Genomic DNA, 57671 nt, shown 5'->3' on the forward strand with positions numbered 1-57671 from the left:
GTTTCCCACGCCAACAACAAAACCAAGCGCCGGTTCCTGCCGAACCTGCAATACCGTCGTTTCTGGGTCGAGACCGAGTACCGCTGGATCCGTTTGCGCATTTCCAACGCAGGTCTGCGTTTGATTGACAAAAACGGTATCGATGTTGTGCTCCCAGATCTGCGCGCACGTGGCCAGGCATAAGGAGCAGCACCATGGCAACCAAAGGCGGACGCGAAAAAATCAAGCTGGAATCTACAGCTGGCACTGGTCACTTCTACACGACCAGCAAGAACAAGAAAACCATGCCCGAGAAGATGCTGATCAAGAAATTTGATCCCAAAGCTCGCAAGCACGTGGATTACAAGGAAATGAAACTGAAGTAATTCAGTCTTCCCTGCAAAAAGAAAGCCCGCATAATGCGGGCTTTCTTTTTGGCGGATACCCCCTGCAGCGCAGGGATGAGAGGGGGGTCGGACAATGCGCCCGACAGCCGGTCAGGACTGCGCTGCCCGCAGCCGCAACGAAAACTCCTGCAAGGCCCGAATGCCGCTGGCCTCCGCCCGGTGGCACCAAGCCTGCAGATCGGCAGCCAGTTGCTCACGGGTGTGCGACCGGTTGAGCCACAACTGGCGCAACTCTTCGCGCATGACCACCATCTTGTCCAGCACCGGCGATGCGGCACGCGCCAGGACCAGTTGCGAAACGGCGGCAGCGGGCACTTTCTCGGCATCCCGGTGCATCCAGCGCCGGGCGGCCTGGATGACGGCTGCATCCGCGCTGCGTGCCTTCATGGACTGGAGTTCATCATTGAACGCGCGACGCATGTCTTTGGCGTAACCGGCCATGATTTCATAACGATTGGAGATCAGCGCTTCCAGGGTCTTCTCGTCAGCCACCGGACGCACATCACCCAAAGCCAGTTTCGGCGGCGTCTTTTTAACCGTGGCCAGGCCAACCCGCTGCATCAGACTGATGTACATCCAGCCAATGTCAAATTCGTACGGCTTAACGGACAGTTTGGCTGACGTGGGATAGGTGTGGTGGTTGTTGTGCAGCTCTTCGCCTGCAATGATGATGCCCCATGGCGAAATATTGGTGCTGTGGTCCGGCGCTTCAAAGTTCCGATAGCCCCAATAGTGCGCCGCACCATTGATGATGCCGGCCGCCATGACGGGGGTCCACGCCATCTGCACCGCCCACACGGCCAGGCCCGCCGCGCCAAACAATGCCAGATCAATGACCAGCATCAGGGCCACACCCGCCCAGGAGAAGCGGCTGTACAGATTGCTCTCCAGCCAGTCATTGGGTGTGCCGTGGCCATAACGCAGTGTGGTTTCCTTGTTTGCGGCTTCGGCCCGGTACAGCTCGTAGCCCTGCAACAAGACGGTTCTGATGCCATGCACATGCGGACTGTGCGGGTCTTCCGCCTGTTCGCACTTGGCGTGGTGCTTGCGGTGAATGGCGGTCCATTCCTTGGTGACCTGGCCGGTGGTCAGCCAAAGCCAGAACCGGAAGAAATGCGAGGCAACGGGATGGAGATCCAGGGCGCGGTGCGCCTGATGCCGATGCAAAAACACCGTCACGCTCACCATGGTCACGTGGGTCAATGCCAGGGTGAACAATACGATTTGCCACCAGGCCAGATCCCAAAAACCATTGGCCAACCAGTCAACCACTGCGTTCAACGCAGCCCCATCAGATAACAGCATATTCGGAAATGTCTCTCAACGATGTATTAATAATTATCAAGCGTGGCCTGCGCCAAACCTGTTAGCGCTTGATCTTAAAGCCTTCTGCCCCGAGAGGGGTGTCTGACGACAGATGCGGCCAAAGGCGTCGAATACCAGCTGGATCCAGCCGGTCACTCAACTCTTCTCCCAAACAGCGGCAAAAAATCCATCCGTCTGATGGCGGTGCGGCCACAGACGCAGGTAGCGTTGCCCATTTTCGCCACCGCTGCACAACCCGGCAGCACCTTCAACCTTCAAACCGGACAGGATTTCGCCCGCATCCCGTGGGGTAAATTCCTTGTTCGCTTCGGTAAACGCCTGCGCAATGGCCTCGTTCTCCTGAATCATCATGCTGCAAGTGGCATACACCAACCGGCCACCGGGCTTGAGCAGGCGCGCCGCGCTTTGCAGGATGGCGGTCTGCGTGACAGCCATCTGCTCCACCAGCGCCAGGGTTTGCCGCCACTTCAGGTCAGGGTTGCGCCGCAGCGTACCCAGGCCCGAACAGGGCGCATCCACCAGCACACGGTCGATCTTGCCCGACAGACGCTTGATGCGATCGTCGCGTTCATGGGCGATGGCCGCCGGATGCACATTGGACAAACCACTGCGGGCCAGACGGGGCTTGAGTGCATCCAGCCGATGGGCCGAGGTATCAAAGGCGTACAGGCGACCGGTGCTGCGCATGCCGGCGCCAATGGCCAATGTCTTGCCGCCCGCGCCCGCGCAAAAATCCACCACCATCTCGCCGCGCTTGGCGTCAAGCAGCATGACGAGCAATTGCGAGCCTTCGTCCTGCACTTCAAAAGCCCCGCGGGTAAACGCATCGAGCTTGTTCAGGGTCGGCTTGCCGGCAATGCGCAGGCCCCAGGGTGAAAACGGTGTGGGCACGGCCTTGATGCCGGCCTGGGCCAGCTCTTTTTGCACGTCCGCGCGCTTCGCGTTGAGGGCATTGACACGCAAATCCAGTCCGGCGCCCTGGTTAAGGCTGTCTGCCAGCTGCCAGAATTCATCGCCCAGCTGGTCTTTGAGCGGCTGGACCAACCACTCGGGCAGGTTGTGGCGATGGCGTTCCATCAGATCGGCCACGTTGATTTTTTCGCACTGGTCTAGCCAGTTTTTTTCCTGGTCAGTCAAGGCACTGCGCAAAAAGTCGCCGGGACCGTAAAACCCCAGAATCGCCAGGCGTCGCTCTTTGGGTCCGCTGCCGGAAGGCGCGAAGTGGTCAAACAGCAGTTTCTTGCGAAGAACGGTGTAAACCGTCCCCGACAAGGTGGCACGCTCGCGCGGCCCCAGACCGCGGTTGTCGCGGAAGAACTTCGACACGATCGCGTCGGTGGGATGGTCGAATTTGAGAGTGAGGCGGACGAGTTCAGAACAGACGTCAAGCAGGGCTTTTGGATGCATAACCTACGATTGTCCCATGTATAACGAAATACTGCCCCCTCTGACCGAGACCCGCAAGGGCCAATACCGCCATTACAAGGGCCTGCGCTACGAAGTCATCGCCACGGTGCGCCACAGCGAGACACTGGAGCCGATGACGCTTTACCGCGCGTTGTACGGCGAACACGGGCTGTGGGTGCGCCCCGCCGCCATGTTCAACGAGGAGGTGGTGATTGACGGGGTACGGCAGCCCCGCTTCACGTGGATTTCGGAATGACGCTTCAATGAACCGCAGGCTGGCGGGGCAAAGTCACCGTGACCACCAAACCGGAAAGCTCCCCATTGCGCAAACGCAACTGGCCCTGGTGCCGGCGAACGATGTCATGGGCAATGGACAGCCCCAGGCCCACACCGCCGCTGTTGCGGTTGCGGGAGGCCTCCACCCGGTAAAACGGAGCCAGCACCCGATCCAGCTCCTCATCCGGGATGCCGACGCCGTCATCGCATACTTCAATGCAAACGTGATTGGGGTAATCCGTCAGGCTGATGCGGGCCACGCCACCATAGCGCACGGCATTCTCCACCAGGTTATCGATGCAGCGACGAAGGGACGAGGCCTGTGCCTTGATTGGCGCCGCGAAACCCGTCATACCGACATCATGCCCACATGCTTGCTGGTCATCGGCCAGGCTGACCAGCAGGGACGTCACATCCAACAGCACAAAGGGCTCCGGGTCGGCCGCACCGCGCAAATAGTCAAGCGTCGCGGTGATCATGGCATTCATCTCGACGATGTCCTGCCTAAAATTCTGTTTTTGAACTGCATCTGTCAAACCCTCTGCACGCAGCGCCAGGCGCGTCAGAGGTGTACGCAGATCGTGCGACACCGCTGCCACAAACCGGTCACGTTCATCCAGCTGCTGGCAGATCTGGGCCTGCATCTGATTGAAGACACGGGTCGCTGCACGGCACTCTTCGGTGCCGTCTTCCGCCAGTGGTGGCCGATGGATATCGAGTCCGATTTCGCGTGCCGCACTGGCCAGGCGCTTGATGGGCTGCGACAGCCAGCGCGCACCAATCCATGCCGCCAGCATCAGGGCGGAGAGCCGAACACCAATATCCAGCAGCAACCCGGGATGCAACAGTGGCGGTGGGCCGGGAGGGGAATGGCCGGGGCCGGGGCCGAATCCAGGCCCCAGACCAGGACCGGAGCCCGGCATGGGACGCAATTCAAACATGAGTGTCAACGCCAGCACGTGGCTGGCCAGCACAGCCACAAACAACAACAGTGCCAGCCGACCGAACAAGGTGACGGGCAGGAGCCGAACCGCGTAGCGCGAAATCAATTGCGCCATGCGGCCCCGCCTTGTACCGACTGGACGTTGAACATGTAGCCCGCGCCCCGAACCGTCTTGATCATCCTGGGCTCTCGCGGATCATCCGCCAGCTTTTGGCGCAGGCGCGACACCAGCAAATCAATGCTGCGCTCGAACGAATCCATGGCCCGCCCGCGCGCCTGCTCCATGAGCTGGTCACGGCTGAACAGACGGCGCGGCATTTGCAGGAAGGTGGACAGCAGTCGGAATTCGGCATTGGACAAGGCCACCACCAGGCCGGCTGGCGAGGTGAGGCATCGGTCTTCGCGGTGCAACTCCCAACCATCAAAGCGGATCACGTCGCTGCGAATGTAAGGAGAAGCCCCGTCATGCGTGGCGCCCGCGCGACGCAATACGGTCTGAATGCGGGCCACCAGCTCGCGCGGTTCAAAGGGCTTGCTCATGTAGTCATCGGCGCCGGACTCCAGCCCGAGCACACGGTCATAGGGATTGGAGCGGGCTGTCAGCATGATGATCGGAATGTGCGAGCGCTGACGCACATCGCGCGCCAGCACCAGGCCGTCCTCGCCCGGCAACATCAGGTCCAGCACCACCAGATCAATGCTGCGCGCGGCCAGCTGTTCGCGCATGGCAACGCCATCACCGGCCACATGGGCTTCGAAACCGAAACGGGCAAGGTACTCGCGCAACAGAGCGGTGATGCCCTCGTCGTCGTCAACGATCAGGATCTGCGAACGGGGCTGCATGGTGGGCTCATTTGAGCGCAAAGTGTAGACAAGGCGCAGCGAGCTCGAAAGCATAAACAGCCGGGTCAATCACCCTCTGTTCACGAGTTAGACCCGCTCTTCGTATCAGCTTTGGTACAAAGCCGACAAACGCGGTTTACGGGAGCCCCCAACAATGGTCTAGCCACCACTCGTCTCATTCGCGAGGCTGGCTTTTCACTTAACCATGAATCAGAAGGAGAGACTATGAGCACCATCAGCGGGGTCAGCAGCGCATGAGATGCCTGGGCCAACATGAAAGCGCAACGAAGTCAGATGCAGGCCAAAATGTTCACCAAGGTCGACACCGACAGCAGTGGCGGCGTTGACAAAACGGAATTGCAGAGCCTGCTCGACGACGTGACCAAGAAAACTGGCGTCACCAACAGTAGCAACACCAACGAGCTGTTCAGCAAGATGGACAGCAACAGCGACGGCAGCCTGTCCAGTGACGAGTTGGGCGAGGGCATGCAAAGCATCATGCCGCCACCGCCCTCCACCATGGATTTCGCCAAAGTGCGCAGCGACAGCAGCAGCACCAGTGGCGAGGACGACCTGTTCGGAAAAGTCGACACCGACGGCAATGGCTCAGTGAGCAAGGAAGAAATGCAAAGCCTCATGAAGCTGATGGACAAGCTGGCATCCGACAGCGGCTCGGACAGTTCCTCGTCTTCCAGCAGCACCTCATCCACCAGCAGCAGCGACATGTTCAGCAAGCTCGACACCGACAGTGACGGCAGCCTCAGCAAAGCGGAGTTCGAGGGCGGGCGTCCTCAAGGCGGCAATGGGCCCCAGGGCGCCGGTGGTATGCCGCCACCCCCTCCCCCCGGTGGCGCGGGCAGCAGCAGCAGTGCCAGCAGCACCACGTATGACCCGCTGGACACCAACGAGAACGGCGTCGTGTCGGTCCAGGAACGCCTGGCCGGCAGCTCGTCTACCGATCCGCTCCAGGCCCTGTTCAAGGCAATTGACACCAACAGCGACAGCAAGATCAACGCCAGCGAGTCTGATGCCTTCATCAAGCAGCTGACCTCGCAGGTTGAAGCCATGGCCCAATCCGCGCAAAACACGGACACCAGCGCCAGCACCGGCTCGCAGTCGAAACAGGACAGCTTCGACCTGGCGCAGTTGGCGCGGCGCGCTTATGACCAGATCGCCAGCGGTCTGGCGCTGCAAGCCAAGGGCTCCACGCTCAGCGCGGTGGCCTGAGCGATCAAGACCTGCACCGTGCGGTGCCTTGAGCCCGTCAGTAGACGAACCGCACGGGCCAGCAGCACTATTTCTCCGGGTAAAGCGCCAATAGGCCGCCAGTCCGTAGGACAACGGCTGGATTTACATGTCTTCACAGAAGCGAAACAGTGCGCGCGTACGATTCCTGCACAATGGAAAACCCAACCGCGCCACAAGCTGCAAGAATTGATGATTTCACACAAAAAAAAATCTCGACGACTCTGCCGGAGCATGCGCCGCGCCCTGCCCATTGCCGTGGCACTGGCGGTCGCTCTGAGCGCCTGCTCTTCCTGGTCACCCAGGGCCGCAGGCGAGTCTGACATCGTGGTACCCGCCACCTGGTCCACGGCGGCGGCCTCCTCGGGCTCGGTAACCGCGACATCCCTGGCCCAGTGGTGGCAGAGGTTCAATGATCCGCTGTTGAGCACACTGGTGACGCAGGCTTTGCAGGCCAACACCACGGTCCGCTCGGCGCAGGCAGCGCTGCAGCAATCGCGCGCCCTGCGTGACGTCAAGTCTGGCAACCTGCTACCTGGGGTAGGCGCCTCGGCCTCAGCCCAGCGCAGCAAATCCGGCAGCAACGACGCCGGCAACCGTTTTCAGGCCGGCTTCGACGCCAGCTGGGAGCCCGATGTGTTTGGTGGCCAGCGCAGCGCCCTGAACGCGACCGAGGCCGATGCCAGCGCGGCCGAGGCGAATCTTGCCGATGTGCAGGTGTCGATCGCGGCCGAAGTCGCGGTGACCTACATCGAACTGCGGGGTTTGCAGGCGCGCCTGGCCATTGCCCGCAACAACCTGGCCAGCCAGACCGAAACACAGCAGATTACCGACTGGCGTGCCCAGGCCGGTCTGGCATCCTCGCTCGACCTGGAGCAGGCGCGTGCCGCCAGCGCCCAGACCAGCGCGCAAATTCCTGCACTGGAAACCAGTGCCGCGCAGGCGCAGAACAGTCTGGCGGTGCTGACAGGCCAGGCGCCCGGCGCGCTGAAGAGCACGCTGACCACCGCCAGCGCCTTGCCACAGGCTCCCAGCGATCTCGCGCTCAGCATTCCAGCGGAAACCCTGCGCCAGCGCCCGGACCTGCGCGCGGCGGAACATCGCATCAGCGCCGCCCTGGCGCGCGTGGCGCAGGCCGACGCCGCGCGCTATCCGGGCTTTCAAATCAGCGGCTCCCTGGGCCTGAGCGCCCTGACACTGGGCTCGCTCACCGCGGCCGGGGCCGTGGCGAATGCCTTGCTGGCCAGCGTCTCGGTGCCCTTGTTTGACGGCGGCGCCGCCCGGGCGCAAGTGCGCGCCCAGGAAGCGGCGCTGGAGCAGACCCGCGTGAGTTATCAGGCGACGGTGCTCACGGCCCTCCAGGATGTGGAAGATGCGCTGGTGGCCCTGCAGGGCGACCGCGAGCGGCTGGCCCGACTGGAGGTCGCTGCCGACGCTGCTGCCAATGCCGAGCTGCTGGCGCGCCAGCGCTACAGCAGCGGCCTGATCGACTTTCGCTCGGTGCTGGAAACGCAGCGCACCCTGCTGTCCACCCAGGACAGCGTCGAGAGCACACGTGCCAGCGTGAGCGCAGACCATGTGCGCCTGTACAAGGCACTGGGCGGCGGCTGGACTCCCGCTTCTGATCCCGCCACCCGCTGAACTGCACGCCCATCCCACCGATTCGCCAGACACCCCCATGAATACACCGAACACTTCCACGCCGCCAGCCACCGCCACCAGCCCTTCTGGCACTGACGTCCAGACCCTGCTGGGTGATGAGCAGCCGCGCGCGCTGTGGTGGCAGCGTCCTGCCATGTGGCTTGCCGTCGCCGCCGTCATCGCTCTGGCCGTCGGCCTGTACGTCTGGCAAGCCCGCAAAAACACCAGCGCCACCCCCACCTATGTGACCGAAGCGGTCAGCCGCGGCAACCTCACGCTCAACGTCCTGGCCAACGGCACTTTGCAGCCCACGCGCGCAGTGAACATCGGCAGCGAACTGTCGGGCACGGTCAAGCAGGTTTTGGTGGACGTGAACGACCGCGTGAAAAAAGGCCAGGTGCTGGTCGAGCTGGACACCGCCAAACTGTCCGACCAAGTGCTGCGTTCGCGCGCCTCACTGGCGGCCGTGCAGGCCCAGCTGGCGCAGGGCACGGCCACGCTGAAGGAAGCCCAGGCGACGCTCGCCCGCTATGAAGAAGTGGCGCGCCTGTCAGGCGGCAAAGTCCCCTCGGCCGCCGAGCTCGACAGTGCGCGCGCCACGCTGGCCCGCGCCGTGGCCAGCGAGGACAGTGCACGCGCCAATGTGGCCGAGGCCCGGGCTGCCCTGTCCACCGACGAGACCAACCTGTCCAAGGCCTCGATCCGCTCCTCCATCGACGGCGTGGTGTTGACGCGCTCCGTCGACCCCGGCAACGCAGTGGCCGCCTCGCTGCAAGCGGTAACGCTGTTTTCCATCGCCGAGGACCTGAAGCAGCTGCGGCTGGAAGTGAGCGTGGACGAGGCCGATGTCGGCACCGTGCAGGTCGGCCAGAAGGCCAGCTTCACCGTCAGCGCCTACCCGGCACGCCGCTACCCGGCCAAGATCACACGCGTCGCCTACGGCTCCACCAAGACCGACAACGTGATCACCTACACCACCAATCTCGATGTGGACAACTCCGACCTGAGCCTGCGCCCCGGCATGACGGCAGCGGCCACCATCACCTCGACCGAGCGTACCGGCGTGCTGCTGGTGCCCAACACCGCCCTGCGCTTCTCGCCCACGCAGGCCGCCGGCAGCACCGCGGCTGCGGAATCCAGCGGCAGCCTGGTGTCCAAGCTCATGCCGCGCATGCCGCGCTCCGGCGCGCGCAAAGCCGGCACCGACGGTGCCACCGCTGCGGCCCGGCAGGTCTGGGTGCTGAAGGAGGGCCAGGCGGTGGCCGTCACGGTCACGACCGGCATCAGCGACGGCCGCATGACCGAAGTCAGCAGTCCCGACCTGAAGGAAGGCATGGCCGTCATCACCGACCAGCGCGCCGCCGGAGCGGCGCCATGAGCGAGCCCCTGATCCGCCTGCGCGGCGTCACCAAGGTCTATGGCGAGGGGGCCACAGCCCTGCAGGCACTCAAAGGCGTCGATCTGGACGTCCAGGCTGGCGACTTCGTGGCCATCATGGGCCCGAGCGGCTCGGGCAAATCCACCGCCATGAACGTATTGGGATGTCTGGACACCCCGACCGCCGGTGGCTACATGTTCCAGGGTGTGCATGTAGAGTCCCTCACGCGCGACCAGCGCGCACGCCTGCGCCGGCGCTATTTCGGCTTTGTGTTCCAGGGTTTCAACCTGCTGGCGCGCACCTCGGCCCAGGAAAACGTGGAGTTGCCCCTGCTGTACCGCGGCGAACCGACGGCGGCACGCCATGCGGCGGCGGCCAGGGCGCTGGCCTCCGTGGGGTTGACCGGCTGGGAACACCACACGCCGGCCGAGCTCTCGGGCGGGCAGCAGCAGCGCGTGGCAATTGCCCGCGCCATCGTCACTGAGCCGGCCGTGCTGCTGGCCGACGAGCCCACCGGCAACCTGGACACCCAGCGCAGCCGCGAGATCATGGAGCTGTTGTGGGGCCTGAACGTGGACCATGGCATCACCGTGCTGATGGTCACCCATGAAGCCGACATGGCTGCCTACGCCCGGCGCATCGTGCGCTTTGTCGATGGCGTGGTCGCCAATGACACGCTCAATCCGCACCCGGCCGGTCTGCACGAAGCGCCAGCGCTTGCCCCGTCCATGACCCCGCCAGCCACCGAGGTCCACTGATGCTGTTCAACACCCTGCTGCTCGCGCTGCGCTCGATCCGGCGCAACCTGCTGCGCTCCTTTCTGACGATTCTGGGCATCGTGATTGGCGTGAGCGCCGTCATCACCATGGTCACCCTGGGCAACGGCGCCACCATGGCCGTGCAGAACCAGATTTCCGGCCTGGGCACCAACCTGCTGCAGGTGCGTCCCGGCCAGCGCATGGGTCCGGGCACCGGTGGCGCCAGCGCGCCGGCCTTCAAGGAGCTGGACGCCGAGGCCATCGCCACCCAGATTGGCGGCATCGCCGCCGTGGCGCCCGAGGCGCGCACCGGCAGCACCGTGGTGGCCAACGGCCGCAACTGGACCAGCAGCATCATCGGCAGCACCAACGCCTGGCTGGTCACCGGCAACTGGAAGCTGGGGCACGGCCGCGAGTTCTCCGACGATGAACTGCGCGCCGGCGCGGCCGTGTGCCTGATTGGCGAAACGGTGCGGCGTGAACTCTTCGGCGCGCGTGATGCGGTGGGCGGGCAGCTGCGCGTCAAGCAAATCTCCTGCGAGGTGGTGGGCGTGCTGGCCTCCAAGGGTCAGGGCGCCTTCGGCAACGACCAGGACGACGTGGTGCTGGTGCCCATCAAGACACTGCAGCGCCGTATCACGGGCAATACCCGCGTCAACACCCTGCTGGTCTCCATGATGGACGGCAGTGACGCTGACCGCGTCAAGGCCAGCCTGACCCAGTTACTGCGCGAGCGCCGCAAGCTGGCCAGCACCGACGAGGACAACTTCAACGTGCTCGACACCAAGCAGCTGGCCGACACCCTGTCGGGCACGACCAAGGTCATGACCATGCTGCTGGGCGCCGTGGCGGCAGTAAGCCTGCTGGTGGGCGGCATCGGCATCATGAACATCATGCTGGTGAGCGTGACCGAGCGCACGCGCGAGATCGGGCTGCGGCTGGCGATTGGCGCGCTGGAGCGCGAGGTATTGCTGCAGTTTCTGATTGAGGCCGTGGTGCTGGCGGCCATGGGCGGCATCATCGGCATTGTGCTGGCCACCGGCGCCTCGGTTCTGCTGGCCCGCCTCATGGACGTGCCGTATCTGTTCAACCCCGGCGTGAACCTGTTGTCGTTTCTGTTCTCGGCCGGCATCGGCGTGCTGTTTGGCTACTTTCCGGCGCGCCGGGCTGCCCGCATGGACCCGATTGAGGCCCTGCGCCACGAGTAGATTTATAAGAAATCGGGCTCTATCCCTCGCAGAATAAGCGCATGTAGCTATTGTTTTTGTAGCAACTCCGCAATCACCCGCGGGTAGATCAGGTGCTCCTGCGTCAACACCCGCGCCGACAGAACTTCCGCCGTATCACCCGGCAGCACCGGCACCACCGCCTGCGCCAGGATGGGCCCGTGGTCCAGATCAGCCGTCACCTGATGCACCGTGGCACCGGCAAACTTGCAGCCGGCATCCAGCGCGCGCTGCTGCGTGTGCAAGCCCGCAAAGGCCGGCAGCAGTGAGGGATGGATATTGAGCAGCCGGCCCGCGTAACGGCCGACAAAGCCGGGCGTGAGAATGCGCATGAAGCCGGCCAGCACCACCAGCACCGGCTGGCCGGGTTCGTCGTAGCGGTCAATTTCCTTGGCCAGCGCCTCATCAAACGCCTCACGCGAACCAAAGGCCTTGTGGTCCAGCACCCCGGTCGCAAGGCCTTGTTCCTGGGCGAACAGCAGCCCCTGGGCCGAGGCCTTGTTGCTGATGACCGCCGCCACGCGTGCCCCAAATTTGTCCTGCCAGCCGTCGCGCCGTGCGGTTTTTACGATGGCGGCCATGTTGGAGCCGCCGCCAGAGATCAAAATAACGATGTTTTTCATACCTGCCCGAATTATGACCTTGACCACCTCCAGCCAGCCCCTCACACCCCCCTCTTCACCGATCCTCAGCCCCGTTGAAGCGCGCGTGCTCGGCACCCTGATGGAGAAGGCCCGCACCGTGCCGGACAGCTACCCGCTGACACTCAACTCGCTGCTGCTGGGCTGCAATCAGAAGACCAGCCGCGAGCCACTGATGGAACTGGATGAAGCGCAGGTTGCGACCGCACTGGACACGCTCAAAACCGCCAACCTGGTACGGGAGAGCAGCGGTGGACGCACGACGCGCTACGAGCACAATTTCCAGCGCGGCATCGGCGTGTTCGAGCAGGCGGCTGTCTTGCTGGGGCTGTTGATGCTGCGCGGGCCGCAAACCGCGGGCGAGTTGCGGCTGAACGCCGAGCGCTGGTACAAGTTTGCCGACATCTCTTCCGTCGAGGGCTTTCTGGAAGAGCTGCTGGACCGCGCGCCAGAAAAAGGTGGCACCCTGGTGGTCAAGCTGGCCCGTGCGCCAGGCACCCGCGAGCAACGCTGGGCTCACCTGCTGTGCGGCCCGGTGTTTGAGTCGCCAACCGGCAGCGACTATTCCTCACGCCCGACTGACGGCTCATTCGGCAGCAACACTGCACAGCGCATTGAACGGCTTGAAACCGACGTGGCTCAGCTGCGCGAAACCGTACAAAAATTGTGCCAGGAGCTGGGCGTGTCACCACCTGGACAGACATAATCGAACGACCGTGCTAAAAATAGCCCAGTGACTTACTTGGAGACCCTTTTATGGATTTGGCATTTACCCCCGAAGAGCAGAAGTTTCGCGAAGAGATCCGTGCCTGGGTAGGCGAAAACCTGCCTGCCGACATCTCGAACAAGGTGCACAACGCCTTGCGACTGAGTCGTGACGACATGCAGCGCTGGGCAAAGATTCTGGGCAAGAAGGGCTGGCTTGGCCATGGCTGGCCCAAAGAATTCGGCGGACCCGGCTGGAACTCGATCCAGAAGCATCTGTTTGAGGAAGAATGCGCGCTGGCCGGCGCTCCACGTGTGGTGCCCTTCGGCCCGGTGATGGTGGCGCCTGTGATCATGGCGTTTGGCAACGCCGAGCAGCAAAAGCGTTTCCTGCCCGGCATCGCCAGCGGCGAAGTGTGGTGGAGCCAGGGCTATAGCGAGCCGGGCTCCGGCTCTGATCTGGCTTCGGTCAAGACCCGGGCCGAGCGTCAGGGCAACAAATACATCGTGAACGGCCAGAAAACCTGGACCACCCTGGGCCAGTACGGCGAATGGATTTTCTGCCTGGTGCGCACCAGCACCGAGGGCAAGCCGCAGACCGGCATCAGCTTCCTGCTAATCGACATGAAGTCGCCCGGCGTGACCGTGCGTCCGATCGTGCTGCTGGACGGCGAGCCGGAAGTCAACGAAGTCTTTTTTGACAACGTCGAGGTTCCCGTCGAGAACCTGATTGGCGAAGAAAACAAGGGCTGGACCTATGCCAAGCACCTGTTGAGCCACGAGCGCACCAACATTGCCGATGTGAACCGCGCCAAACGCGAGCTGGAGCGCCTCAAGCGCATTGCCAGGGCCGAAGGCGTTTACGAGGATGTTCGTTTCCGCGACGAGATCGCCAAGCTGGAAGTGGACGTGGTGGCACTGGAAATGATGGTGCTGCGCGTGCTGGCCGCTGAAAAATCGGGCAAGCAGTCACTGGATGTGGCGGGCCTGCTCAAGATTCGCGGCAGCGAAATCCAGCAGCGCTACACCGAACTGATGATGCTGGCGGCCGGCCCTTACGCCCTGCCGCTCATCCACGAGGCCATGGAGGCCGGCTGGCAGGGCGACCAAGCTGGTGCCGGGCTGCAAGCCTTCCCGGGTGGCGCGGTCTACTGCGCACCGCTGGCATCCACCTACTTCAACATGCGCAAGACCACGATCTACGGTGGCAGCAATGAAGTGCAACGCAATATCGTTTCCCAAGTCGTATTAGGCTAAAAGGACAAACATCATGGATTTTGATTTTTCTGACGATCAGGAACAACTGCGCGACGCCGTTCGCAAATGGGTCGACAAGGGTTACAGCTTCGAGCGCCGTAGCGCCACGGTGAAAGCCGGCGGGTTTTCCCGCGACGCCTTTGGCGAAATTGCCGAACTGGGCCTGTGCGGTCTGTACATTCCAGAAGCCCATGACGGCATGGGCATGGGCCCGGTCGAGGGCATGGTGGTGATGGAGGAACTGGGACGCGGCATGGTGCTGGAGCCTCTTAATCAGAGCCTGATCGCAGGTGCTGTGCTGGCGGGCTATGCCCCTGACGCCGTCAAATCGGCCTGGCTACCGAAAGTGGCCAGCGGCGAAGCACTGGTGGTGCTGGCTTACCAGGAGCGCGCCGCCCGCTACCGGCTCGATGTTTGTGAAGCAAAAGCGACTCCAGCCCCCACTGGATATGCCTTGACAGCTACAAAAAGCATAGTACCAACCGGTGATGTGGCCGATGCATTCATGGTCCCCGCCACGCTCAATGGCAAACTGGCCCTGTTCTTGGTCGAACGTGCGGCCGCCGGCGTCACCACCCGCGGCTATGGCACCCAGGATGGCAGCCGGGCGGCGGAACTCACGCTGGACAATGCGCCCGCCAGCCTGATCACGCTGGACGGCCTGACCGCCCTGGAGCATGCGGTGGACATCGGCATTGCCGCCACCTGCGCGGAAGCCGTGGGCGTGATGGACAAGACCATGGCCATCACCGCCGAATACCTAAACACCCGCAAACAGTTTGGCGTGGTGATCAGCAGCTTCCAGGCGTTGCGCCACCGCGCTGCCGACATGAAAATGCAGCTGGAACTGGCCCGCTCCATGAGCTATTACGCGTCGCTCAAGCTGAATGCGCCGGCGCCTGAACGTCGTGCGGCCATGGCCCGCGCCAAATACCAGCTGGGCAACTCCATGCGCTTTGTGGGGCAACAGGCAGTGCAGCTGCACGGCGGCATCGGGGTGACTGACGAGTACATCGTGAGCCATTACTTCAAGAAGCTGACCCAGATGGAAATGACCTTTGGCGACACGCTGCACCACCTGGGTGAAGTATCGAGCCGGATGCAGGACACCGCAGGCGTTTTTGCCTGAGGGCCAGTTGCCCGTCTGCGCCCTCTTCTGCCCTTACTCGGGCTGGCGCACCCGCAGAAAACTCGCAAAGCGCGGCAGCCCTGCTGGCGTGCGTTCGCGGTAACGGTAAGTGACCACTGCCCCCAGCGCGGGCGGTGACTCGCGCTGCGCATCGGTAAAACCCGTGCCGAGCGCGAATCGCTGACCGCCTGGCATTTCCAGCAACAACGCGCCCATGCGTCCGGTGTGACGGCCCTTGCCGGGCAGGTGAGCCAGAACCCGGGCCTCTTCATCCGGCAGCGGCTTGAGCTTGCGCAGGTTGTCGCTGCGGCCCGCTGACCAGACCGCATCGGCACGGTGCAGCATCAACCCTTCCCCCCCGGCACTGACGAGCTGGCGCAACTGGCGCTGCAGGGTGGCATGGTCGGCAACCTGGCGCTGCGCCAGCGGCTGCAGCCAGCGCGGCACGCCCGGCGCAGCCAACAGGCGTGCTGCCTGCTCGGTGCGTTCGGCAAAAGTGCCCGCCGCGCCCGGCAAGTCAAAGATCATGTAGCGCAATTCCCGCCACTCGGCGTCCACCGCGGTGTGGCGTCGAACGATACCGGAGAGACGGTCAAACTGGCCCCGCCCCAACCACAATTCACCGTCCAGCGGGGTGGCCGGCAAGCCGGCCTTGAACCAATCGGGGGCCGCAATGATCCGGCCACTGCGAAAGCGCAGCACTTGACCATCCCAATGCGCCCGCACCCCATCGAGCTTTTCGCTCACAAGAAAATCACGCGGATCAAGACCGGCGTGCCAGTGTTTGGCCAGCATCAGCGCGGGAGGCGACTCTGCCGGGGCCTCAACGGCGACTGTGGCGACCTCGGCGGCAAGCCCGGGCGACATGAAAAATGCACTGCCCAGAAGCAATGCCAGACAGGCTGCTGCCCGGCTGACTGACCGATGCGCCATGGCGGCCTCCCTGATGTTGAACTGGAGAATGGGGAAGAAAGGCTGATTGAGCGTCACACCGGATCTATGCCGCCTGACGGTCCTGCGCATCCGACATGATCTGGTCCAGCGCCCGCGACACGATGGGCACCTGGTCGATGACGCTGAGCCGGCCGCGCCGCAACAACGCGGCCACTTCCCGCTCGGAGCGCACAAAAGCATCAAAACCATCGCGATTGGTGAACAGCAGGCGCGTGCGCATGGGACTGACCCAGCTCAGGCGGCAGCGGTGGCGCGTGGTCTCGTTCACCATGAAATCGAACCACAGCCCGCGGCTGAAGGTCTGGGCCATGGCATCAAACTCATCGGCTGACCCGGCCAGCTTGCCAGCCCGTCGCTGATCCAACTCGTTCATCGCCTCCTGGCCAGCGTTGGCCTCCAGGAGGGCCGATGCGGTGTCCACCGCAACCGGTTGCGTCATGCGGATCGCGAGCATGTGGGTCGAAATCAGGCGCCGGGTGAAGGTTGCACGTGCCTCGCCCGTCCAGTCGATGGCGTCCAGGCCCGCATTCAGGTTGCGCACCAGGTCGGGCAACACCGCCACCAGTCGCCGCCGCTCTTCCGTCCGCGTCTTGGGCTGCGTCGACCAGATCAGCTGGTCCATGGCGGTGAGGGCGCTGTCCCACTGGGCCGGGCTGTCCGTCACGTTCAGCCAGGCGCGTGCCATCACCTCACGCCATTGGGTCGTCAGGAACGGTGCCAAGAAAGGCGCCAGCGGCAATTCCGGCGGCAGGGCCTTGATGCGGTCATGCACTGCTTCGTCGGCGTGGGCCAGTGCCTGCTCATAGGATTCGCCCACGCGCTCATGGTCCGCCGCCGGTTCAATACGGACCTGTGCCTGTTGTTCCGTTTCAAACAGGAATTCCGTGAACTCCAGCAGCAACTCGCTGAACAGGGTGAGGTCGTCTTCGAATTCGGTCAACACGCGTTTGACCGTGCTTTCGATGCGCACATACAGCGGGTCGTTTTCACCCTTCTCGGGCGCCCAGGCGACGGATGCGGATGCCAGTGTGTCAACCAGCCGGCGCGCCGGGTGATCGGCAGACAGGAAGAAGTCGCGGTCGATCATGGCCGCCTTGAGCACGGGGATCTGCAGGCGGCCAATGACGAACTTCATCTGCAGGGGAATAGCCTGGTCCGCAAAAACAAAATCGAACACCTCGGCCAGCGCGTCCACCGTGCCACGATCCAGTTCGGGGGCGCGGCGCACCTCGTCCCGATCCCGCATCTGGCGCAGGATGTTGTGGTCGCCCGGGTCCTGCCCCTCCAGAATCTGGTAGGACGAAGAGGCTCCCGCACCGGCTTGCAGGTCACCCAGGTAACCCATGAATTCGGGGTCGGCTGGCGCGAACGTTTGCCGCGCCCCGTCACCATGGGTTTCGGTCCACGCAAGTGCCTCGCCATCCCCGGAGTCACCGGGGGCAGGCGGCGAGCCCAGGCCAAGCCGTTGCAGAAACTGCCGCGCCTGCGCCGCAATGTTGCGTCCTGCCGGCGCCAGACCGCCCCACACGGAACGGGCACGACCCGCCTCCGGCGCGCCAAGACCCGGCCTCCTGCTCACCGGTGCCTCATCGCCGCCCGACAAGGGTGCAGCTGCCGACGCAGGGCCCAGGTTGGCGTGCGCAGACGGCACACTGTCCGATCGCTTGATGCGATGCATGGTCTGGGCCTCAATGCCTGCCTGCATCAACGTCGCATTCAGATCCGCATACAAAGGTGCCAGATCCAGACTGTGCCGCGGTTCAAGCGCCAGCAGCAGGTCCTCGGTCGCCTGGTCGTCAAGGCCGCTCTTTTCCCACGCCAGCAAGAACGCGCGGACAAATACTTCGGGACGAAATGGGTTGCTCAACAGGCTTGGTGCGTCCTGCCCCAGCAATGCGCCGAGCCGCAGGGTCAGCGGGCTCACGCTGGCGTCGTAGTGCGCCGTAAACCGCTGCGCCACGCGGTCCAGCAACAGAATGCGTTCCACCTCGCACACGTCAATCAATGACAGCGTCATGCCGTTCAGCGCTTCGTCGGAGGCAGAGTTGCGGGACTGGGTGGCGTCCGTCACGTCCGGCAGGATGGAGCGCACCTCCTCCTCCAACGATGTCTGCAGAGCAGCTTGAAAGGCACGATTGAAGACGTCGGCGTGCTTGTGCAGCAAGAGGCAGGCTGAACGCAGGTTCTGGCCCCGGGCCTGCGACGGCCTGGCGTCCACCAGATCCAGCAAATGCTCGCGCACCAGTGTCAGGTTGTCGCTCTCATGGTCGGCAAAGTAGGCCAATGTCTTGCCCATCAGCGCGCGAATATGTCGGCGCGCCTGGACACGCGAACCGCGCTCAGCGGCATGAGATGATGAAGGCGAGCGAATGGACATCCCTGTATTGCCTGGTGTCTTTGAACAAGCTGGGCGAATGACGCCCAAACCGCGAACCGCAGCTGCCCGGACCGGTCAGGCGCGCTGCACGACTACCTTAGCAGCAATCACCTGTAACACGCCGACGGCACTGCACTTGTTACGCAAAGATACACCTCAAAACCACACAACCCTCAAGTAAGGAGTCTTGACGACTTGGGCACATGCGCCATCAGGAATTCCATCTGGTCGGCCAGGATGCGACGGTTTCGCAGGATGAAATCTTCCCAGAGACTGGGCACGTACGGTGTGTACAACAGCGGCATATTGGCCTGCTCGGGCGTGCGGTGGCTTTTGCGGTGGTTGCAGGGACGGCACGAGGTGACCACATTCATCCAGATATCGACACCGTTCTGCGCGAACGGAATGATGTGCTCGCGCGTCAGGTCTTCCTCGTGGAAATGGTCGCCGCAATAGGCGCAGATATTGCGGTCACGTGCAAACAACTTGCTGTTCGTCAGCCCCGGCTTCAGGTTAAAAGGATTGATGCCCGGCACACCCTTGGTGCCAATGATGCTGTTGACCGTGATGATGGATTGTTGGCCGGTGATTGCGTTGTGTCCGCCATGAAACACCGCAACCTGTGCCCCCATTTCCCAGCGCACTTCCTCGGCGGCATAGTGGATCACCGCCTGCTCAAGCGAAATCCACGACTGCGGTAACCCCTGGGCTGAGAGCTTCAAGACCTTCAAAACACGCCTCCTGGAACAGTTAAATGAACCACTGACACGAAATGCGATTGCCTCTGACAACGGGGCAAAAATGACTTGCCCCACTGCTAGGACACAATATAACCTGTTTTCATGACAATCCGGCTTCAGGCGCTTGAGTCAACAGCGCCGTCTGCTATCAAAAAGATAACAATCCAATGAAGGTTTTTCGCGGTTTCAACCACCCCGGCGTCTCTCAGGCATGCGCGCTGACCATTGGCAATTTTGACGGTGTGCACCGCGGCCACCAGGCCATGCTGGCATTGCTCAAGGGCGAAGCCCAGCAGCGTGGCGTGCCGAGCTGCGCCATGACGTTTGAGCCGCATCCGCGCGACTATTTCGCGGCAGCCACCCACAAACCCGAGCTGGCGCCGGCGCGCATCGGCACGCTGCGCGACAAGCTGACCGATCTGGCCCAGTGCGGCGTGGACCAGACGGTCGTCCTGCCGTTTGACGCGCGGCTGGCAGCGCTGTCGCCCCAGGCGTTCATCGACGACGTGTTGGTCAAGGGCCTGGGCGCGAAGTATGTTCTGGTCGGTGATGATTTCCGTTTTGGCTTCAAGCGTGCGGGCGACTACGCCATGCTCGATGCCGCGGGCGTGGCACAAGGCTTTGACGTGGCACGCATGAACAGCTACGAAGTGCACGGCCTGCGGGTGTCGAGTTCCGCCGTGCGCGATGCCTTGTCGGAAGGCCGGATGGATGACGCGGCACGACTTTTGGGGCGGCCCTACCGCATCTCGGGACACGTGGTGCATGGCCGCAAACTGGGGCGAGAGTTGGGTTTCAGAACCCTGAACCTGCGCTTTTCCCACTGGAAACCCGCCGCCAGCGGCATCTTCGTCGTGCTGGTCCACGGTCTGGATGCCGTGCCGCTGGCGGGGGTTGCCAACCTGGGTATTCGCCCCTCACTGGACCCCAATGACGTGAACGGTGGTCGGGTGCTACTGGAAACCCATTGCCTGGACTGGCCCCAGCGCCTGGGCGCGGAGGGTGCGTACGGTAAAATCATCCGTGTGGAACTGCTACACAAATTGCACGGCGAACTCAAATACGATGGCCTGGATGCTCTTCAAAAGGGCATCGCCCGGGACTGCGATGACGCGCGTGCCTACCTGGCGTCACCGCACGCCCAGACGCACCGTCAAACGACGCGCGACCGAATTTAGGCGGCGAAAGGTTTCGCCCGCCCCGCACCTTGAGCCTGGCTCACCCGACACTTTTCGCCACCCCAACGACACAGATGCAGCTCCGGGCGACTCGCTGCATCATTTGGATTTTCAGATACCACAAACGCTGCCCTGCGGCGAAACAGTTCCACCAGCACCATGACCGAATCCACCACACCTGACACCAGCACCAAAACCGATTACCGCAGCACGCTCAACCTGCCGGACACGCCATTCCCCATGCGGGGCGACCTGCCCAAGCGCGAGCCGGGCTGGGTGAAGGAGTGGGAGGACAAGGGCATCTACAAGAAATTGCGGGACATGCGCAAAGGCGCTCCCAAGTTTGTGCTGCACGACGGACCGCCCTACGCCAATGGCCAGATTCACATGGGGCATGCGGTCAACAAGATTCTGAAGGACATGATCGTCAAGGCGCGCCAGCTCAAGGGCATGGACGCCGCCTACATCCCGGGCTGGGACTGCCACGGTCTGCCAATCGAAAACGCGATTGAAAAGAAATTTGGCCGCAAGCTGCCGCGCGACGAGATGCAGGCGAAAAGCCGCGCCTTTGCCACCGAGCAGATCGACATCCAGCGCGTGGACTTCAAACGCCTGGGCGTGCTGGGCGACTGGGACCACCCGTATCGCACCATGGATTTCAGCAACGAGGCAGATGAAATCCGCGCCTTCAAACGGGTGGTGGAGCGGGGCTTTGTCTACCGCGGCCTGAAGCCCGTCTATTGGTGCTTTGACTGCGGCTCGTCGCTCGCCGAGTTTGAGATCGAATACGCCGACAAAAAATCGCAGACGCTGGACGTCGGCTTTCTGTGCGCCGAGCCGGCCCGGCTGGCAACAGCCTTTGGCCTGGGCGCGCTCGACAAAGAGGCGTTTGCCGTCATCTGGACCACCACCGCGTGGACCATTCCGGCCAACCAGGCCCTGAACCTGAACCCGGAACTCACCTACGCGCTGGTCGATACCGAGCGCGGCCTGCTGGTACTGGCCGAGAGCCTGGTCGGGAAGTGCATGGAGCGCTACCAGCTCACCGGCACGGTGGTCGCCACCACCAAAGGCGAGTCGCTGGCAGGCATCCAGTTCAAGCACCCGCTGGCCCATGTGGACGCGGGCTACGACCGCTTCAGCCCCGTCTACCTGGCCGACTACGCCACCGCGGAGGATGGCACCGGCCTGGTTCACTCCTCGCCAGCCTACGGCGTGGAAGACTTCAACAGCTGCGTCGCGCATGGAATGGCCTACGACGACATCCTGAACCCGGTGCAGGGCAATGGCGCCTACGCGCCCGAGCTGCCGCTGTTTGGCGGCCAACACATCTGGAAGGCCTGCCCCGTCATCATTGATGCGCTGCGCGATGCCGGGCGCCTGTTTGCCACCGAGAACATCACCCACAGCTACCCGCATTGCTGGCGCCACAAGACACCGGTGATCTACCGCGCGGCCGCCCAGTGGTTCATCCGCATGGACGAGGGCGAAGGGGTATTTACCAAGGACAAGGCACCCAAGTCCCTGCGCCAGCTGGCGCTGGACGCCATCGAGCAGACCTCCTTCTATCCCGAGAACGGCAAGACGCGCCTGCGCGACATGATTGCGGGCCGGCCCGACTGGTGTATCAGCCGCCAGCGCAGCTGGGGCGTGCCCCTGCCCTTCTTCCTGCACAAGGACAGCGGGGAGTTGCACCCGCGCACCATGGAGATTCTGGACATCGCCGCCGACATGGTGGAAAAGGGCGGCATTGAGGCCTGGAGCAAGGCCACGACCGAGTCCATCCTCGGCGCGCAGGATGCAGAGCAGTACACCAAGAGCAGCGATATTCTGGAAGTCTGGTTTGACTCGGGTACCACGCACACCACAGTGCTCAAGGGCTCGCACCCCGGCAGCGGTCACGAGACGGGACCCGAGGCCGACCTGTATCTGGAAGGGCATGACCAGCACCGCGGCTGGTTTCATTCGTCGCTGCTGACGGCATGCGCCATGTACGGCCGCGCGCCCTACAAAGGCCTGCTGACCCACGGCTTCACGGTGGACAGCAAGGGCCACAAGATGAGCAAGAGCGCGGGCAACGGGGTTGATCCGCAGGAGACCTCGAAAAAGCTTGGCGCCGAAATCATTCGCCTGTGGGTGGCCGCCAGCGACTACTCCGGCGACATTGCCGGCGACGACAAAATTCTGGCGCGCGTCGTGGACACCTACCGCCGTGTCCGCAACACGCTCAAATTCCTGCTGGCCAATGTGAGCGACTTTGACCCGGTCAAAGACGCGGTGCCGCTGGCGCAGATGCTTGAGATTGACCGCTACGCCCTGAGCCGCGCGGCGCAGCTGCAGGCCGACATCCTGGCGCACTATGAAGTCTATGAATTCCACCCGGTGGTGGCCAAACTGCAGATCTACTGCTCTGAAGACCTGGGCTCGTTCTACCTCGACATCCTCAAGGACCGGCTCTACACCACGGCGCCGAAGTCGCTGGCACGTCGCAGCGCCCAGACCGCCCTGTGGCAGATTACGCAGGCGATGCTGCGCTGGATGGCGCCGTTCCTGAGCTTCACGGCCGAAGAGGCGTGGGCCGTGCTGGGCACCGCCGGCAAAACGCCAGGCGACACGAAAGAATCGATCTTCATGGACACCTACGTCCAGCTGGAAGCACCTGACACGGCATTGCTGGCCAAGTGGGCCCGTATCCGCGAGATCCGCGACGCGGTGAACAAGGAGATCGAAGTCTTGCGCGCCGAGGGCAAGGTCGGTTCGTCCCTGCAGGCTGCCGTGACACTCACAGCGGCGGCAGCGGATTACGCGATTCTGGCCAGCCTGGGTGATGATCTGAAATTTGCCTTCATCACATCTGCTATTACTTTGATAGCTGAAGACGCCCTCTCCATTGGGGCTGACACCTCAAATGCCATAAAATGCGAGCGCTGCTGGCATTACCGTGACGATGTCGGAGCGGACCCCGCTCACCCCACCCTGTGTGGCCGCTGCACCAGCAACCTGTTTGGTGCAGGCGAGAACCGGAGATTTGCGTAATGGCCCGAGGATTCAAATCATCATCGTCGGGAGGCATGCTGCAATGGCTGGGCCTGGCTTTCATCATTCTGATCGCCGACCAGTTCACCAAGATCCTGATCGTCGGCTATTACCAGCTGGGTGACAGCACTTACGTCACGAGCTTCTTCAACGTGGTTCGCGCGCACAACACGGGTGCGGCGTTCTCGTTTCTGGCCGGGGCCTCGGGCTGGCAACGGTGGTTCTTCACCGTCATCGGCCTGCTGGCAGCGGCCCTGATTCTGTGGATGCTCAAGTCGCACGCCGGGCAAAAACTGTTTGCCTTTGCCATGGCCTGCATCCTGGGCGGCGCCATTGGCAATGTGATTGACCGGATCATGTACGGTTACGTGGTGGACTTTCTGGACTTTCACTGGCTCAACTGGCATTTCCCGGCCTTCAATGTCGCCGACAGCGCAATCACCATAGGCGCAGCCTGCCTGATACTGGACGAACTGCTTCGCGTACGCCGCACGCACTAGGCGCACCACAAGGAAAAGGAACCCGTTGACCCACCTGCTGAATCTCCTCGCAGCCATCGCCCTGCTGGTCTGGGGCACGCATCTGGTGCGCACCGGCATCCTGCGCGTGCTGGGCGCCAATCTGCGCAACGTGCTGGCCCGCAGCGTGAGCAACCGGTTCAAAGCCATGGTCTCGGGGCTCGGCGTCACGGCCCTGGTGCAGTCCAGCACCGCCACGGCGCTCATCGTCTCGGCGTTCGTGGGCCAGGGCTTGATGGCCCTGCCCTCGGCGCTGGCCGTCATGCTGGGGGCCGACATTGGCACCAGCCTGATGGCGGTGGTGTTCTCCCGCGATCTGTCATGGCTGTCGCCCCTGTTCATTTTTGTCGGTGTCGTGCTGTTCATTGCCCGCCAGTCCACCACCGTCGGCCGCGTCGGGCGCATTCTGATTGGCCTGGGACTGATGTTGCTAGCTCTGCAACTGGTCACCGTATCGGCCAACGTGCTGACCCAAGCCCCGGCGGTCAAGGCGCTGCTGGCATCCCTGAGCAGCGACCTGCTGCTCGAGATCACCGTGGGCGCCACGCTGGCGGTGCTCAGCTACTCAAGCCTCACCATTGTGCTGCTCACGGCCACTCTTGCCGCCACCAATGTGATACCGGTGGATGTGGCGCTCGGTCTGGTGCTGGGCGCCAATCTTGGCAGCGGCCTGCTCGCGGTGTTGACCACCCTGAGGGCCAATGTGGAAACACGTCAGGTGCCGCTGGGCAACCTGGTGTTCAAGGTGCTCGGGATCGCCATCGCTGCGCCCTTTCTCAGTCTATGGCTGCAGTACGCACGTCCGCTGCTGGGTGACGTGGCGACCGTGGTCGTGCTGTTTCATCTGAGCTTCAACCTGCTGGCGGGCCTGCTTTTTATCGGCCTGACCCAGGTCGTTGCCCGCTGGATTGGCTACTGGCTGCCCAAACCACAAAAGAGCACGGTGGCCGGGCGTCAGCGACACCTGGACGCATCGGCACTGGCCACCCCGTCACTGGCCCTCTCGTGTGCGGTACGCGAGGCCATGCACCAGGCCGATGTGGTGGAAACCATGCTGCTGGGCGTGCTGGAGGTGATCCAGAACAACGACTACAAGCTGGCCCAGCGCCTGCAGAAAATGGACGATACGGTGGACGAGCTGTACTCGGACATCAAGTACTACCTGACCAAGATCTCACGCGAAGCCCTGAGCGAGAACGAAGGGCACCGCTGGACCGACATCATCAGCTTCACCATCAACATGGAGCAGATCGGCGACATCATTGAACGGGTGTTGCAGGACATCGAAGAGAAGAAGATCAACCTCGGGCGCGAGTTCTCGCAGGCGGGCATGAACGAGATCATCGAATTGCACAGCCGTCTGGTCAGCAACCTGCGCCTCGGCATGAGCGTATTCCTGAACGGCAATGTGCGCGACGCGCAGAAACTGCTGGAAGAAAAATCCCGCTTTCGCGACCTGGAGCGCGAATATGCCGCCGCCCACCTGGATCGCCTCTCGGTCAATACTCTGCAGAGCATCGAGACCAGTTCGCTGCACCTGGACCTGATCAGCGACCTCAAGCGCATCAACTCCCACATCTGCTCGATTGCCTATCCGATCCTGGACTCGGCAGGTGCGCTGGCACCCAATCGCCTGCGTCATTCGGTGCTGGACGCGCACCATCCGGTCGTGGCCAACGCCATACGGCCACCCAATTCAGGGCAACCGCGGGCATAAAGCCGTTTTGCTGCTATTTTGATAGCAGTCAAGGCTTGTTCCAGGAGGGCTACAACTCAAAGTGTCAGGATCGTGCAGCCCGTGGTCTTGCGTGCTTCGAGGTCGCGATGCGCCTGCTGTACTTCCGCCAACGGGTAGCGCTGGTCGATCCGAATGGTGACCTTTCCACTGGTGACCGCCTCAAACAAATCATCCGCCATGGCCTGTGTGCTCTCACGCGTAGCGATGTGCGTAAACAGGGTCTGGCGCGTCACGTAGATGGAGCCTTTTGCGCCCAGAATGCCGGGGGCAAACGGTGCGACTGGTCCCGAGGCGTTGCCAAAGCTCGCCATCAGGCCAAACGGCGCGAGGCAGTCCAGCGACTTGTCCCAGGTGTCTTTGCCCACCGAGTCGTACACCACTTTCACACCTTTGCCACCGGTGATCTCTTTCACACGGGCCAGGAAGTCTTCGGTCGAATAGTTGATGACGAAAGCGGCGCCGTGCTCCTTGGCCAGCGCGCATTTGGCATCCGACCCTGCGGTGCCAATCAGCTGCAGACCCATCGCGCGCGCCCACTGGCAGGCAATCAGGCCGACGCCACCCGCGGCGGCATGGAAGAGAACGAAGTCGCCAGCCTGCAAGCCGCCCTGCGGCTGCGTGCGCTTGAGCAGGTATTGCGCTGTCAGGCCCTTGAGCATCATGGCCGCACCGGTCTCGAATGAAATGGCATCCGGAAGCTTGCACACGCACTTGGCGGGCATGACCCGCAGCTCACAGTAGCTGCCCGGGGGCTGGCTGGCGTAGGCCGCACGGTCGCCCACTTTCAGGTGGGTCACGCCCTCGCCGACCGCCTCCACCACGCCGGCGGCTTCCATGCCCAGCTGCAGCGGCATCGGCAAGGCGTAAAGGCCACTGCGCTGGTACACGTCAATGAAGTTCAGACCGACCGCATGGTGACGGATGCGGATTTCACCCGGTCCGGGGTCACCCACCGTGACAGTGACAAGCTTGAGCTGTTCGGGGCCGCCATTTTGATCAATGCGAATGGCGCGGGAAGCGATGGAAGTCATGGCGGGTGTCCTGAAATTTAAAGGGTGCAGCATGTTGCCATGAAATGATGCCGCACGTCGTCACCGGGTCATCAGAACGAGGAGTCCGACTTGCTACAGTCCTGACCATGCATCCCAAACTGACCCCTACCGCTGCCCTCTTGCTGACCGTGCCACCCCTGCTGTGGGCTGGCAACGCCGTGGTCGGCAGACTGGTCAGCGATCTGGTGTCGCCCATGACCCTGAACTTTCTGCGATGGGTGCTGGCGTTTGCCTTGCTGCTGCCGCTGGCCGGGAACGTGCTGCGCCCCACCAGTGACCTCTGGCCAAGCTGGCGGCGTTTCCTGCTGCTGGGCCTGCTCAGCGTCGGCGGCTACAACGCTTTGCTCTACCTGGCCCTCAACACTTCCACGCCCATCAACGTCACACTGGTGGGTTCCAGCACACCGGTTTGGATGTTGTTGATCGGCCGTGTTTTTTTTGGCGTTGGCATCTCCCGGCGTCAGTTGCTGGGGGCCGCGCTGTCGATCGCGGGCGTGATGCTGGTGCTGTGCCGGGGTCAACTTGAACTGCTGCTGCAGGTGCGTCTGGTGCCTGGCGACCTGTACGTGCTGATGGCATCGGCAGCCTGGGCGTACTACAGCTGGATGCTGGCGCACCCGACCACGGAGCCCGCCGGCATCCGCTCGGACTGGTCGGCTTTTCTGCTGGCACAGATGGCATTTGGCCTGGCCTGGGCCGGGCTGTTTGCGGGAGGCGAATGGGCCTTGACCGACGCACGCATCCATTGGGGTTGGCCGCTGGCCGCTGCGCTGGCATTCATCTCGGTGGGCCCCGGGCTGATGGCCTACCGCGCCTGGGGCGCCGGCGTGGCGCGGGCCGGCCCGGCAGCGGCAGGGTTTTTCTCCAACCTGACGCCGCTCTTCACCGCCGTGCTCTCCAGCGCATTCCTGGGTGAGATACCCCGGCTGTATCACGTGCTGGCCTTTGCCCTGATCGTGGGCGGCATCATGGTGTCGTCGCGCCGCTAGTGCATGACCCCCACGCTTGCCACTGCGTGTGCTGCGCTGCCCCCCGAGGGGGCTAATTTTCCTTGGGGCGGCCCGGCGAAAAATTCGGCCCCCACGCTTGCCGTTGCGTGTGTTGCGCGGCGGCCGGCCATGCGACACAGCCCGAGGTAGACCTTATTCCATTGCCAATTCAATGCGGGATTAGGCGCACCGCCTCAGACAGCACTTCAGTGCGGCAAGGCGGTGCAACGACATATCGCGTTGAAGTAGAAATGGAATTACTGGGCCTGAAAGCCGCTGGCCTTGATAATGCGCGCCCAGGTCTGGGTGTAAGCGCGTTCGCGGCTTGCCAGTTGTTGCGGTGGCATATAGCCCACTGTCAGGCCCATGGCGGTCAGGCGGTCGCGCACGTCGGGCATTGCGATGACCTTGGCCACCGCCTCGGAGAAACGGTCAATGACGGCCTTGGGCGTGCCGGTGGGCGCAAAGATGCCGTAGTACGGGACATCCTCGAAGCCCGCCAGTCCCAGTTCCGCGAAGGTCGGCACATCCGGCAGGGCGGGCTGGCGCGCGCCACCCAGCACGGCGACGATGCGCACCTTGCCTGCCTTGTGGTTCTCGATGAAGTCCGGAATGGATGCAACACCCGCGCCGATCTGGTTGCCCAGCATGTCCCCGATCATGGGCGCGCTGCCCCGATATGGCGCCGATTGCAGGTCCAGGTTGTACTTCTGGCCGATCAACTTGACCAGAAACTCGGGCACCGAGGCCGGTGCGGGAACGCCCACCGTGCCTTTGCCCGCGCCCTGGCTGCGCACCCAGGCCACATACTCATTCATGGACTTGGCCGGCGTGCCACCTGACACGGCCAGCGCGTTGACGAAGGTCGCAAATCCGGCAACGGCCACAAAATCGTGCGCCGGGTCGAAACCAGGATTTTTCACGACGAGGGGCAGGATGGAAATAGTATGGTCGTGCGACAGGAAGAAGGTCGTGCCGTCGGCCGGCGCCGCCTTGAGCGCCTGCGCGGCAATCTGGCCGCCCGCACCTGCGCGGTTCTCGACGATCACGGGGGTACCCAGCTGGTCTTTCAACTTGTCAGCCAGGGTGCGGGCAATGGCGTCAGTGCCGCCGCCGGGCGGAAACCCGACCATCAGACGAATCGTGCCAGTCTGCGCCTGCGCCAGCCCCCCCAGCATGAAAGCGCCCAGCGCGAGTGTGACGCGAAGCGCACGAGAGATGCGCTGCAAAGGTGACCTGACCATATGAAACTCCAGTTGATGAAAGTGAAAACAATGCCGCAGGAATTTACCACCAGAACCTGGCGGCATGGCGGGGGCGAATCAGAACGTGCCGGGGTAGGCGCCACCGTCGGCCAGCACGTTCTGGCCGTTGATGTAGCCAGCGTGCTGACTGCACAGGAATGCGCAGATGGCACCAAACTCCTCCACATTGCCAAAGCGCTGTGCGGGAATGGTTTTGCGTCGAGCGTCCATGATGACGTCCATCGGCTGGCCCGTCTTCTGCGCGGCACCCTGCATCGTGCCCTTGAGCCGGTCGGTGTCGAACGCGCCCGGCAGCAGGTTGTTCATGGTGACGCCACTGGCCGCGAGTTTGCTGCGCGAAACACCCGCCACAAAGCCGGTGAGGCCACTGCGGGCGCCGTTGGACAAGCCCAGGATGTCGATCGGCGCCTTCACCGCGCTGGACGTGATGTTGATGATGCGCCCGAACCCGCGCGCGGCCATGCCGTCCACCGTGGCCTTGATCAACTCAATGGGGGTGAGCATATTGCCGTCCACCGCCTTGATCCAGGTATCCCGGTCCCAATCGCGAAAATCACCCGTTGGCGGGCCACCGGCGTTCGTCACCACAATGTCAAAGTCGCGCCTGGCCGCGAACACCGCCTGACGACCCTCGTGTGTCGTGATGTCTTCGGCAACAAATTGCACCGTAGCCCCCGTGGGGCGGGCGCTGTCAGCTATCAATTTCGCAGCAGCCGCCTGCAGCACCTCGGCGCCACGGGCCACGATCAGCACGTTCACCCCTTCGCGCATCAGCGCCTGCGCGCAGCCAAATCCCAAGCCCTTGCTGGCGCCACACACCAAAGCCCATTTACCCGCGATACCCAAATCCATGTCAATCACTCCATCAGTTGCAACAGTCTCTTGCGATGATAGTGGTGAAATCGAGGCCCGACCATTGCGGTTTACCTGCAATTGTTATGGAGCTTCCACTTTTCTTCGTGGCCGATGGCCTTGGCGAATTCAGGCACCTTGCAGCGCTCGGCCTCGGCCGGGTCGATGGGGGTGGCGGGAGTCGAGATACCGGCCTGTGGCACTGGAGGCACGTTGTGCGAACCCGTTCGGTAGACCGATTGAGCGATACCGCCCACCAGCACAAAGAACAGCGCCACGACAGCCAACTGCACCAGCGTCACGCCCGAGGACTTGGCGGGAGCGACCTCGCACACCCCGCCGGGACAGAACTGGGCCGCTTCCTTGCTGAACAGGTTGTAGACCTTGCAGCCGATGCAGATGCCAAACGCGGCTTCAAAAAACAACAGAGTCAAGCAGGTGGCGCAAACGATCAGGTTGATGGGGCCGATCACGTTGTTGAGCACCATCAGGTACAGCATGGCGAGCGCCAGCACCAAGCCGATCGCCCAGGCAAAGCGCTTTTGCGGCGCACCGACGTATTCGGCTTGTTGTTTGCGCACAATCCATTGCCCCACGATCAGGCTGGGGGCATAGCGCGGGTTGATGAAAATGCGAATGGTGAAGTCAATCAAAAAGGCGACCACGAATACCCGGGTCGGCTGGAAGTTGCCCAGCAGCCATGCATGCATGAACGCGATAAAGGCCGGAATGAACAGCAGGCCGGCGCCGGCCCGCACCGCGCGCTCGTTGAGCACCCGCACCGCAAAACCGTCGACTTGTTCGCCAAACTCAAACACATTGCGCATCATTTTTTCCATCTGAAATTGAAACCTTGCCGGTGGCCGCGCACGATCAACGTGACCCCGATCGTCCGCTGCGGGTAAACACAAAAATCCCCGCGATCACCAGCACCGTGCCCGCCGCCACCCAGGCCGTGAAGGGCTCGCCCAGGATCACGACACCCATCAGAATGGTCGACATCGGCCCGACCATGCCGGTCTGGGCGGCCAGGCTGGCGCCGATGCGCTCGATCGCCATCATCACCAGCAACACCGGTACCGCCGTGCACAAGGTCGCATTCAGCACCGAGAGCCAGATCACCTCCGGCGCCACCATCGCGGCACTCCAGGGGCGCAGCAGCACAAACTGCGCGATGCACAACAGGCAGGCCACCGTGGTCGCCAGGCCGACCAGACGCAGGGAACCCAGACGCTGCACCAGCTCACCGCTGAAGGTCAGGTACACGGCATAGCTGACCGCGCTGAGAAACACCAGCAAGGCGCCCAAAGCCACGTCACCGCCTTCGAGCTTGATCTCGTGGCCAAACACCAGCATCACGCCGGCATAGCTGATCAGCATGCCCACCGCCTGGGTCCGCTGGATCTTGCGCTTGTAGAGCACCAGGCCCAGCAACAACACCAGCGTCGGGTTGAGGTACAGAATGAGCCGCTCCAGCGAAGCGCTGATAAATGACAGGCCGGCGAAGTCAAGGTAGCTGGCGAGGTAGTACCCAGTGACACCCAGGCCCAGAATGCCCAACCAATCGCTGCGTGTCAGCGGCGGCTTGCCGCGGCTGGACCACCAGGCCATCAGCGCAAAAATGGGCAGCGCAAACAGCATGCGGTACATGATCAGCGTGACGGCATCGACGCCATGCCGGTACGCCAGCTTGACGATGATGGCCTTGCCACTGAACGCAATGGCGCCGACAGTGGCCAGCACCAACCCGGTCGCTATGCTTTTGGGAGCTACCTGCGCTCTGGATACGGGGCCTACAGGCACTTTTTCCGTATTTTCTGTGCGGGACTCTGTTTTCAAAAACCGACTGCCTGACCATCACGGCGCGCATCGCTGGCCGCGACGTAGCCTTGCACGCCGGGGTCACCCGCGCGCCAGATGAACTGGCCGGCCCCGAAGTCCTGGTACGAGTCGTTGATGACTTCCATGCGGTGACCGCGGTCATTCAGGCCTTGCACCGTATCCGGGTTCATCGACGCCTCGACATTGATCTCCAGCCCGGCATTGAAACGCCAGCGCGGCGCGTCGCAGGCCGCTTGCGGACTCTGCCGATAGTCCAGCATACGCACCAGTGTCTGCATATGGCCCTGCGGCTGCATATTGCCGCCCATCACGCCGAAACTCATCACAGGCTGCCCGTTCTGGGTCAGGAACGCCGGAATGATGGTGTGAAACGGTCGCTTGCCCGGTGCCACCACATTCGGACTGTCCGGGTTCAAACTGAAGCAATGCCCGCGGTTTTGCAGGCTGATGCCAAAGGTAGGTTCCACACAGCCCGAACCAAAGCCCATGTAATTGCTCTGGATGAAACTGACCATCATGCCGGACTCGTCGGCTGCGGTGAGGTAAATGGTGCCGCCCTTGACCGGGTTGCCAGCCTTGAAATTCTGCGCCCGGCGCATGCCGATCAGTTTGGCGCGCGAGGCCAGATAGGCCGGATCCAGCATCTGCTCCACCGTCACTTCCATGCTGGACGGCTCTGCCACAAAGCGGTACACATCGGCGAAGGCCAGCTTCATGGCCTCAATCTGCAGATGCTGCGAATCGACGCCATCGACCGGCATGGCGCCCAGGTCAAACTGGTCCAGAATGCCCAGCGCGATCAGGGCCGCAATGCCCTGGCCATTGGGTGGAATCTCATGCAGCGTGTAGCCACGGTAGTTTTTGGCGATCGGCGTCACCCACTCGGGACGATGGGCAGCGAGGTCGCGCAAGGTCAGGCTGCCACCCTGCTGCGCCGAAAACTGCTCAATCGCCTGGGCGATTTCCCCGCTGTAGAACGCTTCACCTTTTGTAGCAGCTATCGCACGCAGGGCGCGGGCTGCAGCCGGAAACTGAAACAATTCACCAACGTTTGGGGCGCGTCCGCGTGGCAGAAAGGCCTGGGCAAAACCGGGCATCGCCTTGAGCTCTTCCACCGGCGCTGCCCATTTTTGTTGCACCACCGGCGGCACCAGGTAGCCGCGTTCTGCCATCTCGATGGCGGGCGCCATCAGCTCGGCAAACGGCAACTTGCCAAAGCGCTCGCTCAAGGCCACCCAGGCGCTGACCGCACCCGGCACCGTGGCCGAATCGATGCCGCGTTTGGGCGGTGTCATGGTGTTGGCGCCGTACTTGGCGGCAAAGTAAGCCTGCGTCCAGGCCTGCGGCGCGCGGCCGGAGGCGTTAAGACCGTGCAACTCCTTGCCATCCCACAAAATACAGAATGCATCGCTACCCAGACCATTGCTGACCGGCTCAACAATCGTCATCGCCGCTGCTGCCGCCACGGCGGCATCGACCGCATTGCCGCCCTTGAGCAACATGCGCAGCCCGGCCTGCGCCGCCAACGGGTGCGAGGTGGACACCACATTGCGGGCAAACAGCGGCAGGCGGGTGGAGGTGTAGGGGTTGTGGTAATTGAAGTCCATGATGGGTATCCGGGTGATGGGTCGTCTGCTTTTAATCCGCTGTGATCTTGCGGTCGATGATGATTTTTTTCCACTTGGCTGTGTCGGCCCGCACCAGGCTGGCAAAAGCCTGTGGCGTACCCCCGGTGGGCTCAGCCCCGAGCCGGGCAAAACGCTCTTTCACATCCGTCTCTCCCAGCGCCGCATTCACAGCCTGATTGACTTTGGCCGTGATGTCGGCGGGCAAGCCCTTGGGCCCGTACAGGCCAAACCAGGTGGTGGATTCATAACCGGGCAACACCTCGGCCACTGTGGGCATACCCGGCGCCAGCGCGGTCGGCTTGAGACTGGTTACCGCCAGCCCGCGCAACTTGCCATCCTTGACATGCGGCATCCCTGTGACCAGCGAATCAAACAGCACATCGACCTTGCCACTGATCAGGTCGGGCATGGCCAGCGCTGTGCCGCGGTAAGGGATGTGCAGGATGAAGGTGTCCGACGCGGCCTTGAAGTACTCGGTCGACAGATGCACGATGGTGCCGTTGCCGCTGGACGCGTAATTCAGGCGCCCCGGGTTCTTGCGCGCGTAGTCGATGAACTCGCGCATGGTTCTGGCCGGCGAAGAGTTCGGCACCAGCACAATATTGGGCGAGGTCGCCACATAGGCGATGGGCGTGAAGTCGGTCTCGGCGTTGTAGGGAATTTTCGGATTGATGGCCGGACCGATGCTGTGCGTGCTGGAGGTCGCCAGCAGCAGCGTGTAGCCATCCGGCGCCGCTTTGGACGCAGCGTCGGCCCCGATGGTGCCACCGGCCCCGGGCCGGTTTTCCACCACCACGGGCTGGCCCATCTTTTCGCCCAGTTTTTGCGACAGGGCGCGCGCCAGAATGTCGGTCGCACCACCGGCCGGGAAAGGCACCAGCAGACGAATGGGCTTGGCCGGATAGGTCTGGGCCGACACCGACGCCGCGAGCCAGAGCAGAAGAAGAGGAAACAGATATCGAAGTTTCATGACAGTCACCCTTTAAAAACCCTGTTATGCAATCGACGCAGGGACGCCCAGACGCCGAGCGCGACCAGGGGAATGGTGGCAGCGGCCGTGCTTTCCGCACTCCAGGGCCACCCCAGGGCATGCGCTCCCTTGGCCAGATAGCTGACCAGGCCAACGATGTAGTAAGTGATGGCCGCCACCGACAGGCCCTCGACCGTGGACTGCAGCTTGAGCTGAAGGTCCTGCCTCTGGTTCATCGTGGCCAGCAGGGCCTGGCTGCTTTGCTGCTGCTCGATCTCCACCCGCGTGCGCAGCAGGTTGCTGATGCGCGAGACCCGTTGCGACAGCGCGTCTTGCCGGCGGGTGGCCCACTCGCAGGTGCTGCGTGCGGGGGTCAGGCGGCGATCCATGAATTCTCCGATGGTCTGCATGCCTGGCAAAGCGGATTCGTTAATTTCAGTAATGCGTTTGTCCACCAACTCAAAATAGGCCACGCTCGCCGAGAACCGCGAATGGGTGGCTGCATGCTGGCTCTCCACCTGCCCCGCCAGTTTGGTGAGCCGGTCCAGCAGCATCGGCTCATCGGCCGCGGTGGCGCTGCGGATGGCACTGGCCAGTTCGGCCAGTTCGCGCTCCGCACTGGACAGGATGCTTGAAGCCTCGCGCGCTGCCGGCAAGCCCAGCAAGGCGGCCATGCGGTAGGTCTCAATCTCCAGCAGACGTTGTACCAACCGGCCCAGACGGCGCGGCGACATGTTCCCGGCCAGCAGCACCATGCGCGAAAAACCATCGGCATGCATGGTGAAATCCGTGTAGACCTCCCCCACGCCGCCGGCCACACTCGACGCTACCAGCGAGTCCTCCAGCAGCACGTGCTTGACCAGCGCCGTGGCACCCGAAGCATCGGCTGGCACGACCCACAGGTGCAGACTCGACAGGCACTGGCCTGGCAGTCCGGCGAACCAGTCTTGCGGCACGGCGTCCAGCGCCCGGGCGGGCTCAAGCTCCCCCAGCCGCTCTGTGGACAGGGCGCTCATGAAGGTCCAGGTCACAAATTCCGTGTGCAACTCCCAGCGGATGTGGAATGCGCCCAGGTCCATTCGGAAATGGCTGGACTGTGGGTCCGGCAGCGGCAAATGGTGGTCGCGCAGCAGCGTCGCCACGTGCACCCGGCTGGCGTTGCGCTGTGCGGCGTCACACGCCATGACGACGTGCGAGATCGCCAGTGGCGCGGCCAGCGCCTGCGGTGGCCGGGCATGAACTTCATTGTGCAGGGCCGCGCGTTGCGGGTGCTGGTTCAAATGGTGCTTGAGTTGCATGGTTGTTCCTTGGCTAGCCATTGTGACGCACAGCAATTACAGCGATACCCACCGCGATAAAAAACGGCACCCGAAGGTGCCGTTGTCGTTGCGCCTTAAGAGGTCAGTCTTCGACAAACGCCTCTTCGCGTTTCTTCTTGATCGAGGGCAGCAGCACGATCACCAGCAGCAGGACCGCCACGGCCAACAGGCTGGCCGACAGGCCACGCGTGACGAAGACGCTCCAGTCACCTCGCGACAGCAGCAAGGCCCGGCGCAGGTTTTCCTCCATCATGGGCCCGAGGATGAAGCCCAGCAGCAGCGGTGCGGGCTCGGCACCGAGCTTGATGAACAGATAGCCGATGACACCGAACATCGCCACCATCCAGATGTCCCAGGTGTTGTTGTTCGTGGAGTAAACGCCGATGGCACAGAACAGCACAATGGCCGGGAACAGCCAGCGATACGGCACGCTCAGCAGCCTGATCCAGATGCCGATCAAAGGCAGGTTCAGGATGATCAGCATGGCATTGCCAATCCACATTGAAGCGATCAGACCCCAGAACAGTTCAGGATTGCTGGTCATCACCTGCGGTCCGGGCTGGATGTTGTGGATGGTCATGGCCCCCACCATCAGGGCCATCACCGCATTGGGCGGAATACCCAGGGTCAGCAGAGGAATGAAGGAGGTCTGCGAGGCGGCATTATTGGCCGCTTCCGGCGCGGCCACACCACGGATGTTGCCCTTGCCAAACGGCACTTCGCCCGGTTGCAGCTTGGTTTTCTTCTCCAGCGTGTAGGCGGCAAAAGCAGCCATCACGGCACCGCCACCGGGCAGGATACCCAGGACGGCACCCAGTGATGTGCCGCGCAGAATGGCAGGCACCATGCGCTTGAAATCCTGCTTGTTCGGCAACAGCCCTTTCACATCGGCCGTAAATACCTCGCGCTCGCTCTCATGCTTGCCCAGGTTGCTGATGATCTCACCGTAGCCGAACACCCCCATGGCGATCACGATAAAGCCAATGCCATCCGTCAATTCCGGAATGTCAAAGCTGAAACGGGCCACACCCGAATTCACGTCGGTGCCCACCATGCCCAGCAGCAGGCCCAGCACAATCATGCCGAAGGCCTTGAGCAGCGAGCCCGACGCCAGCACCACAGCGCCGATCAGACCCAGGATCATCAAGGAAAAATACTCGGCCGGGCCAAACAGGAAGGCGACTTCGGTCAGTGGCACGGCAAAGGCCGCCAGCACCAGCGTACCGACACAACCGGCGAAGAACGAACCCATGCCCGCCGCCGCCAGCGCCGGACCCGCTCGTCCCTGACGCGCCATCTGATAGCCATCGATCACGGTCACCACGGACGATGATTCACCGGGAAGGTTGACCAGAATGGCGGTCGTCGAACCACCGTACTGCGCACCGTAATAAATGCCTGCCAGCATGATCAACGCCGACACCGGTGGCAAGGCGTAGGTGGCCGGCAACAGCATGGCAATGGTGGCCAGCGGGCCAATGCCGGGCAGCACGCCGATCAGCGTGCCCAGCAGACACCCGACAAACGCATACATCAGGTTGATCGGCGTGAAGGCCACGCTGAAACCCAGCGACAGGTTGGTAAACAGATCCATTGTTATTCCTTAACCTGTAATAAACGTCGGCCACACCGGAAACTGCAACTTGAGCAGCACGATGAAGGCCAGGTAACTGATGATCGCCAGCACGGTGGCCAGAATCACGACTTCCTTGAGTTTGAATTCTTCACCGGCCAGGCTGGCGATGAAGGTCAGGGCATAAATGCCGGCGATCAGCCCCATGGCCGGAATCTTCAGGCTGGGAAGCCCGCCGATCATCAGGCCGAACACCAGGTTGGCCCCAATGATGAAGAACAGGGGTTTCCAGGCCCAGGTGCCAATCTTGTCCCCGTCTTCGGTTTCGACCACCAGGGCCTTGAACGTGATAACGACCCCAAGGATCGCCAGCAAGACGCCCAGCATCATCGGAAAGTAACCGGGCCCCATGCGCGCGCCAGTGCCGACGTTGTAAGTAGCGGCACCCCAGGCAAAGGCCACGCCGACACCCATGAACATGAGTCCGGAGAAAAAGTCTTTTTGACTCTTGATATTCATGAATAAGCTCCTCGAATAATTCGAACCGCTCATTTTGCCCGGGAAATCCATGCCACTGGCATGTGGATTTCACCTATGTCAACGGTGGCGTCGACGACAGGATTTCCTCCACCACCGTCAGCCCTTCCGCTACCCGCAAGGCGCCAGCCAGCCGCAAGGGGCGCATGCCGTCGCTCACAGCCTGGCGTCGCAGCGCATCCGTGTTGGGTTCCCGGTTGATCTTGTCCTTGAAGGCTTCCGTCACGACCAGCAGCTCATACAGACCCATGCGGCCCATGAAACCGGTCATGCGGCAATCAACACACCCCACTGCTTTGAAGGGTTTGTAGCCGCCACTGATCTGCCACGGCTTGACGACCTCCGCCAGCGCCTCCCGCGTGGCTGCGGGGTCGGGCACCTTGCATTGTTTGCACAAGGTGCGCACCAGCCGCTGCGCCAGCACCCCGAGCAGGGTGGCGTTGATCAGGTAGGACGGAATGCCGAGCTCCATCAAGCGCGTCACGGCCGAGGGTGCATCGTTGGTGTGCAGGGTGGAGAACACCAGATGGCCGGTCAGCGCCGCCTGCACGGCCATCTCGGCCGTCTGCTGGTCGCGGATCTCGCCCACCATGATGATGTCCGGGTCTTGCCGCATGAGGGCGCGCAATCCTTCAGGGAATCCGAAATCAAGCTGCGGCTGCACCTGGGTCTGGTTGAACGAGGGCTCGATCATTTCAATCGGGTCTTCCACCGTGCTGACGTTCACCTCTTCTGTTGCCACGCGCTTGAGCGTGGAGTACAGCGTGGTGGTCTTGCCGGACCCGGTCGGCCCGGTCACCAGAATAATGCCGTAGGGGCGTTTGACCAGGGTCTCCCAACGTTGCGCATCGTGCGCGGCAAAGCCCAGCGCATCGAGGTCCTTGACAGCGTTGTCGGGGTCGAAGATGCGCATGACCATCTTCTCGCCAAAGGCTGTGGGCAGAGTGGAAATGCGCATCTCGATTTCATCGCCGCGCGGGTTGCGCGTCTTGATGCGGCCATCCTGCGGCCGGCGTTTTTCCACCACGTCCATGCGCCCCAGCAGCTTGATGCGCGCCGTCATGGCATTGAGCACGCCCATGGGCATCTGGTAGACCGGGTGCAGCACACCGTCGATGCGAAAGCGGATCACGCCCTGCTCGCGGCGCGGCTCCAGGTGGATGTCGCTGGCACGCTGGTCAAACGCGTACTGCCAGAGCCAGTCCACCACCTGCACGACACCCTGGTCATTGGCATCGAGCTGCTTGTTGGTCTTGCCCAGTTCCACCAGCTGCTCAAAGCTGGCGCCGCCACTGTTGCCGCCCGCCTTGTTGGCCGCTTTCACTGACTTGGCGAGCGCAAAAAACTCGGCCGTGTAGCGGTGGATCTCCTGGGGGCTGGCGACGACCCGGCGCACACGCCGGCGCGACTGCCGCTCCACCTCGGCGACCCAGTCGGCAATGAAGGGCTCGGCGGTGGCCACGATGACTTCGGTCGCCGTCACCTGCACCGGCAAAATCTTGTGGCGCTCGGCGTAGGCCGCGCTCATGGTGTCGGCCACCTTGCCGACCTCCACCTTCAGCGGGTCAATCCGCAAGTAGTCCAGCCCGGCACGCGTTGCCACCCACTGCGTCAGCAACTCGATGTCCAGCGGCTTGTCATCACTGGCGCGTCGCACTGACACACTGGCCAGTCGCACCAGGGGGTGCTGCACACTTTCGGCCTGGGCGCAGCGTGCGGTGATGCGTTGCGCTTCCTCCGTGTTGATGACGCCGTCGCTGTGTAGCCACTCCACCAGTCGGCGCCAGTCCAGCGGCCCGCTATAAGGAGCTCCAGTCGACGGCTTGGCGTTGCCTGGCACAGCGGAATTCTTCATTTCAGCATCGGCTTGAAGACCCGCGCCCATTTGGCGGCAGGCAGGCCCCATTGCGCCTGAATGATCGCGGCACGGGCCTCAAGCACTTCGCGCTTGGGCCGGCTGGGCGTGCGCTGGGCCAGCACCACCGTGTTGCCTTCGCGTGTGGGTTTGAAGGCCCACACCGCATCAGCCCCGAAAGCGGCCGAAATCTTTTCGACACTGCGCGCAAAGCTGGACGCCCGGCCAAACAGATTGACGGTCATGCAACCATCCGCGGTCAGCAGGCGTCGACAGTTCGAATAAAAGGGGAAGCTGTCAAGCACGGGCGCTGCGGCCTCATGGTCGTACAGATCAACCTGCAGCGCATCCACCGTGCCCCACCACCTGGCATCCTGGATTTCAAGTGCCGCGTCGTTCAATATCACCTGCATGCGGGCATTGTCTGCCGGCAGCTTGAACCAGCCACGGCACGCCGCCAGCACCTGGGGATTGAGCTCGATGGCAACCGTCTTCATGCGCAGCTCTTTGTGGCAAAACTTGGTGAGCGAACCGGCCCCCAATCCGAGCTGCATGGCCTGACGCTTCGGCACGGAGTCCGGCTCCACAAACAGCAGCCAGGCCATCATGCGCTGGATGTACTCATGAAACAGCACGGTGGGCGCGTCGATGAGCATGGAGCCCTGAATCCACTCCGTGCCCAGATGGAGGTGACGAAGCGGGCCTTCGTCGGAGAAGTTGACTTCGGGGAGAGTATTGGTGCGTTTTTTCAAGATGAGGGCATTATCCCCAAACGCCAGTCTGAATCGTTTACAGCAAGCCGGCAGCGGCGACCACCTCACGCCAGGCGGCCAGCTTGCGCTCGAAACTCCAGCTGGCATTCGCCGGACTGGTGGATGGAAGTCTGTACACCGGCAAACCCAGTGTGGCCGTGTACTTGGCATGGCGAAAGCTCTCGCCGCCGTTATGGGCTATTGCCCTGAGCTGCGGACAGCGACGCGCGAGGCTGGCGAAATCGTTGACTTCTGCGTTGCGGATAGCCGTGTCCAGACTGCCGGTGCGCTCGCAGGAGGCGTAGACATCCCATACACCCAGCCCCCGGTCGAGCAACCATTTGCTACGTTTTTCATAGCTATCCAGGCTTATATCGAGATGGCTAGAGGGCCAAATGGCTTTAAGTATTCGCCAGAAATGGTTCTGCGGATGGGCATAGTACTGCTGGCGCGCCAGCGACGCCACGCTGGGAAAGCTGCCCAATATCAGCAGCCGCGTGTTCTCCGAGACAATGGGCGGCAAGCCAGTCAAGCGTTGCGGTGGGGTCCCGTCGTTTTGTTTGTTGTTCTGCATCTGGATTAGGTAGACAACTCAACAATACTCCCAGCCGGGATCAAACCCGCTGCGCAAACGCCTCAAAGCCCTCTATCGGCAGCGGTCGGCTGAAGAAATAGCCCTGATACGCATGGCAGCCGGAACTGGCCAGGAAGTCCCGTTGCGCTGCGCTTTCAACGCCTTCTGCAATGACCCCTAAACCAAGGCTCTGGGCGAGCGCAATGATGGTTTTGGCAATGGCGGCATCATTCGGATCGCTAAGCACGTCGCGCACAAAAGACTGGTCAATCTTCAACTGATCCAGCGGCAGGCGCTTCAGGTACGACAGCGAGGAATAGCCAGTGCCAAAGTCATCGAGAGAAAAGCCCACGCCCTTGGCCTTCAGCGCAAACATTTTCTCGATAATTTCCTCAACGTTCGAGACCAGCAGGCTCTCGGTGAGCTCCAGCTTCAGCCGCTGCGGGTTCGCACCGGTCTTGTGGAGTACCGTTAGCACCAGCTCCACAAAGTCGGCTTGTCGGAACTGGTGGGCGCTGACATTCACCGCAACGGTGAGATGGGCCATCTCGGGTTGGGTGGCCCATACAGCCAATTGAGTGCAGGCGGTTTCCAGTACCCAGTGGCCCAAAGGCAAAATCAGTCCGGTTTCTTCGGCCAGGGGAATGAAGTCGGCCGGCGACACCATGCCGCGCTGGGGATGCTGCCAGCGCAGCAGGACTTCGGCTCCCGTCAGACGGCTATCACCTACGACCTGAGCCTGGTAGTGAAGCAAAAACTGCTGCGCGTGAACCGCCTCGCGCAGATCCTTTTCCAGAGCGGCCCGTTCTACGACCACCGTCTCCATGTCCGGATCAAAGAAACGCAAGGCATTGCGCCCCGCATCCTTTGATCTGTACATGGCGAGGTCGGCCTGTTTTAACAGCACCTCAATCTCAATCGGCTGGCCACTGAACAAGGTCACTCCGACACTCGGCGTGATGCGGTACGCGACATCCTTGAGTGGATAGATTTGGTTGAACGTGGCGAGAATTTTCTCGCCAACGGCTTCGGCCTGGGTAGCGGCATCCCGCTCGCTCCTGCCAAGGCTGGCCAGCATCACCACGAATTCATCACCCCCCAGTCGTGCCACGGTATCTTCCGTTCGAACACAGGTGATCAGACGCTGGGCGACCTGCTTCAGCAGCAGGTCCCCCATGTCACGACCGAGTGTGTCGTTGAGCATTTTGAATCTATCGAGGTCAATGAGCAGCAGCGCACCATAACTGCCGTTACGCGAACTGCTGGTCACGGCCTGTCGCAGGCGATCCAGCAGAAGAGTCCGATTGGGCAGGCCCGTCAGCGGATCAAAAAAGGCCAACTCATTGATCTTTTCTTCCGCCTGTTTGCGCTCGGTAATGTCCTCCGCTGAGGAAAGTGTTCCCACTACAGCGCCCGATTCATTTCGCAGCAGGGTATTGTTCCAGGCCAGGATCAGCTCCTCACCACTTGCAGTAACGATGCGGTTCTCGTAACGTTCCAGAAGTTTCTCTTCGCCGGACATCAGTCCATTGAACACCTGGCGAACCGTACTCTGTTCGTCTTTCGGCAGGAAGCCTGCGAACCAGTCCGCGCCAAGCAATTCGCCTTCTGGCTTGCCAAGAAGTTGCGCCCCTTTCTTGTTGATCATTGCGATCCTGCCACTGCTGTCAAGCGCCATCAGCATGACGCCGGCAATGTCCAGGTATCGTTGTGCCACATCGCGTTCGCTGGCCAGTTCAGCAGTTCGTTCAAGCACCTTGGCTTGCGCCGCCACAAGGTGGCGCACCTTCACCTTGACCTGCCAACGCAGCACGGCTGCTGCAATGACCAGCAACACCACCAGGGCGCACAGCACGCCCAGCGCCTGCCAGACTCCAGGCGGCACCAGTGTTGTCGGGCCCTCACCGCGCCATTTTTTCAGAATCTTGAAGTACTCGGACTCCGGGTCCTGCTGCCACGCAGCCAGCTGTCGGTCAATCGCCGTCAGCAAGTCCGGGTTGCGGCCCTCTGCGGTGGCATAGAACAGCCGGGAGGGCTGAAACATGATGGGTGTTTCAACCAGCTTGTAGCGGGGCGCATTGAAATCACCAAAGCGATTGTTGGCGATGGCTGCGTCGGCCTCGCCGGACGAGACCAGTGCAAACACGTCATTGAGGGTCTTGGCCGGGACCATTTCCACCTTGAGTCCGAAGCCAGCCACCATCCCGCCAAAAAACTCTTCCTGAATACTGCCGCCGAGCACTGCAATCCGCTTGCCATTGAGGTCAAACGTGGAGGCCATCGGCACCGCTGCACGACTGTAAATCTGCGACCAGCTATACAGCGATGGCACCTGGTGAAAGTCAAAAACCTGATCACGCGGCCCGGAATAGGCCACATCGGGCATCAGGTCGATCTTCCCGGCTTTCAGCGCATCCAGACACTCCTGCCAGGTGCACGGCACATACTCAAGCGTCCAGTCTTCCCTGGCCGCAATGCTATTCAGGACATCAATCAGGATTCCCGCAGGCTTTCCTGCCGAGTTGGTGAAAATCTTGGGCTCGTTGGGATAGACGCCCACCCGTACTTCCCGCGCCTGGACCACGTCAACACTGCCGAGCCCGACACAACAAACCACGCCAGATAGCCAGATCAGGCGGCGTAATCTCAAAGCGAGTGACTTCAAGGCAAGATTCTTCATCATTCGGGCGTCGGCACCAGGGTGCACAAACGCGGCAGGGCGGCGAGCGCGTTGCGCGTGGTCGCCAGGGCCAAATCGCCGGGGGTCATGCCGCGCAAGACCGCCAGTTCGGCCCCCATGCGGGGCAATTCGCCGGGCTCGTTGCGCCCCTGCGGCTCGCCGGCCGTGCGCTGCTCCGCCGTTTTGTACAACCAGTGCGGCGGCATGTCGGGCGCATCGGTCTCCATCACGATGGCGTCCAGCGGCAGGCTGGCGGCCAGCCGGCGCAGCTGCAAGGCGCGCTCATAGGTCAGGGCGCCGCCAAAGCCGAGCTTGAAGCCCAGCGCGATGAACGCCTGCGCCTGCTGCGCGCTGCCGCTGAAGGCATGGGCAATGCCGTGCCACGCGGTGCCGGTCGCCCTGCCACAAGCCACGGTGCGCAGGCCCTTGAGCAGCCGATCCGCTGCGCGGCGCCCATGCAGGAGCACCGGCAACCCATGCTGGCGCGCCAGCTTGAGTTGTTCCAGGTAAAAGTATTCCTGGCGCTCACGCAGGGGGCTGGTCGTTAATTCCGGTACGAAATAGTCCAGGCCAATTTCCCCAACGGCCACCAATCGTGCGTCATCACGGTAACGCGTCAGGTATGCGTCCAGCGTCGCGAGATCCGTGTCCTGCGCCTTCGCGACGTACAAGGGGTGAATGCCCAGCGCGTAGCTGTCATTGCCTGCGTGCGCCAGCTGACGCACTGCGTCGAAGTTGGCGACCTCAACCGCTGGCAGCACGCAATGCGCTACGTTATTCGTAGCTGCTCGGGCCCGCACCGCCTGGGCGTCAGGCCCAAACTCTGCTGCATCCAGGTGGCAATGGGTGTCGATCCAGTAGGTCATGCAATGAACTTGCGCCAGCAAACGTCAAAAATTTAAACGTTTTAGGCCTCTAGCCCTCGTTGTATATGCGTCAGTAGCTATTAATTTAGTAGTGTCAGATACTCGGCGCGCTTAGCGCCCATCACGTTGAAGCTGCGCAGCAAATGGGCCAGTTCGGCATCGGTGATGCCGTAGAGCCTGGCGACTGCCTTGTCGTTTTGGGCGCGCAGCGTATCTTGGGCTTTGGCGGTTTGCGGCAGGTCTTGCGGCTGCACGTCAAACAGCGGGGCCAGTTCGGCGAAGTCGTCCCAGCTGGCGACCAGACTCAGCAACAAGGCGTTTTTGGCGAGCTGGGCGTAGTCGGGGTTGGCGCGAATTTCGTCGTCGGTCGGCTGCGGCAGGGGCAAGCGGTAGAGGTAGGTTTTATTAACGTTGATTTGAATCATCTGCCGGGCAATCCAGTCCACCGGCACGCTGTTGAACCACGCCAGGGCAAACAGCAGGCGCAGCGGGGACACCGCTTGCACCTTGACCTGCCCTTCTGAATTGAGCACATAGTTTTTGGGCGTATTGGCAAACATCGAATTCCCGGAGCCGCAATGCTTGGGAAATAGCGCAAAAATTATGGTGCGCTCGTTTGTATCGCTGGCAACCGTGCGAAATCCCAGGCGCACGAACTCGCGGTCATAGCGCACGGCGCTGGCGTGCTGCGCGACTTCAGACTTGGGCACACCCAGGTCTTGCGCCATGCGGTGCAACTCCTTGCTTTTCAGCCGTTCGTCAAACGCTTTTGCGTCAAGCCAATACTGCGCTGTATCGAACTTATGGCTGTATTGCCAGATCATCTTGCCTTCAAACAGCGGCAACAGGCCCGGGGCCTCTTTTTCAAGAAAAAGATCTTTGTCATCCGTCATGTGCAACTCACGCCGGAAATCCAGCCACTCCGGCGAGAGCGCAGCAAAGGCGTCGTAACACTTTTCCAGAATGACCAAGTCGGCGCGGTCGCGTAGCTCCATCAACGCCCAATGCTCGGGCGAGAGGGCCTTGAGGGTTTCCAACGGATAGGGAACATGGCGTTCAGCGTTCAGCAATTCGGCGGGATCGAGCACATAAAAGGCGGTGTCGATCACCTGGTCATGTACTGACACAGGCGCGCGGTTGACCAGCTGCATCAGTGCGAATTTGTAGCTGCTGTGAACATCTTTGAAAATGCCGTTCCTATTTTCAAAGCTCCAAAAAAATGTCATCTGGCAGTGCGTAAAAATATGCTTGCGCAAGACGGTGGAACCCTCTTCAAACATCAGCGCACTCGGTAACACGTAATTCAGGCTACCGCCTGCGGCCAGCAAACCCAAATTGCGCTCGACAAACAGGCGGAACAAATTGCCGTCGCCCGCGCCTTTGTTGAGCGGCGAAGCCGCGGTGTAGTAGTCATCCGCGACTTCCATCTCGCGTTTGGCGATGGCGTAGGCCGCCGCAATGTGCGGACTCTCCAGCAGCCTGTGTTGCACCGCCGCTTTTTCGGAATTTTTCAGGCTGCGGTAGTTGCTGTGGTACTGCGGAAAGAAGTCGGTATCCGAAAACTTGGTTTTGTCCCACGGCGGGTTGCCGACGATGATGTCAAAACCCTTTTTGCCCCCGGCAAAGGCCTCCGGGAACGCCACTTCAAAATGGAAAAAGTGGTACTTGGCGGCATAGGTTTCCACCTGTTTGAGGGCGGTGCTTTTAGCCCGGCTTTCGTCAAACAACTGGCTGATGATGTCGGGCGTTTTCTTCAACGCCTCCCAGGCCTTGGCATCGCCCTCGGCCAGCATGGCGCGCCCGGTGCAAATAAAGCTCAGGGCGCGGGACAGTAAATTGAGCTTGGGGGCAATGGCGTTTTTCCAGAGCGCCTTGGACTGTTCCACCTCTTCGGCGGTGGTGTCGCGCATGGCATCCAGCTGATGCATCACAGTGCGCAGGTCATCAAAACGGGCGCCGAGGTTCTCAACGAACAGGTCGTTTTGCTGGACTTCCACCGCGTTGTACTGGATGAAGTCCTGCACGCTGGCCCCCATGAGGGAGTTGCCGTGCTGCACATGGTGCTCAATGAACGACAGCGGCGTGCCAAAGATGAAGCTGTCCATCCACAAGGACAGGCGCGCCAGCTCGACGGCAAACGGGTTCAGGTCCACCCCAAAGATGCAGCGCTTGAGCAGGGCACGCTTGAGAATTTGCGCGTCCTCCGGCACGTAGTCCAGGTTCAAGAAGCGCAGTTGCTCGGTGATCTTGGCGCTTTCCTCCGCCACCAGTTGCTGCAGGTCGGCATCGGTGTCCAGCCGCGCCAGCGCCAGATCGGTCAGGTAGCCCAGCGCCTCCACCAGAAAATGGCCGCTGCCGCAGGCGTTGTCCAGGATTTTGAGGTCCATGAACGTTTTGCCGTTGGCTATACCGTTGCCGTTTTCTCTGGCCGCCGCCGCTGCAATGGCGTGGTCGATGCTGGCTTTGACCAGCGGCTGCGACAACACCGGTTCGGTGTAGTAGCTGGCGGTGGTCTTGCGTGAGTTGCTGGCGCTCTTGAGGAACACCTCGCCTTTTTTAACGCTGACTTCACGCCAGGCCCGAAAACCTTTTTCTTTGCGGATGTTGGCCTGGTCGTAGGCGTCAAAGTAGGCCTCGACGGTTTTGCCCTTGGTAGCGCTGCTCTCAAATTCCAGGTAAACCGCGTTCTCGGTGGCGCGCTCAAAGCGAAACTCCAGCAAGCCCTCGTAGATGCGGCCCAGATGGGTGACGCTCATGTTTTTGAAATCGCGCCGCGTCTCGAACAAGGTGTTGCCGCGGTTCGTCTTAAAGAGCAGTTTTTCCAGCAACTGGCGCAGCGCGGCGTTGTCAAAGATTTTGGGCTTGAGCAACAGCGGGGCGCGCGCCGGGTCGAACAGGCCGCCGTTGAAAAGGGGAATGTCGATGTCTTCCGCCCCCTCGTCGAGCATCTCGAACAGTTGCTTGAGGGCGTACACGCCGTCGTGGAGCTTGTCGCGTGCACTGGACTGTCCATTCGACGCTTGCCGCAGGGTTTGAAAAATATGGGCCAGGCTGTAGCGCTGGTAGAACGGGTGCCGGTTCAGCAGGGCAAAGTTTTTGTCCTCAAAGTACACCACGAACAGCAGACGAAACAGCAGCACCACGCTGTTTTCATAGACGCTGGCGAGGCTGGCTTTGGGGTTGGCTTTTTGGATCGCCCGGCCCATGATTTCGAACAGCGAATCCTCCCCTGCGTAACCGTAGATCACGGCCTTGAGGTTTTCCTCAACCGCTAATGTGAAGTCGGCGGACGCCGCAATGGCCTGCTCGATGGCGCTGACCTGGGCGCCCTCGCTGGGGCGAACATAGGTGTCGCGGCCAAAGAAAAAGGCAAACAAGGCCAGACCCTGCGCCTTTTTATCGGCGTCCTCCACGGCCCACAGGCGCTGCAGATCGAACTCGATGAAGGTTTTTTTGGCGGTGATTTTGTCGGTGTCATACACCCGCCAAATGCGGCCATTGGTCAAGAAGCCGAAGCGCACCCGCAGCGTGCTGAGGTAGTCCTGCAGCTGATGGTGCGGGTTATCTTTGCGATCAGCCTTGCCGGTGTCTAGCGTTTTGTCCCAGGCTTTGGATTCACAAATGGCGGTGATGAGGGTGTGGTCTTTTCTGGCGATCAGCCCATTTTCTTGCTCTGAATGCAACACCAAACAGTAGTCAGGCTTGGCAAATTTGCCCTGTACGGTGAGGCCGACCTGGTAGGCTTTGGACCAGCCTAACTGAGCCAGCAAGGGGGCAATAAATTTTTCTTCCAGTTGCGCCTCGTTCCGGGCGGCTAGGGTGACGGCATCGAAATGCTCTTTCAGCCAGGCTTGCAGGTCGTAAGGCAGCGGCTTTGCCAGTAACTCGCCCGCCTTTTGGGCAATAAAGCCGTCATCAAGCAGGGTATTGGTCAGCCAGTGCTGGGGAAATAGGTCTTGCGTCATGAGGTACGTGTAAGGAATCGGGGAGTCCCGCAGAACTGCTGGAAAATTCAACTATCTCAGGCCAAGTATCGCACCCTGGGTCACGTTGCCGAGCGCCGTTTCGTCATATTCGAGAGGCGGAAGTTCCCGCCCCGATTGGCGCCGCGGCCATCTCGTTCTTGATGTCGTTCGAGGACTTCAACATCGCGCTGATGCTGGGGGGCTCAGATACGCCGCTCACGGCGATGATGTACGCCGGCATGCGCGAGGGCGCCACACGCTTCCTCAATACGGCGCGCCTGATTTTGATGATGGCCTCGGCCCTGTAGACCCTGACGCTGCTGCGCCGTGCGGCAGAGTCCGGCGCAACAAGCTGATCACACACACCCCGCCCCGGCGTTGCGCCTGGCTCGTGCACAAATCAATGAAGCGTGCTACCGTTCAGCCGGCGTTTCAAATGTCGTTACGGACAAGGCAACAGGTGAACGGATGCGCAAGCAAGCCCTTTACAGCAGTTCCAGCAAGGCCTCTGCGGCGCCCGGCGCGCCTGAGGCGCTGCCAGAGCCGCCTGCGCCAGCTCGCAGGCCTTTGCCGGCCGCCCTGAAACAACTCGATTTCACCGACCCGCGCTGGCTCTGGTCGGCCATTGTGTTGCTGGCGCTCGCACTCCTCGTCAGCATCGCTGTCGGGCTGCACCAAAGGCCACGCCAGCTCACGCAAAAAGACGTCAATGCCGCGGTGCTCAAGACGCTGGAGACCACGGTCCTGCCATCGGCGGCATCCCGCGCTTATGAGGTCATCCGGCCGTCAGTGGTGCGCGTGATGGGGTTCGTCAAAAGCAAGGATGGCAAGGAGGACCTCGAGCACGGCGTTGGCACCGGCGTGGTGATCGTGGACAAGGGCGTGATCCTCACCAACCTGCATGTCGTCCACGGAGCCCAGACCATCAAGCTGGTGTTTTTCGATGGACTGGAATCGTCTGCTTCGGTCATCGGCGTCCAGCCTGAGAACGACCTGGCGGTGCTGCAGGCGCACAAGATCCCGGACGACCTGGTGGCTGCCACCATGCGCTCGACCGCCGACCTGCAGCCCGGCGACGAAGTGCTGACCGTCGGTTTCCCGTTTGGCATCGGACCATCCGCCTCGGCCGGCGTGGTGTCGGGCCTCAAGCGGACGTTTCGCTCGCCCGAGGGCCAGCATGAGATCGGCAACCTGATCCAGTTTGATGCAGCGGCCAACCCCGGCAACTCGGGCGGGCCCCTGGTCACCATGGACGGCGAGTTGGTGGGCATCGTGACCGCCATCCTCAATCCATCAAAACAGCGCACCTTTATTGGCATCGGCTTTGCGGTGCCGATCGAAAACGCCGCCGTGGCGGCCGGCATGCCGCCCTTCTGAGCCAGCCATCCCACAGCAACAGCGAACCGCCAGAACAGGAAACTGCATATGACTGAAGCTACTTCCCCAAACGCCGACACGGCCCAGTTGATGGAGCAAATCCTGTACGAGGTCAAACGCGTCGTTGTCGGTCAGGACCGCTTCCTGGAGCGGGTGATGGTGGCCATGCTGGCGCAGGGCCACTTGCTGGTCGAGGGCGTACCCGGCCTAGCCAAAACACTGACGATCAAGACCCTGGCCAGCACCGTGCACGGCCACTTCAAGCGCATCCAGTTCACGCCCGACCTGGTGCCCGCCGATCTGGTCGGCACCCGCATCTATAACCAGAAAACCGGCGAGTTCAGTACCTCGCTGGGCCCGGTCTTCACCAACCTCCTGCTGGCCGACGAGATCAACCGCGCGCCGGCCAAGGTGCAAAGTGCCCTGCTGGAGGTGATGCAGGAGCGCCAGGTCACGATTGCCGGCGAAACCCACCGGGTGCCCGAGCCCTTCCTGGTGATGGCAACGCAAAACCCGATCGAAACCGAGGGCACCTACCCATTGCCCGAGGCCCAGGTAGACCGGTTCATGATGAAAGTGCTGGTGGACTACCCGACCGAGGCGGAAGAATTCGTCATCGTGCAGCGTGTCACCGGTCCGCCCGTCGCAGTCGCCGCCGTGGCCACGACGCAGCAACTGGCCGCGTTGCAGCAGGAGTGCCGGAGAGTGTATGCAGACCCCTCGCTGATCCAGCACGCGGTGCGCCTGGTTGCAGCCACCCGCACGCCCGACCAGCACGGCCTGAAAGATCTGTCGCGCTTCCTCACTTTTGGCGCCAGCCCGCGCGCGACCATCAACCTGGTGGAAGGCGCCCGGGCGCTGGCCATGCTGCGCGGACGCACCTACGTGCTGCCCGAAGACATGAGCGATCTGGTGCCCGACGTGCTGCGCCACCGGCTGGTGCTCTCGTACGAGGCGCTGTCCGAGGGGATGACGGCAGACGCCATCACCGCCCGCATCATGGCCAAGGTGCCCGCACCTCCCCGGCCGCTGGAACACGACCGGCTCGCAGCCTGAGCCGCCAAGCTTCTGATTCGCGGGCAGCACGACCATGTTGAACATCTTCAGACGCACGCGCCACGCCGCGCCCGCCCAGGCCGCGGTGGCTGCTGCAGACCCGACCGCAGAACAGGTGCTGCGCCGTCTGGAGTGGACCGTCATTCGCCGTCTTGACGGCCTGCTGCAAGGCGACTACCGCACGCTGCTGCGCGGCACCGGCATGGACCTGGCCGACCTGCGCGAGTACCAGCACCATGATGATGTGCGCCACATCGACTGGAATGTGACCGCGCGGCAGAACGTGCCCCATGTGCGCGTGTTCACCGAAGACCGCGAGATGGCGGCCTGGTTCCTGCTGGACCTGAGCCCCTCGGTTGACTTCGGCTCGGGTGCCCAGCGCATGAGCCAGGTCTCGGCCGAATTTGTGGCGGTGCTGGCCCGGCTGCTCACGCGCCAGGGCAACCGGGTGGGCGCACTGCTGTATGGCGTTGGCGTGGACACGGTCTTGCCGGCCCGCGCCGGCCGCCTGCATGTGCTGCACCTGTTGCATGCCCTGCAGACCCGGCCCGTGCCAACGCAAACCGGCAGCACCAAGCTGCACGAGCTGCTGCAGTCCGCCGCCATGGCGGTGCGCCGGCGTTCGTCGATTTTTGTGGTGTCGGATTTCATCAGTGAGCCGGGCTGGGAAAAACCCCTGGCCCAGCTGGCGCGCCGCCATGAAGTGGTGGCGGTGCGCCTGCTCGATCCGATGGCGCTTGAGCTGCCTGATCTGGGGTTGATCCCGATGCGCGACGCCGAGACCGGCGAGCAGCTGTTGGTCGACACGGCCGACGCCGAGTTTCGCCAGCGTTTCGCACGTCTGGCGACACAGCGGGAGGCGCAACTGCGCCAATCGCTGGCGCGGGCCGGCGTGGACACGCTGGAGCTGTCCACCGACGGCGACCTGGTGAACACCATCGTGCGTTTCACGGACCTGCGCAAGCGCCGCAGCAAGCTGCCCGCCCACCTCAAGGTGGTGGCCTGAGCCGACGGGCGCACAAACGCCAGAGGTGATGCTTTCATGACACTTGCGACGAACTTCCCGATGACTTTTCTCTGGCCCCAATTCCTGTGGCTGTTGCTGGCCTTGCCACTGCTGGTGGCCGTCTATGTCTGGCTGCTGCGACGCAAGAAAAAGCTCGCGCTGCGCTATGCCAGCCTGTCGATCGTCAAGGAAGCACTGGGACCCGGCCGTGGCCTGCGGCGCCACGTTCCGCCCGTGCTGTTTCTCCTGGCGCTGGCGGCCATGTTGCTGGCAGCAGCGCGGCCGTATGCCGTGGTCACCCTGCCCATGACGCAGGAGACCATCATGCTGGCCATGGACGTATCGGGCAGCATGCGTGCCACCGATGTGCAGCCCAACCGCCTGGTCGCGGCGCAAAATGCGGCCAAGGCATTTCTGGCCCAGTTGCCGCGCCAGATTCGGGTCGGCATTGTGGCGTTTGCCGGGTCGGCCCAAGTGGTGCAGGTGCCAACCGTCAACCGAGAGGATCTGGTTTCGGCGATCGACCGCTTCCAGTTGCAGCGCGGCACGGCCATCGGCAATGGCATCGTGATGTCGCTGGCCACGATCTTTCCGGATGCCGGCATCGACCTCAATACCATGGGTAGCGAGCGTGAGCGTGCGCGCGGCATCGCCATCGACCAGGCACCCAAAGAATCGTCCAAGGAATTTGTGCCTGTAGCCCCCGGATCTTATGGCTCCGCTGCTATCATTTTGCTAACAGATGGGCAGCGCACCACGGGCGTTGATTCGCTCGAAGCCGCCAGGCTGGCGGCTGACCGGGGGGTGCGCGTGTACACCGTGGGCATTGGCACCGTGGACGGTGAAACCATCGGGTTCGAAGGCTGGTCCATGCGCGTGCGCCTGGACGAGGAGACGCTCAAGCGCATCGCCACCACAACGCAGGCAGAGTACTTCTATGCCGGCAGTGCCGAATCGCTGAAGAAGGTCTATGAAAAACTCAGCGCTCGTCTGACGGTGGAAAAAAAGGAAACAGAAATCTCGGCTTTGCTGGCGCTCGTCGCCGCCGTGCTGGCCATCGCATCCGCGGGCCTGTCACTGCTCTGGTTCAACCGGATTCTGTAAGGCGCCCTGCCACCAGCTGCAATCGCCGCTGGCAACGCGCAGCAAGGCTCTCATCATGGCTGACCAGAATGAATGCCGTGCCCTGGGTGCGCGCCAGTTCCAGCATCAACTCAAACACACCATTGGCGGTGCTGCGGTCCAGATTGCCCGTGGGTTCATCAGCGAGTACGCAGGCCGGTTTCGTCACCAGGGCGCGGGCAATCGCGACGCGCTGACGCTCACCGCCGGACAGTTCGGCCGGGCGATGGTGCAGCCTGTCTTGCAGGCCGACCCTTGCCAGCATTTCAGTAGCGGCCTGCGCACATTCCGCGGGTGCCAGGCGCCGAATTCGCAAAGGCATGGCGACGTTGTCGAGGGCGCTGAATTCGGGCAGCAGGTGGTGGAACTGGTAGACAAAACCGAGGTACTGGTTGCGCAGGCGCCCCTGCGCAGCGGCGCTCTGGTGCGCCAGGTCCTGCCCATTCAGGTAGACCTCACCACTGGTGGGCGCGTCCAGGCCGCCCAGCAGGTGCAGCAGCGTGCTCTTGCCCGAGCCGGACGCGCCGACAATGGCCAGCGTCTCGCCGGCGCGAACATCCAGATCGACCCCTTGCAGCACCGTCACATCGAGGCGGCCCTCGGTGAATCGCTTGGTCAGGCCACGGGCGCTCAACACCACTTCGCCAGAGGCAAGCGGCGGCAACGGGTCATGCCAACCGGCCACCTGCCGGTACTGCGCAGCGGCCAGGGCCGGTGGAATGGGCGTGGCGATCAGATCACTCATAACGCAGGGCCTCCGCCGGGTTCACCCGGCTGGCGCGCCAGCTGGGGTAGAGGGTGGCCAGAAAGGCCAGGACCAGCGAAATGATGGCAATGGGCATGATGTCGGCTTGCTGCGGATCGCTGGGCATCCGGCTGATGAGGTAGATGTCTTTGGGCAAGAAGCTGGCATGGAACAGCTGTTCCAGCGCGGGCACGATGACATCAATGTTGAAAGCCACCGCCAGGCCCAGGGCCAGACCGGCGAACGTGCCGATCACGCCCACCATGGCACCCTGCACCACAAAAATACCCATGATGCTCTGGGGGCTGGCACCCAGGGTGCGCAGGATCGCAATGTCGGCGCGCTTGTCGGTTACGGTCATCACCAGCGTGCTGACCAGGTTGAAGGCCGCCACGGCCACGATCAGGGTCAGGATGATGAACATCATCCTTTTTTCAACCTGCACGGCAGCAAACCAGGTGCGGTTCTGGCGCGTCCAGTCGCGTATCAGCAACTCGCCCGTCAAAGTCCGCGCCAGCTGGGCTGCGACATCAGGTGCCTGGTGCAGGTCCTTCAGCTTGAGCCGCACACCGGTGGGGCCCTCCAGCCGGAAAATGCGGGCCGCATCATCCATGTGCATCAGCACCAATGCCGAGTCGTATTCAAAATGTCCCGAGTCAAAAGTGCCCATCACCGTCATCTGCTTGAGCCGCGGCACCACCCCGGCGGGCGTGACCTGGCCGCTGGGCGCGACCAGCGTGACCTTGTCGCCTTCACCCACGCCCAGACTGCGGGCCAGTTCGCCACCCAGCACCACGCCGAAGTCACCTGGAATCAGGCGCATCAGGCTGGTGTTCTTGAGTTCGATGGCCAGGTCGGTCACATCGGGTTCGCTGGCGGGATCAATGCCCCGAACCATCGTGCCTTTCATGTCCTCACCCCTCGCCAACAAAGCCTGGGTTGCGATGAAAGGCGCAGCACCCACCACCTGGGAATTGGCACGCACTTCGGCCAGCGTGCGCGCCACGTCAGGCAAGGCGGCGCCATTGGGGGCAAAAATCTCGATGTGCGACACCACGCCCAGCATGCGGTCGCGCACCTCTTTCTGAAAACCGTTCATCACGCTCAGCACGATGATGAGTGCCGCGACGCCCAAGGCAATGCCCAGCATGGAAACGCCCGAGATGAAGGAAATGAAGCCGTTGCGCCGGGTGGCGCGGCCGGCGCGGGTGTACCGCCAGCCAAGGATGAGTTCGTAGGGAATTTGCATCGACCGCCAGGGTTGGAAACAGGCGCCATTGTGGCATCTTGCACTCCGGCGCCGCAGTGCCCCGCCCCTTGACCCAGACATTTCCCGGACAATCGCAGCATGCACCTCCTGATTCCGTTCGCGTTTTGCAGCTCTGAAGGCTGCGCCGCGGCCCTGCCCACACTCAAACTGCCCCACCTGGCGAAGCTGCTGGCCCGCCTCACGCCCCTGCCGCTGGACAAGGGCGATGAGTTCAGTCTGTCTCCACCGCATGAGCGCGCCTTGGCCCGTACTCTGGGCCTGCCAGTGCAAGACGGACTGCTCCCCTGGGCGGCGCTACAGGCATTGAAGAGCCAACCGGCTGACGGCGCCTGGGGCTTCATCACGCCCTGCCACTGGCAAGTGGGCACGAACCACATCGCCATGAGCGGGCTGGAGCTGCCAGACTTCTCCACGCAGGAGTCGCAGACCCTGCTGGCAGCCATGCAGCCCTATTTTGAAGAAGACGGCATCGCCCTGCACTACGACCACCCCACCCGCTGGCTCGCCCGCGGAGACCTGTTTGACGGTCTGGCCACCGCCTCGCTGGACCGCGTCGTGGGGCGCAACGTCGAGAACTGGATGCCGCGCAGCGCCAGTGCCGCCGGCTTGCGACGGCTGCAAAACGAAATGCAGATGCTGCTCTATACCCACCCGGTGAATGACGCGCGTTCTGCGCGCGGTGCGCCACCCGTCAACTCGTTCTGGCTGAGTGGCACTGGCGCCCTGCCCCATCCAATGCCTGAACCCGCTGAGCCGCAGCCGGTCGTGGTCACCCACCTGCGGGAAGCGGCGCTCAATGAAGACTGGGCCGCATGGGTGCAAGCCTGGCAAGCACTGGACGCCACCGATTGCCTGGCGCTGCTCCGTGCGCTGGATCAGGGCGGCAGCGGCCACCAACTCACACTCTGCGGTGAACGCAACGCGCAGACCTTTGACGCCCAGCCACAAACATTTTACAGACGATTTATGAACCTTTTTGGCACCCAGCCCCCGTCAATACTGCTTGAGACGCTATGAAAATAATAGCTAGAGACATCCCGCCGCGCGCCCAGTGGGCCCTGGAACAGGCCGGCATTCATCCCCTGCTGGCCCAGCTCTATGCGGCGCGCGGCGTGCAGGGCACACAGGAGCTGGACGACGGCCTGGCACGCCTCATTCCACCGGGCGAGATGCTGGGCACCAGCGCCGCAGCCGGCCTGTTGGCGGACGCCATTGCCGCGAACAAGAAACTCTGCATCGTGGCCGACTACGACTGCGACGGCGCCACCGCCTGTGCCGTGGGCCTGCGCGGCCTGCGCATGCTGGGCGCCAAATACGTGGACTACATCGTGCCGGACCGGGTGGTGGACGGCTACGGCCTGACGCCCCCGATCTCGCAGCGCGTCAAGGACAGCGGCGCCGACGTGCTGATCACGGTGGACAACGGCATCGCCAGCCTGGCCGGGGTGGCCACGGCCCGGGCGCTAGGCCTGCAGGTTCTGGTGACGGATCACCACCTGCCCGCCAGCATCGATGGCCAGATCGTGCTGCCCGAGGCCGACGTCATCGTCAACCCCAACCAGCCGGACTGTACGTTCGCGAGCAAATCGATCGCCGGGGTCGGCGTGATGTTTTATGTCCTGCTGGCACTGCGCGCCGAGTTGCGCCAGCGCGGCGTGTTTGACGCGCAGACCCAGCCCAAGCTGGACACTTTGCTGCCGCTGGTCGCGCTGGGCACCGTGGCCGACGTGGTCAGGCTCGATGCGAACAACCGCCGCCTGGTCGCGCAGGGGCTCAAACGGGTACGCGCCGGCGCCATGCCGGTCGGGCTGGCCAGCCTGTTCGAAGCCTCCGGGCGCAGCGCACCGGTCGCCACCACCTTCGACTTTGGCTTTGCACTGGGCCCGCGCATCAACGCGGCCGGGCGCCTGTCCGACATGACGCTGGGCATTGAATGCCTGCTGACCGACGATGCAGCGCGTGCGGCAGAGTTGGCCAAGACGCTGGACGGCATCAACCGGGAACGGCGCGAAATTGAAGGCACCATGCGCGAACAGGCATTTGCCATTGCCGAATCCCTGTTTGACGACGAGGAGGAACCGCCACCCGCCATCTGCGTCTTCGACCCCGATTTTCACGAAGGCGTGGTCGGCATTGTGGCCTCGCGCATCAAGGACAAGCTGCACCGCCCCACGTTCGTCTTTGCCGCCAGCGCCGCGCCAGGCAAGGAACACGAACTCAAAGGCTCTGGTCGCTCGATTGCGGGCTTTCACCTGCGCGACGCGCTGGACCTGGTGGCCAAGCGCTACCCCGGCGTGCTGCTGCGTTTTGGCGGCCACGCCATGGCGGCAGGCTGCACCATTGCCGAAGAAAACTTTGACGCTTTCGAGCAGGGGCTGAACGAAGTTGCGCAAGAGTGGCTGGACGCCGCCACCCTCACCCGCCGCCTCGACACCGATGGCCCGCTCAAAGCCGAGTTCCGCCGGGTCGAACTGGTCGATGTGTTGCACAAGGAGGTGTGGGGGCAGGGCTTTGCCCCCCCGACCTTCAGCGAAGAACTGGAAGTGGTGTCGCAACGGCTGGTCGGTGAAAAGCACCTCGCCCTCAAACTCAAGCACCAGGGCCAGCCGGTGGATGGCATCTGGTTTGGCCACACCGAGCCACTGCCGGCACGCGTCAAACTCGCCTTCCGGCT

General features: G+C 62.5%; 49 protein-coding genes (1 of these 49 running past the window's edge). 23 read left to right on the forward strand and 26 right to left on the reverse strand.

What is annotated here, in order from left to right:
- Together rpmB and rpmG are read left to right on the forward strand one after the other, a co-directional pair.
- Nucleotides 1-183 (forward strand): 50S ribosomal protein L28 (gene rpmB, locus Q7T10_RS06770; RefSeq protein WP_304747069.1); only part of this gene is annotated, 183 nt, incomplete at its 5' end.
- 11 nt (nucleotides 184-194) lie between these two features.
- Complete coding sequence (rpmG, locus tag Q7T10_RS06775; protein WP_011465453.1) at nucleotides 195-365, forward strand: 50S ribosomal protein L33; 171 nt, start codon at nucleotides 195-197, stop codon at nucleotides 363-365.
- 111 nt (nucleotides 366-476) lie between these two features.
- Here the strand turns inward: rpmG and Q7T10_RS06780 are convergent, their stop codons facing one another.
- Both Q7T10_RS06780 and Q7T10_RS06785 read right to left on the reverse strand, forming a co-directional pair.
- A complete protein-coding gene (locus Q7T10_RS06780) occupies nucleotides 477-1691 on the reverse strand; it encodes a fatty acid desaturase (RefSeq protein ID WP_304747074.1) in 1215 nt (404 codons plus the stop codon).
- A gap of 156 nt (nucleotides 1692-1847) precedes the next feature.
- A complete protein-coding gene (locus tag Q7T10_RS06785; RefSeq protein WP_304747075.1) occupies nucleotides 1848-3119 on the reverse strand; it encodes an RsmB/NOP family class I SAM-dependent RNA methyltransferase in 1272 nt (423 codons plus the stop codon).
- A 16-nt stretch (nucleotides 3120-3135) separates the two neighbouring features.
- Here Q7T10_RS06785 and Q7T10_RS06790 point away from each other — a divergent pair, with 16 nt between their 5' ends.
- Nucleotides 3136-3375: a DUF1653 domain-containing protein gene (locus tag Q7T10_RS06790; RefSeq protein WP_304747076.1), complete on the forward strand. Its 240-nt coding sequence runs from the start codon at nucleotides 3136-3138 to the stop codon at nucleotides 3373-3375.
- Nucleotides 3376-3379: 4 nt separating this feature from the next.
- On the opposite strand, the gene Q7T10_RS06795 is transcribed toward Q7T10_RS06790, so the two are convergent.
- Together Q7T10_RS06795 and Q7T10_RS06800 are read right to left on the reverse strand one after the other, a co-directional pair.
- Entirely contained in the window at nucleotides 3380-4453 is a 1074-nt protein-coding gene (locus Q7T10_RS06795) for an ATP-binding protein (protein WP_304747077.1), read from the reverse strand.
- Complete coding sequence (locus Q7T10_RS06800) at nucleotides 4441-5181, reverse strand: response regulator (protein WP_304747078.1); 741 nt, start codon at nucleotides 5179-5181, stop codon at nucleotides 4441-4443. Before Q7T10_RS06800 ends, Q7T10_RS06795 begins: the two co-directional genes overlap by 13 nt.
- A gap of 273 nt (nucleotides 5182-5454) precedes the next feature.
- Here Q7T10_RS06800 and xopAW point away from each other — a divergent pair, with 273 nt between their 5' ends.
- The 5 genes from xopAW (at nucleotide 5455) to Q7T10_RS06825 (ending at nucleotide 11411) form a co-directional block, all read left to right on the forward strand.
- Nucleotides 5455-6408, forward strand: a complete 954-nt coding sequence (gene xopAW, locus Q7T10_RS06805) for an EF-hand domain-containing protein (protein WP_304747080.1) — start codon at nucleotides 5455-5457, stop codon at nucleotides 6406-6408.
- Nucleotides 6409-6660: 252 nt separating this feature from the next.
- Entirely contained in the window at nucleotides 6661-8067 is a 1407-nt protein-coding gene (locus Q7T10_RS06810) for an efflux transporter outer membrane subunit (RefSeq protein WP_304747081.1), read from the forward strand.
- 37 nt (nucleotides 8068-8104) lie between these two features.
- Nucleotides 8105-9445 carry an efflux RND transporter periplasmic adaptor subunit gene (locus tag Q7T10_RS06815; protein ID WP_304747083.1) on the forward strand — a complete coding sequence of 447 codons (1341 nt, stop codon included), beginning with the start codon at nucleotides 8105-8107 and terminating at the stop codon, nucleotides 9443-9445.
- Nucleotides 9442-10203 carry an ABC transporter ATP-binding protein gene (locus tag Q7T10_RS06820; protein WP_304747084.1) on the forward strand — a complete coding sequence of 254 codons (762 nt, stop codon included), beginning with the start codon at nucleotides 9442-9444 and terminating at the stop codon, nucleotides 10201-10203. Before Q7T10_RS06815 ends, Q7T10_RS06820 begins: the two co-directional genes overlap by 4 nt.
- The gene (locus Q7T10_RS06825; RefSeq protein ID WP_304747086.1) at nucleotides 10203-11411 is read left to right on the forward strand and encodes an ABC transporter permease; all 1209 of its coding nucleotides are present in this window, start codon (nucleotides 10203-10205) and stop codon (nucleotides 11409-11411) included. The genes Q7T10_RS06820 and Q7T10_RS06825 overlap by 1 nt, the downstream gene beginning before the upstream one ends.
- A 47-nt stretch (nucleotides 11412-11458) precedes the next feature.
- Here the strand turns inward: Q7T10_RS06825 and purN are convergent, their stop codons facing one another.
- Nucleotides 11459-12052, reverse strand: coding sequence for a phosphoribosylglycinamide formyltransferase (purN, locus tag Q7T10_RS06830; RefSeq protein ID WP_304747088.1), 594 nt, complete (start codon nucleotides 12050-12052; stop codon nucleotides 11459-11461).
- A gap of 13 nt (nucleotides 12053-12065) precedes the next feature.
- On the opposite strand from purN, the gene Q7T10_RS06835 reads away from it, so the two are divergent.
- From Q7T10_RS06835 to Q7T10_RS06845, 3 genes are read left to right on the forward strand one after another with little or no spacing between them, the layout of a single operon-like run.
- Nucleotides 12066-12776, forward strand: a complete 711-nt coding sequence (locus tag Q7T10_RS06835; RefSeq protein WP_304747090.1) for a YceH family protein — start codon at nucleotides 12066-12068, stop codon at nucleotides 12774-12776.
- Nucleotides 12777-12826: 50 nt separating this feature from the next.
- A complete protein-coding gene (locus Q7T10_RS06840) occupies nucleotides 12827-14032 on the forward strand; it encodes an acyl-CoA dehydrogenase family protein (protein WP_304747091.1) in 1206 nt (401 codons plus the stop codon).
- Nucleotides 14033-14045: 13 nt separating this feature from the next.
- Entirely contained in the window at nucleotides 14046-15161 is a 1116-nt protein-coding gene (locus Q7T10_RS06845) for an acyl-CoA dehydrogenase family protein (protein WP_304747093.1), read from the forward strand.
- Between the two features lie 33 nt (nucleotides 15162-15194).
- On the opposite strand, the gene Q7T10_RS06850 is transcribed toward Q7T10_RS06845, so the two are convergent.
- From Q7T10_RS06850 to Q7T10_RS06860, 3 genes are all read right to left on the reverse strand, one after another.
- Entirely contained in the window at nucleotides 15195-16094 is a 900-nt protein-coding gene (locus tag Q7T10_RS06850) for a DNA ligase (RefSeq protein ID WP_304747095.1), read from the reverse strand.
- A gap of 64 nt (nucleotides 16095-16158) precedes the next feature.
- The gene (locus Q7T10_RS06855) at nucleotides 16159-18492 is read right to left on the reverse strand and encodes a DUF1631 domain-containing protein (protein WP_304747096.1); all 2334 of its coding nucleotides are present in this window, start codon (nucleotides 18490-18492) and stop codon (nucleotides 16159-16161) included.
- 173 nt (nucleotides 18493-18665) lie between these two features.
- The gene (locus Q7T10_RS06860) at nucleotides 18666-19223 is read right to left on the reverse strand and encodes an HNH endonuclease (RefSeq protein WP_304747098.1); all 558 of its coding nucleotides are present in this window, start codon (nucleotides 19221-19223) and stop codon (nucleotides 18666-18668) included.
- Nucleotides 19224-19399: 176 nt separating this feature from the next.
- On the opposite strand from Q7T10_RS06860, the gene Q7T10_RS06865 reads away from it, so the two are divergent.
- The 4 genes from Q7T10_RS06865 to Q7T10_RS06880 all read left to right on the forward strand — a co-directional run bounded on the left by Q7T10_RS06865 (nucleotide 19400) and on the right by Q7T10_RS06880 (nucleotide 25681).
- On the forward strand, nucleotides 19400-20410 hold the full coding sequence (locus Q7T10_RS06865; protein ID WP_304747099.1) for a bifunctional riboflavin kinase/FAD synthetase: 1011 nt from the start codon (nucleotides 19400-19402) through the stop codon (nucleotides 20408-20410).
- Between the two features lie 159 nt (nucleotides 20411-20569).
- Nucleotides 20570-23446, forward strand: coding sequence for an isoleucine--tRNA ligase (gene ileS / locus Q7T10_RS06870; RefSeq protein ID WP_304747101.1), 2877 nt, complete (start codon nucleotides 20570-20572; stop codon nucleotides 23444-23446).
- Entirely contained in the window at nucleotides 23446-23946 is a 501-nt protein-coding gene (lspA, locus tag Q7T10_RS06875) for a signal peptidase II (protein ID WP_304747102.1), read from the forward strand. Before ileS ends, lspA begins: the two co-directional genes overlap by 1 nt.
- Before the next feature lie 25 nt (nucleotides 23947-23971).
- The gene (locus Q7T10_RS06880) at nucleotides 23972-25681 is read left to right on the forward strand and encodes a Na/Pi cotransporter family protein (protein ID WP_304747103.1); all 1710 of its coding nucleotides are present in this window, start codon (nucleotides 23972-23974) and stop codon (nucleotides 25679-25681) included.
- 56 nt (nucleotides 25682-25737) lie between these two features.
- Here the strand turns inward: Q7T10_RS06880 and Q7T10_RS06885 are convergent, their stop codons facing one another.
- Complete coding sequence (locus Q7T10_RS06885) at nucleotides 25738-26733, reverse strand: quinone oxidoreductase (RefSeq protein ID WP_304747104.1); 996 nt, start codon at nucleotides 26731-26733, stop codon at nucleotides 25738-25740.
- A 107-nt stretch (nucleotides 26734-26840) separates the two neighbouring features.
- Here Q7T10_RS06885 and Q7T10_RS06890 point away from each other — a divergent pair, with 107 nt between their 5' ends.
- Complete coding sequence (locus Q7T10_RS06890) at nucleotides 26841-27743, forward strand: DMT family transporter (protein WP_304747105.1); 903 nt, start codon at nucleotides 26841-26843, stop codon at nucleotides 27741-27743.
- A gap of 257 nt (nucleotides 27744-28000) precedes the next feature.
- Here Q7T10_RS06890 and Q7T10_RS06895 read toward each other — a convergent pair whose 3' ends face one another.
- The 15 genes from Q7T10_RS06895 to Q7T10_RS06965 form a co-directional block, all read right to left on the reverse strand.
- Nucleotides 28001-28921 (reverse strand): Bug family tripartite tricarboxylate transporter substrate binding protein, encoded by a 921-nt coding sequence (locus Q7T10_RS06895; RefSeq protein ID WP_370653741.1) that lies wholly within the window; start codon nucleotides 28919-28921, stop codon nucleotides 28001-28003.
- 144 nt (nucleotides 28922-29065) lie between these two features.
- On the reverse strand, nucleotides 29066-29860 hold the full coding sequence (locus Q7T10_RS06900) for an SDR family oxidoreductase (RefSeq protein WP_304747107.1): 795 nt from the start codon (nucleotides 29858-29860) through the stop codon (nucleotides 29066-29068).
- A 71-nt stretch (nucleotides 29861-29931) separates the two neighbouring features.
- Nucleotides 29932-30699 (reverse strand): DUF4395 domain-containing protein, encoded by a 768-nt coding sequence (locus Q7T10_RS06905; RefSeq protein ID WP_304747108.1) that lies wholly within the window; start codon nucleotides 30697-30699, stop codon nucleotides 29932-29934.
- A gap of 34 nt (nucleotides 30700-30733) precedes the next feature.
- Entirely contained in the window at nucleotides 30734-31663 is a 930-nt protein-coding gene (locus Q7T10_RS06910; protein WP_304747109.1) for a DMT family transporter, read from the reverse strand.
- A 32-nt stretch (nucleotides 31664-31695) separates the two neighbouring features.
- Nucleotides 31696-33309 carry a gamma-glutamyltransferase family protein gene (locus Q7T10_RS06915; protein ID WP_304747110.1) on the reverse strand — a complete coding sequence of 538 codons (1614 nt, stop codon included), beginning with the start codon at nucleotides 33307-33309 and terminating at the stop codon, nucleotides 31696-31698.
- 31 nt (nucleotides 33310-33340) lie between these two features.
- Nucleotides 33341-34300: a tripartite tricarboxylate transporter substrate binding protein gene (locus Q7T10_RS06920; RefSeq protein WP_304747111.1), complete on the reverse strand. Its 960-nt coding sequence runs from the start codon at nucleotides 34298-34300 to the stop codon at nucleotides 33341-33343.
- Nucleotides 34301-34305: 5 nt separating this feature from the next.
- Entirely contained in the window at nucleotides 34306-35598 is a 1293-nt protein-coding gene (locus tag Q7T10_RS06925) for a DUF3422 family protein (protein WP_304747112.1), read from the reverse strand.
- Between the two features lie 103 nt (nucleotides 35599-35701).
- Nucleotides 35702-37213: a tripartite tricarboxylate transporter permease gene (locus Q7T10_RS06930; RefSeq protein ID WP_304747113.1), complete on the reverse strand. Its 1512-nt coding sequence runs from the start codon at nucleotides 37211-37213 to the stop codon at nucleotides 35702-35704.
- Nucleotides 37214-37222: 9 nt separating this feature from the next.
- Nucleotides 37223-37711: a tripartite tricarboxylate transporter TctB family protein gene (locus tag Q7T10_RS06935; RefSeq protein WP_304747114.1), complete on the reverse strand. Its 489-nt coding sequence runs from the start codon at nucleotides 37709-37711 to the stop codon at nucleotides 37223-37225.
- A gap of 73 nt (nucleotides 37712-37784) precedes the next feature.
- A complete protein-coding gene (locus tag Q7T10_RS06940; RefSeq protein WP_304747116.1) occupies nucleotides 37785-39584 on the reverse strand; it encodes a GspE/PulE family protein in 1800 nt (599 codons plus the stop codon).
- Entirely contained in the window at nucleotides 39581-40336 is a 756-nt protein-coding gene (locus tag Q7T10_RS06945) for a spermidine synthase (protein ID WP_370653739.1), read from the reverse strand. Before Q7T10_RS06945 ends, Q7T10_RS06940 begins: the two co-directional genes overlap by 4 nt.
- A 37-nt stretch (nucleotides 40337-40373) precedes the next feature.
- Nucleotides 40374-40910, reverse strand: coding sequence for a DNA-deoxyinosine glycosylase (locus tag Q7T10_RS06950; RefSeq protein WP_304747117.1), 537 nt, complete (start codon nucleotides 40908-40910; stop codon nucleotides 40374-40376).
- A 40-nt stretch (nucleotides 40911-40950) separates the two neighbouring features.
- On the reverse strand, nucleotides 40951-43590 hold the full coding sequence (locus tag Q7T10_RS06955) for an EAL domain-containing protein (protein ID WP_304747118.1): 2640 nt from the start codon (nucleotides 43588-43590) through the stop codon (nucleotides 40951-40953).
- Nucleotides 43590-44456 carry a TatD family hydrolase gene (locus Q7T10_RS06960; RefSeq protein ID WP_304747119.1) on the reverse strand — a complete coding sequence of 289 codons (867 nt, stop codon included), beginning with the start codon at nucleotides 44454-44456 and terminating at the stop codon, nucleotides 43590-43592. The genes Q7T10_RS06955 and Q7T10_RS06960 overlap by 1 nt, the downstream gene beginning before the upstream one ends.
- 80 nt (nucleotides 44457-44536) lie before the next feature.
- Complete coding sequence (locus tag Q7T10_RS06965; RefSeq protein ID WP_304747121.1) at nucleotides 44537-48421, reverse strand: DNA methyltransferase; 3885 nt, start codon at nucleotides 48419-48421, stop codon at nucleotides 44537-44539.
- 161 nt (nucleotides 48422-48582) lie between these two features.
- On the opposite strand from Q7T10_RS06965, the gene Q7T10_RS06970 reads away from it, so the two are divergent.
- The 5 genes from Q7T10_RS06970 to Q7T10_RS06990 all read left to right on the forward strand — a co-directional run bounded on the left by Q7T10_RS06970 (nucleotide 48583) and on the right by Q7T10_RS06990 (nucleotide 52964).
- Complete coding sequence (locus tag Q7T10_RS06970) at nucleotides 48583-48729, forward strand: hypothetical protein (protein WP_304747122.1); 147 nt, start codon at nucleotides 48583-48585, stop codon at nucleotides 48727-48729.
- Nucleotides 48730-48889: 160 nt separating this feature from the next.
- A complete protein-coding gene (locus Q7T10_RS06975) occupies nucleotides 48890-49798 on the forward strand; it encodes a S1C family serine protease (protein WP_304747123.1) in 909 nt (302 codons plus the stop codon).
- 48 nt (nucleotides 49799-49846) lie between these two features.
- Complete coding sequence (locus tag Q7T10_RS06980; protein WP_304747124.1) at nucleotides 49847-50854, forward strand: MoxR family ATPase; 1008 nt, start codon at nucleotides 49847-49849, stop codon at nucleotides 50852-50854.
- A 34-nt stretch (nucleotides 50855-50888) separates the two neighbouring features.
- Entirely contained in the window at nucleotides 50889-51860 is a 972-nt protein-coding gene (locus Q7T10_RS06985) for a DUF58 domain-containing protein (RefSeq protein ID WP_304747126.1), read from the forward strand.
- A 60-nt stretch (nucleotides 51861-51920) separates the two neighbouring features.
- Complete coding sequence (locus Q7T10_RS06990; RefSeq protein ID WP_304747162.1) at nucleotides 51921-52964, forward strand: VWA domain-containing protein; 1044 nt, start codon at nucleotides 51921-51923, stop codon at nucleotides 52962-52964.
- On the opposite strand, the gene lolD is transcribed toward Q7T10_RS06990, so the two are convergent.
- Nucleotides 52948-53727 (reverse strand): lipoprotein-releasing ABC transporter ATP-binding protein LolD, encoded by a 780-nt coding sequence (gene lolD / locus Q7T10_RS06995; protein ID WP_370653740.1) that lies wholly within the window; start codon nucleotides 53725-53727, stop codon nucleotides 52948-52950. The genes Q7T10_RS06990 and lolD overlap by 17 nt on opposite strands.
- Nucleotides 53720-54976, reverse strand: coding sequence for a lipoprotein-releasing ABC transporter permease subunit (locus Q7T10_RS07000; RefSeq protein ID WP_304747127.1), 1257 nt, complete (start codon nucleotides 54974-54976; stop codon nucleotides 53720-53722). The genes lolD and Q7T10_RS07000 overlap by 8 nt, the downstream gene beginning before the upstream one ends.
- A gap of 99 nt (nucleotides 54977-55075) precedes the next feature.
- On the opposite strand from Q7T10_RS07000, the gene Q7T10_RS07005 reads away from it, so the two are divergent.
- Nucleotides 55076-56014, forward strand: coding sequence for a phosphoglycerate mutase (locus tag Q7T10_RS07005; RefSeq protein WP_304747128.1), 939 nt, complete (start codon nucleotides 55076-55078; stop codon nucleotides 56012-56014).
- On the forward strand, nucleotides 56011-57671 hold the 5' portion of the coding sequence (gene recJ / locus Q7T10_RS07010) for a single-stranded-DNA-specific exonuclease RecJ (protein WP_304747130.1). It continues 64 nt past the right edge of the window; only the first 1661 of its 1725 coding nucleotides appear in the window; it begins with the start codon at nucleotides 56011-56013; its stop codon lies off the right edge, out of view. The genes Q7T10_RS07005 and recJ overlap by 4 nt, the downstream gene beginning before the upstream one ends.

This window comes from Rhodoferax sp., from assembly GCF_030646845.1.
GTDB lineage: Bacteria > Pseudomonadota > Gammaproteobacteria > Burkholderiales > Burkholderiaceae_C > Rhodoferax.

Excerpts from the sequence above, each read along its gene's own strand:
- rpmG (WP_011465453.1), top strand. The coding sequence starts at position 195 with ATGGCAACCAAAGGCGGACGCGAAAAAATCAAGCTGGAATCTACAGCT.
- Q7T10_RS06780 (WP_304747074.1), bottom strand. The coding sequence starts at position 1,691 with ATGCTGTTATCTGATGGGGCTGCGTTGAACGCAGTGGTTGACTGGTTG.
- Q7T10_RS06785 (WP_304747075.1), bottom strand. The coding sequence starts at position 3,119 with ATGCATCCAAAAGCCCTGCTTGACGTCTGTTCTGAACTCGTCCGCCTC.
- Q7T10_RS06790 (WP_304747076.1), top strand. The coding sequence starts at position 3,136 with ATGTATAACGAAATACTGCCCCCTCTGACCGAGACCCGCAAGGGCCAA.
- Q7T10_RS06795 (WP_304747077.1), bottom strand. The coding sequence starts at position 4,453 with ATGGCGCAATTGATTTCGCGCTACGCGGTTCGGCTCCTGCCCGTCACC.
- Q7T10_RS06800 (WP_304747078.1), bottom strand. The coding sequence starts at position 5,181 with ATGCAGCCCCGTTCGCAGATCCTGATCGTTGACGACGACGAGGGCATC.
- xopAW (WP_304747080.1), top strand. The coding sequence starts at position 5,455 with ATGAAAGCGCAACGAAGTCAGATGCAGGCCAAAATGTTCACCAAGGTC.
- Q7T10_RS06810 (WP_304747081.1), top strand. The coding sequence starts at position 6,661 with ATGCGCCGCGCCCTGCCCATTGCCGTGGCACTGGCGGTCGCTCTGAGC.
- Q7T10_RS06815 (WP_304747083.1), top strand. The coding sequence starts at position 8,105 with ATGAATACACCGAACACTTCCACGCCGCCAGCCACCGCCACCAGCCCT.
- Q7T10_RS06820 (WP_304747084.1), top strand. The coding sequence starts at position 9,442 with ATGAGCGAGCCCCTGATCCGCCTGCGCGGCGTCACCAAGGTCTATGGC.
- Q7T10_RS06825 (WP_304747086.1), top strand. The coding sequence starts at position 10,203 with ATGCTGTTCAACACCCTGCTGCTCGCGCTGCGCTCGATCCGGCGCAAC.
- purN (WP_304747088.1), bottom strand. The coding sequence starts at position 12,052 with ATGAAAAACATCGTTATTTTGATCTCTGGCGGCGGCTCCAACATGGCC.
- Q7T10_RS06835 (WP_304747090.1), top strand. The coding sequence starts at position 12,066 with ATGACCTTGACCACCTCCAGCCAGCCCCTCACACCCCCCTCTTCACCG.
- Q7T10_RS06840 (WP_304747091.1), top strand. The coding sequence starts at position 12,827 with ATGGATTTGGCATTTACCCCCGAAGAGCAGAAGTTTCGCGAAGAGATC.
- Q7T10_RS06845 (WP_304747093.1), top strand. The coding sequence starts at position 14,046 with ATGGATTTTGATTTTTCTGACGATCAGGAACAACTGCGCGACGCCGTT.
- Q7T10_RS06850 (WP_304747095.1), bottom strand. The coding sequence starts at position 16,094 with ATGGCGCATCGGTCAGTCAGCCGGGCAGCAGCCTGTCTGGCATTGCTT.
- Q7T10_RS06855 (WP_304747096.1), bottom strand. The coding sequence starts at position 18,492 with ATGTCCATTCGCTCGCCTTCATCATCTCATGCCGCTGAGCGCGGTTCG.
- Q7T10_RS06865 (WP_304747099.1), top strand. The coding sequence starts at position 19,400 with ATGAAGGTTTTTCGCGGTTTCAACCACCCCGGCGTCTCTCAGGCATGC.
- ileS (WP_304747101.1), top strand. The coding sequence starts at position 20,570 with ATGACCGAATCCACCACACCTGACACCAGCACCAAAACCGATTACCGC.
- lspA (WP_304747102.1), top strand. The coding sequence starts at position 23,446 with ATGGCCCGAGGATTCAAATCATCATCGTCGGGAGGCATGCTGCAATGG.
- Q7T10_RS06885 (WP_304747104.1), bottom strand. The coding sequence starts at position 26,733 with ATGACTTCCATCGCTTCCCGCGCCATTCGCATTGATCAAAATGGCGGC.
- Q7T10_RS06890 (WP_304747105.1), top strand. The coding sequence starts at position 26,841 with ATGCATCCCAAACTGACCCCTACCGCTGCCCTCTTGCTGACCGTGCCA.
- Q7T10_RS06895 (WP_370653741.1), bottom strand. The coding sequence starts at position 28,921 with ATGCTGGGGGGGCTGGCGCAGGCGCAGACTGGCACGATTCGTCTGATG.
- Q7T10_RS06900 (WP_304747107.1), bottom strand. The coding sequence starts at position 29,860 with ATGGATTTGGGTATCGCGGGTAAATGGGCTTTGGTGTGTGGCGCCAGC.
- Q7T10_RS06905 (WP_304747108.1), bottom strand. The coding sequence starts at position 30,699 with ATGGAAAAAATGATGCGCAATGTGTTTGAGTTTGGCGAACAAGTCGAC.
- Q7T10_RS06915 (WP_304747110.1), bottom strand. The coding sequence starts at position 33,309 with ATGGACTTCAATTACCACAACCCCTACACCTCCACCCGCCTGCCGCTG.
- Q7T10_RS06920 (WP_304747111.1), bottom strand. The coding sequence starts at position 34,300 with ATGAAACTTCGATATCTGTTTCCTCTTCTTCTGCTCTGGCTCGCGGCG.
- Q7T10_RS06925 (WP_304747112.1), bottom strand. The coding sequence starts at position 35,598 with ATGCAACTCAAGCACCATTTGAACCAGCACCCGCAACGCGCGGCCCTG.
- Q7T10_RS06930 (WP_304747113.1), bottom strand. The coding sequence starts at position 37,213 with ATGGATCTGTTTACCAACCTGTCGCTGGGTTTCAGCGTGGCCTTCACG.
- Q7T10_RS06935 (WP_304747114.1), bottom strand. The coding sequence starts at position 37,711 with ATGAATATCAAGAGTCAAAAAGACTTTTTCTCCGGACTCATGTTCATG.
- Q7T10_RS06940 (WP_304747116.1), bottom strand. The coding sequence starts at position 39,584 with ATGAAGAATTCCGCTGTGCCAGGCAACGCCAAGCCGTCGACTGGAGCT.
- Q7T10_RS06950 (WP_304747117.1), bottom strand. The coding sequence starts at position 40,910 with ATGCAGAACAACAAACAAAACGACGGGACCCCACCGCAACGCTTGACT.
- Q7T10_RS06955 (WP_304747118.1), bottom strand. The coding sequence starts at position 43,590 with ATGAAGAATCTTGCCTTGAAGTCACTCGCTTTGAGATTACGCCGCCTG.
- Q7T10_RS06960 (WP_304747119.1), bottom strand. The coding sequence starts at position 44,456 with ATGACCTACTGGATCGACACCCATTGCCACCTGGATGCAGCAGAGTTT.
- Q7T10_RS06965 (WP_304747121.1), bottom strand. The coding sequence starts at position 48,421 with ATGACGCAAGACCTATTTCCCCAGCACTGGCTGACCAATACCCTGCTT.
- Q7T10_RS06970 (WP_304747122.1), top strand. The coding sequence starts at position 48,583 with ATGTCGTTCGAGGACTTCAACATCGCGCTGATGCTGGGGGGCTCAGAT.
- Q7T10_RS06975 (WP_304747123.1), top strand. The coding sequence starts at position 48,890 with ATGCGCAAGCAAGCCCTTTACAGCAGTTCCAGCAAGGCCTCTGCGGCG.
- Q7T10_RS06980 (WP_304747124.1), top strand. The coding sequence starts at position 49,847 with ATGACTGAAGCTACTTCCCCAAACGCCGACACGGCCCAGTTGATGGAG.
- Q7T10_RS06985 (WP_304747126.1), top strand. The coding sequence starts at position 50,889 with ATGTTGAACATCTTCAGACGCACGCGCCACGCCGCGCCCGCCCAGGCC.
- Q7T10_RS06990 (WP_304747162.1), top strand. The coding sequence starts at position 51,921 with ATGACTTTTCTCTGGCCCCAATTCCTGTGGCTGTTGCTGGCCTTGCCA.
- lolD (WP_370653740.1), bottom strand. The coding sequence starts at position 53,727 with ATGAGTGATCTGATCGCCACGCCCATTCCACCGGCCCTGGCCGCTGCG.
- Q7T10_RS07000 (WP_304747127.1), bottom strand. The coding sequence starts at position 54,976 with ATGCAAATTCCCTACGAACTCATCCTTGGCTGGCGGTACACCCGCGCC.
- Q7T10_RS07005 (WP_304747128.1), top strand. The coding sequence starts at position 55,076 with ATGCACCTCCTGATTCCGTTCGCGTTTTGCAGCTCTGAAGGCTGCGCC.